Raw genomic sequence first — 56,410 nt, 5'->3', positions numbered from 1 at the left:
GAGAACCCTTTCACCCCGGTGCTGCGGGACACCCGGAAGTACGTCGTCACGCGCGACCCGGACCTCAAGCTGCCGTACCCGAACTCCGAACGGCTGGCCGGGGACCTCGGTGCAGCGGTCCGGCGCGCCGTCGACACGGTCGAGGGCGAGGTCGTCGTGCTGGGGAGCGGTGACGTCGTCCGGCAGCTCGCTGCCCTCGGGCTCGTGGACCGCTACGTCCTCACGCTGATCCCCGTCGTGCTCGGTGGCGGTCAGCGGCTGTTCGGGGACATCCACGCGGAACTCCAGGTCGTGCGCACGTCGGTCTCGCCCACCGGGATCGTCACCGGTGTGTACGACGTCGTGCACTGAGACGGACAGCGCGAGACGACGACGGCCCCCGGCGCGTGCCGGGGGCCGTCGTACGAACCGAGGAGGTCAGGCGGCGGGCTTCTCCGCCGTGTCGGCGTCGTCGGCGACCCAGAGGTCGTCGTCGGCGCGAAGGGTCTGGTACGCGGCGTAGGCAGCGCCCGCGACGGCGACGACACCGACCACGATCAGTGCGACACCCCCGAAGCCGAGGCCCTTCTTCTTCTGGTGCGGCACGTACTTCTCCGCCGTCTTCTTCGCCTTCTTGCCCTTCTTCTGGGCCTCCTTGACGATCTTCTTGACGCGCGGGTCGCTCGCGAGGTCCTTGACGCTCATCACGGAGCCCGCGGTCGCGACGAGTCCGGGGACGACCTCGGTCTGGAAGCGGTGCGAAGCGGTTTGCGCGGCGCTCTTCGTCGCGTGCACGCCCGTGGCGACGGCGGGACGGATCCCGTTGTCGATGGCGTTCTGCACACGGGGTGCGATGTCCTTACGGGCCGCGTCGGCCGCGTTCGAGCGGGCCTCGGCCAGGATCGCGTTCGCGTGCTCGAGGACCTTGCGCTGCTCACCGAGGAGCGAGGCGGTCTTGCCCTTGAGCTTCTTGATCTGCTTCCTGCGCTTGCGCGGGATCTCGATCGTCATCTGGTACCTCCACAGGATCGGCGTGTCCCCATCCTGCCACCGCGCCGCCTGACAGGTCACGGAGGCTTGCCTGTGCGTACCGTCTGTACGTCAGCAGTACATGCGAGAATCGGAACATGTCTCTGCACACCGCTGTCGCAACGATCCACACGAACAAGGGCGACATCCGCGTCAACCTCTTCGGCAACCACGCTCCCAAGACCGTCAAGAACTTCGTCGACCTCGCGACGGGCAAGCAGGAGTGGACCCACCCCGGGACCGGGAAGGTCTCGACCGACAAGCTCTACGACGGCGTCGTCTTCCACCGCATCATCAAGGACTTCATGATCCAGGGCGGCGACCCGCTCGGTCAGGGCATCGGCGGCCCGGGCTACCGGTTCGACGACGAGATCCACCCGGAGCTCACCTTCCAGAACCCGTACATCTTCGCGATGGCCAACGCCGGTATCCAGGGCGGCCGCGGGACGAACGGCTCGCAGTTCTTCATCACGACCGTGGCCACGCCGTGGCTGCAGGGCAAGCACACCATCTTCGGTGAGGTCGCGGACGACGAGTCCCGGGCGGTCGTCGACGCCATCGAGGGCGTGGCGACCGACGGTCGTGACAAGCCGCTCGAGGACGTCGTCATCGAGAGCATCGACGTCGAGGACGTCTGAACCCGTTGACCGACCCGGCATCCAACCCGAACACCTGCTACCGGCACCCCGACCGGCAGAGCTTCGTGCTCTGTCAGCGGTGTGGCCGGACGATCTGCCCCGAGTGCCAGACGCCGGCGGCGGTGGGTGTGCACTGCCCGGAGTGCGTGCGTGAGCAGCGGGCGCAGTTCCAGGCGAACCGTCGGGCATCGGGTGCCCCGAGCGGTCTGACCGTCGCTCGACGACGGTTCGCGATGCTCGACCAGAAGGGGACCGTCGTCCTCGTGGCGGTCAGCGTCGCGGTGTGGCTGCTCGACCAGGTGACGGGGCGGGCGCTCACGAGCGCGATGCTGTACTTCGCACCGGTCGCGGACACGCAGCCGTGGCGGATCGTCACCGGGCTGTTCGTGCACTCGTCCATCTTCCACATCCTCTTCAACATGTGGGCGCTGTGGATCTTCGGGCGGATGCTCGAGAACATCCTCGGGACCTGGCGGTTCCTCGCGCTGTTCTTCCTGTCGGGCCTCGGGGGCGACCTCGCGGTGACCCTGTTGAGCCCGAGTTCGCCGGTCGTCGGCGCTTCCGGTGCGATCTTCGGCCTGTTCGCTGCGTTCTTCGTGATCCAGCGGAGCCTCGGGTACAACGCGGTGCAACTGCTCGTGATCATGGGACTGAACCTGATCGTGGGGTTCCTGCCCGGGACGAACATCTCGTGGCAGGCGCACATCGGTGGCATCGTGCTCGGGTTCATCACCGGATTCGTGTTCTCCAAGACACGGAACATCCGCCAGCGCGGTCTGCAGACGGCGTTGCTCGTGACCGAGGCGGTGGTCCTGCTCGCCGGGATCCTCCTGGGGGCGACGGGCATGTTCGCCTGATCTCGACGTCCTGAACGCCCCGTCGCTCTTCGCGGCGGGGCGTTCGTCGTGTCCGGAGTCACGTCGGCGGCTTCGTTTCCACAACCCATGCGTCGAGTTGTCCACAGCTGTGGACAGATGGGTGAGTTACACGCGTGTGATTATCCCCACTGTGGATTCGGCTGTGGATAACTCGGGGACCGGGGTGTGGAGAGCGGTGTGGAAAGTGTGGACAGCTGTGGATGATCGGTGGAGAACACGCTCGCCGGCGCGCGCGTCAACCCGACGCTTGTGGAGAAACGACGACGCCCGCCGTACCGATCGGCACGACGGGCGTCGAGGAGTGTGGAGGGCGGTCAGCGCCAACGCGTGGTCATCAGGAAGCCGATGAACATGATGCCGAAGCCGATGAGGATGTTCCACGAATCGAGCGACGGAACCGGGAGCGTGCCCTGGGACACGTAGAACACGATGACCCAAGCAAGCCCGAGCAGCATGAAGCCGAACATGACCGGCTTGAACCACACAGGGTTCGGGCTGTCCCCCGCGGTGTCGACCGAGTCGGCTCGGGTCCTCCGGGCGGGCTTGGTGCGGTCCTTGTCCTTGGCCATGGCCGGTATCCTACCGTCAACACAGGTGTGCAGAGGCCTCGTTCCGACTGTGCACATCCCCCGGGAGTACGGTGAACCGCTCATGACCAAGATCCTCGTCGTCGACAACTACGACAGCTTCGTCTACACGCTGAACGGGTACGTCCAGCAGCTGGGCGCCGAGACGGACGTCGTCCGCAACGACTCGTTCTCCGAGGACGAGATCGCCGAGCGGATCGCCGACTACGACGGCGTGCTCCTCTCCCCGGGCCCTGGCACCCCCGCGGACGCCGGTGTGTCGATCCCGACCGTCCGTGCGGCCATCGCCGCCGACAAGCCACTGCTGGGCGTGTGTCTCGGCCACCAGGCCATCGCCGAAGCCCTCGGCGCGGTCGTGACCCACGCGGACGAGCTCATGCACGGCAAGACGTCGCAGGTCGACCACGACGACAGCACGCTCTTCACCGGTGTCCCGCACCCCTTCACCGCGACGCGCTACCACTCCCTCGCGATCGTCGACGGAACGGTCCCCGACGAGCTCGTCGTGACGGCTCGGACGGGTGGCGGCGTGATCATGGGCGTCGAGCACCGCGACCACCCCGTCTACGGCGTGCAGTTCCACCCCGAGTCCGTCCTCACGGAGGGCGGCTACCGGATGGTGGGCAACTGGCTCCAGACCACCGGGTTGGACGGCGCCGCTGCGCGGGCGGCCGACCTCAACCCGCTCATCGCCGCACACCGGCCCTGACGCCGCTCCGCGGCCGAGGCGACCAGGAGCACAGGCCCGGTGTTCCTGGGACCCGTGGCGGGCCTCCCGGCCGGATCGGCGTCAGCCGTCGTTGCGCTTGCCGGACGGACCGGCGTCAGCCGTCGTCGCGCTTGCCGCCGTCGCCCTTGCCGCCGTCGCCCTTGCCGCCCGAGGAGTCGCCGGGCGACGGCTGCTCGGTCTGCTGCGGCTGCGCAGAACCGGCGCAGTAGGTCAGCGTGACGGTGCTGCCCTGGGCGATGTCGCCCGCGGGCTGGTCCTGCTGCGTGACGAGACCACCCGTGCAGGAGTACGACGGGTTCTGCCCGACGGTCAGCCCGAGGTTCTGCAGCGTCTGGTTCGCGGCCGGGAACTGCTGGTTCGTGACGTCCGGGAGCTGCACCTTGCCGTTCGACACCGTGAGGTTCACGACCGTGCCCTTGGTGGCGGTCGAACCGCTGCCCGGGTCGCTGCTCAGCACGGTGCCCTCGGGCACGCTCGACGAGTAGTCGGAGCTCACCGCGCCGACCTCGAGTCCGGCGGCCTGGAGCGCCTGCTGGGCAGCGTCCTGCGTCTGGTTCGCGACGTTCGGCACGGTGACCTGGGCCGGCCCGGAGGACACCACCACGTTCACCTTGTACTTGCGCGCGACAGTGTTGCCCGATCCGGGTTCCGTCCGGATGACCGATCCGCGATCGACGTCGTCCGAGGCCTCCGGGACCTTGACGGGGACCAGGTCGTCCTTCTTCAGTCGCGTGGCCGCCGAGTCCCACGTGGCACCGACGACGTTCGGGACCGTCACCGAGGACGACACGGGCGCCTTGCCGGGCTGCAGGTTCGCGACGAAGAACACGGTCGCGGCGATGATCGCGACGATGAGCACGATGCCCACCCAGATCCACGCCACCGGGGGGCGGTTCTGCGTGCGTTGCGGCCGGTGCTCGGCGGTGTCGTCGTCGAGCTCGCGGAACGCCACCGCCGGGTTCGACGTGGTGCGCGGGTTGACGCCGAACAGCATCGTCGAGGCGTCGCTCGCGTGCTGCTGCTGGAGCTTCCGCGTCGAGGACGGCACCTGACCGGCGGCCGCCTGCTGCAGGTCGGTCCGGAACTCCGCCGCGCTCTGGAACCGACGCGTGCGGTCCTTGACGAGGGCGTGCAGGGTCACGGCGTCGAGTGCCGGGGAGACGTCCGACGTGATCGTGGACGGAGCGGCAGGCTGCTCGCTCACGTGCTGGTAGGCGACCGCGACCGGGCTGTCGCCGATGAACGGCGGACGTCCGGTGAGCAGTTCGAAGAGGACCACACCGGTCGAGTAGAGGTCGGTGCGGGCGTCGACGGTCTCGCCGCGCGCCTGCTCCGGCGAGAAGTACGACGCCGTGCCGAGGATCGAGGTGGTCTGCGCGACCGTGGCGGAGGTGTCCGTGATGGCGCGGGCGATGCCGAAGTCCATCACCTTCACCTGGCCGGTGTGCGTGACCATGATGTTCGCCGGCTTGATGTCGCGGTGGACGACACCGGCACGGTGCGAGTACTCGAGGGCCGTGAGGATGCCCTCGGTGATGCGGACGGCCTCGGCCGGGGCGACAGGACCGTCCGAGATGATGTCGGAGAGCGGACGCCCCTCGACGTGCTCCATCACGATGTACGGAACCTGGACCTCGGCACCGGAGGTCTCCGTGACGGTCTCCTCGCCCGCGTCGTACACGCGCACGATCGTCGGGTGGGCCATCCGCGCGGCCGACTGGGCTTCCTGCCGGAAGCGGGTCCGGAACGCCGGGTCGTTGGCGAGGCTCGGCTTCAGCAGCTTGACGGCCACCTTGCGCCCGAGCCGGGTGTCGTTGCCGAGGTGCACGGTGGCCATGCCGCCACGACCGATGACGTCACCGATCTCGTAGCGGTCGGCGAGGAGCGTGATCCCCGCTGTCACACCTTCTGGCACGTACTCCTCCGTCTGTTCGTCCGGCCAAGTGTACGGCAGGACGACCTGGTGGGACGCTGGTGACGGGCGCCCGGGCCGAACCGTTACGGAACGGTGTCGAGCCCCCGATCGGGGGTCAGTCCTGCGCCCCCTGGCTCGGGTTCGTGCCGTCACCCGGGTCGGTGCCGTCGCCCGGGTCCGTCGTGTCGCCGACGGTCCAGGTCGCCGTGGCGGCATCGGAACCGGGCGACTTGGCGAGGTTGTTGCCGCCCGCGCCGCACGTCACCGAGTACTTGAACGTGACGGGCTCGTCCGCAGCGTCGGCCTGGATGTTGACGGCGGTCGAGGAGATCGTCCCGGACGTGGCGCCCGAGGAGTCCTTGCCTCCGGTGGCGATCCACGTGTAGGTCGAGACCGTGTACCCGGTCGGGCAGGTCGCCTCGGCCCAGCTGAACGTGACCGCACCCGTGTCCGAGACGTCGCTCGCGGTGGGCGTCGCGGGCTTCTCCACGCTCGGCGGCGTCGTGTACTGCCGGATGGTGATCGTCGTGCCGGCGGTCAGGCTGCCGGTCGGGTCGAGCGACTGCACCGTGTTCGGCTGGTTCGACCCGGTCGCGGGGTCGCCGTCCACGACGTTCGGCACGAGCTGGAGGTTCCGGAGTTCTGCCTCGACGTCGCTCGTGGCACGGCCGACGTAGTCCGACGAGTCGATGTCGATCCGGCTCACCTGCGTCGGGGTCGGCGTCGGCGTGCTCCGGGTCGGGGTCGATCGCGGGGACGAGCTGGTCGATGCGGGCGTCTCGGGTTCCGCGTTGCCGTTCAGGGCGACCGCAGCGATCACACCACCGATTGCGAGCAGGACGACGATGCCGACCACCCACCAGATCCACGCGCGCTTCTTCTTCGGCTCGTCGTCCGCCGAGGTGGGCGACGGCGGGGTGCGGGGACCACCGACCGATGAGCCGGCCTGGGTGCCGAGGAGCGCGGTCGCGGCGTCGTCACCCTGCCGCTGCGGCGGGTTGAACGCGACGGTCCCGGCGTCCGCGAGCATCGGGACGGCGACGGTCGCGGCAGCGACGTCCCCGCGGCGGAGCGCCTGCGCCGCGCGGGCCAGGTTCGCCGCGGTCGCGGGGCGGTCCGCCGGCTTCTTCGCGATGCAGGACATCACCAGCGCGGAGACCGGCTCCGGGACGTCGGCGGGCAGCGGCGGCGGCTGTTCGTTGATGTGCGCCATCGCGATCGCGACCTGCGACTCGCCCGTGAAGGGGCGCCGTCCCGCGAGGCACTCGTACGCCACGATGCCGAGCGAGTAGATGTCGGTCGACGGCGACGCCGGGTGTCCGCTGGCCTGTTCGGGCGAGAGGTACTGGACGGTGCCCATGACCTGGCCCGTCGCGGTCAGGGGGACCTGGTCGGCGATGCGTGCGATGCCGAAGTCGGTGATCTTGACGCGGCCGTCCGGCGTGATGAGCAGGTTGCCCGGCTTGATGTCGCGGTGCACGAGGCCCACGGCGTGCGCGGCCTGGAGGGCGTTCGCGGTCTGCGCGACGATGTCGAGCACCTTGTCGACCGGCAGCGTGTGCTCCCGCTCGATCATGGTGGAGAGGGCCTCACCGGGCACGAGCTCCATCACGAGGTAGGCGCTGCCGTCCTCCTCGCCGTAGTCGAAGACGTTCGCGATGCCCTCGTGGTTGACGAGCGCCGCGTGCCGGGCCTCGGCGCGGAAGCGCTCGAGGAACCCGGGGTCACCGAGGTACTCGTCCTTGAGGATCTTGAGCGCGACGGTGCGGCCGATGACCAGGTCGGTCGCCTGCCACACCTCACCCATGCCGCCGATCGCGACGCGGGACGAGAGCTGGTACCGCCCACCGAAGGTGAGCCCGCTGGTGGGTCTCATTTGTTCAGCACCGCCTCCATGACCTTCTTCGCGACCGGAGCCGCGACCGTGTTGCCGACCCCGGACTGCCCGAGACCGCCGCCGTTGCCGACGACGACCGCGACGGCGACCTCCGGGTCCTTCGCCGGAGCGAAGCCCGTGAACCAGAGCGTGTAGGGGTCGCCGGTCCCGCCCTCGGCGGTCCCGGTCTTGCCTGCGACGTCGACCCCGGGGATCTTGGCGTTCGTCCCGGTCCCCGCGTTGACGACGCTCTGCATCGCCTCGGTGAGGTCACCGGCCTCCGACGAGGACAGCGGGCTGCTGAACTCCTTCGGGGAGAACGACTCGACCGTCTTGAGGTCGCTCGTCGTGATCGAGTCGATCAGCGTCGGCTGCATCACCGTACCGCCGTTCGCGATGCCCGCCGACACCATCGCCATCTGCAGCGGGGTGACGCGGACGCTCGCCTGGCCGAACGCGCTGAGCATGAGCTGGGCGGTGTCATCGCTGACGTCGGGGTACTGGCTCGCGGTGGCCTTCATCGGGACCTCGATCTGGTCGCTGAAGCCGTACTTGTCCGCCATGCTCTTGATCGCGTCGTAGCCGAGCTTCTGTCCGAGCTCCGCGAACGGGATGTTGCACGAGTACTGGATCGCCGTGCGGAGCTTGACCTTGTCGCCGCCCCCGCACGAGCCGCCCTCGGCGTTGTTGATGTACGTGCTCGTGCCCGGGAGCTGCAGCCGCGAGGGGTTGGGGAACGTCGAGTCGAGGGTGTACTTGCCGCCCTCGAGTGCCGCCGACGCGACGATGAGCTTGAACACCGAGCCCGGCGTGTAGAGGTCGCCCGCGATCGCACGGTTCTTCAGCGGCTGCCCGGCGGCCTGCTCGAGCGCCTTGTACTTCGCGACGACGTCGGCGGTGTCGTGCGAGGTCAGGACGTTCGGGTCGTACGACTCCTTCGAGACCATCGCCAGGATCTTGCCGGTCTTCGGCTGGATCGCCACGACGGCGCCGGTGTTCGAGCCGAGGGCGTCGTACGCGGCCTTCTGCACGTCCGGGTCGATCGTCAGGTTGACGTTGTCGCCCTGGACGTCCTGGCCGGTGAGGATCGCGTTGAGGTTCTGGAAGAACGAGGCGTCCGAGTTGCCGGACAGCACTCCGTTCTCCGCGCTCTCGATGCCGGAGTTGCCCTGACCGATCGTGAAGTACCCCGTGACCGCCGAGTAGAGGTCGCCGTCGGTGTACTTCCGCTGGTACTGGTACTGGTCGTTCGACGGGGAGGACTCCGCGATCGGGCTGCCGTCCACGAGGATGGCGCCGCGCTTCGTGGAGTAGCTCGCGAGGATCGTCCGGGAGTTGCGGGGGTCGGCACGCAGCTGTTCGGCCGAGAAGAACTGGATCGACGTGGTCGACACGAAGAGCGCGACGAACATGAGCACGATGACGGTGGACACACCGCGGAGTTGTCGGTTCACCGGGCACGCTCCTTCCTGGTCGCCCCTCGTCCGCGAGCAGCGGGGATCGACCCCTGCTGCACGCGCTGTTCGGCCGGGATCGCATCGGTCAGGCGCAGCAGCATCGCGGCGATGATCCAGTTCGCGATCAGGGAGGATCCACCGGCCGCCATGAACGGTGTGGTGAGGCCGGTCACGGGGATGACGCGCGTGATGCCGCCGACGACGACGAACACCTGCAGGGCGATGATGAAGCCGAAGCCGACGCCGAGGAGCTTGCCGAAGTCGTCCTGCGCCATGAAGCCGACGCGGATGCCGCGCGAGGCGAAGACGATGAACAGGGCGAGGATGGCGAACACGCCGATCAGGCCGAGCTCCTCGCCGAGCGACGCGACGATGTAGTCGGCGTTCGCCACCGGGGTGATGTAGGGCCGCCCCTGCCCGAGCCCCGTGCCGGTGATGCCACCGTTCGCGAAACCGAACAGACCCTGCACGAGCTGGTAGCTGGCCTGGGTGTCGGCGTTGTAGATCGCGTTGTCGAAGGGGTTCAGCCACTGCTCGAACCGGCCGTGCACGTACACGAGGACCGACTGCGCCACGAGGGCACCGCCGACGAACAGCACGAGGCCGATGAGCACCCAGCTGAGCCGCGCCGTCGCGACGTAGATCATGACGAGGAACAGGCCGAAGTAGAGCAGTGCGGTGCCGAGGTCGCGCTGGAACACGAGGACGCTCATCGCAGCGGCCCAGATGATGAGGATCGGCCCCAGGTCGCGGGCACGCGGCAGGGTCATGCCGAGGACCTTGCGCCCGACGATCGACAGGGAGTCCCGCGCGGTCACGAGGTAACCGGCGAAGAACAGCGCCATCGTGATCTTCGCGAGCTCACCGGGCTGGAAGGTGAACGAGCCGACCTTGATCCAGACGCGTGCGCCGTTCACGTTGTGCCCGATGAGCGGGAGCATCGGCATGAGCAGCAGGAAGATCGTCAGCGCCATGAAGATGTAGCGGTACCGCTGCAGGAAGCGGTGGTTGCGGACGACGAGCAGGACGACGATCGCCACGGCCATCGCGAGGATCGTCCACACGATCTGCTTGACGCCGATCGCCGACCAGCCGGTCAGGCCGTCGTGGACGTCGATGCGGTAGATCTCCGCGATGCCGATCCCGTTGAGCACCAGGGCGACCGGCAGGATGAACGGGTCGGCGTTCTTCGCGACGATCCGCAGCACGACGTGCATGATCAGTGCCAGGCCGAGGATGGTCGCGCCGATCCACAGCACGGACGTGTCGAAGAGCCGTCCCTTCGTGCCGAGCTGCACGAGCACCATCGCGCCGGCGCAGATGCCGCAGGCGATGACGAGCAGGACGAGCTCGAGGTTCCGGGCCCGCGCGGGTTCGCGCAGCTTGATCGTGATCGCCTGCGTGAAGGACTGGGCGGTCGCGTTGCTCATCGCTTCTTCCCGGGGGTGGGCGTCGGCGACGGCGTCGGGGAACCGGTCGCGGACGGCGACGCCGACGGTGACGATCCACCGGTCCCCGCCTGGTCCTGCCCGGTCTCGGCGGCCTTGCGGAGTCGATCGACGATCTCGCGCGCGTCGGACAGTGACTGCGCGTTGATCGTCGACCGGACGTTCTCCCGCGTGTACTCGGGCAGGCCGCTCACGCTGATGTCGGTGTCCTCGTAGACGTCCGAGAGCGCAATCGGTCCGATCGACTGCTGGACGCCCTTGTAGATCGCCACCGTCCCGCGGTCGGAGCCGACGTAGTAGTGGTCCTGCGTGATGCGCCAGCCGAGGAACACGGCACCGACGAGGGCTGCGATCGCGACCACGAGCGCGATGCTCCAGGCGACGCGGCGACGGACGCGCCGACGGCGGTCCTCCGCGATGAGTTCCGCGAAGAACTGGTCCGACTCTGGCTCGAAGTGGGAGTCCTCCGGTGCCGTGGTGACCTTGAGCGGGTGCAGCAGGATGGTGGGGAGGCGGATCGGCTTGCGGCCGGTCGACGCCTCGAAGGTCAGCGGAGCTGCGGCCGATCCGACCGTCGTCGCGGCGTCGTCCTCGTCGACGACGTCGGCGTCCGTGACGTCCATCACGACGACGGTGACGTTGTCCGGGGCGCCGTGGTCCAGCGTCTCCTTGACCAGGCGCTGGGTGGCCTGGTTCGCGTCCATGTTCGACGCGAGCGCGTGGCGGATGCGCTCCTCGGCGAGGTAGGAGGACAGGCCGTCCGAGCAGAGCAGCCAGCGGTCGCCCGGCTGGATGTCCATGACCGCGGTGTCGACCTCCGGCGCCGCGTCGACGTCGCCGAGCACCCGCATGAGCACCGAGCGTCGCGGGTGGACCGCTGCCTCTTCCGGCGTGATGCGTCCGCTGTCGACGAGCCGCTGCACGAAGGTGTGGTCGGACGTGATCTGCTGGAGCTCGCCGTCGCGGTAGCGGTAGATGCGGGAGTCACCGATGTGCGCGATCGCGATCTGGTCGCCGACCCGGATGAGCGCGGACACCGTGGTGCCCATGCCGGTGAGCTCCTGGTGCTCGAAGACCGTCTCGGTGATGAGCTGGTTCGCCGCGATGAGTGCCGACTGCAGGGCGAACTCGGCGTCGTGCGCCGACGGGAACTCGCGGTCGACCTCGCGGATGCGGCGGATCGCGATCGCCGAGGCGACGTCACCGCCGGCGTGCCCGCCCATGCCGTCCGCCACCGCGAACAGGTGCGCGCCGGCGTAACCGGAGTCCTGGTTGTTCGCGCGGATGCGCCCCACGTGGGACACAGCGGCGCTCAGCGTCCGTGCCGTCATCCGCCTACCGCCGCAGCTCGAACGTCGTCGTCCCGATCGTGATGGGCGTCCCCTCGGCGACGAGCACCGGGGAGGTCACCTTCTGACCGTTGACGAACGTGCCGTTGGTGGACTCGAGGTCGGTGACGACCCAGCCCTCGGCACGCAGATCGAGTCGGGCGTGGTTGGTGGACGTGTAGTCGTCACGGATGACGACGTTCGACTCGCTCGAGCGTCCGATCGTGATCGGACCGCCGCCGAGGGGCATCTCCATGCCCTCGCGCGACCCCTCGGTGATGACGAGTCGGGTGGCGACGGCGGCGTTCGACGCGGTGCCCCCACCCTGGTTGATGAGCTCGGTGAACGCCCCGGCCGGAGCGGAGGCGGTCGTCGCTGCGGTCGGGATCGACGGGGTGGTCGGCCCGGACGGCGCGGCCTTGGGGTCGGTGGGGATCGTCCGGACGCGCTGGCCGAACAGGTCGCTCCGGAGGGCGAAGACGATCACGAACACGAACAGCCAGAGCACCGCGAGGAACGCGAAGCGCAGGACGAGCAGGGTCAGCCCCGTGGTCATCGAGCACCTCCGTCGTTCTCCGGGATCACCCGGAACACCATACGGGTACGACCGATCTCGATGGTGGAGTCCGGCTCCACGATCGCCTGCTGGAAGCGTTCGCCGTTCAGCTTCGAGCCGTTCGTCGACCCGAGGTCGTTCGCCTGGGCGTGCTTGCCGTCCCAGATCACCTCGACGTGCTTGCGGCTCGTGCCGGTGTCGGCGACGGTGATGTCGGCGTCGGAACCGCGCCCGATCACGGTGCGCCCGCGCTGGAGCTTGTGCCGCTGGGAGCCGATGTCGAGCACCGCGACCCAGGCGACGTCGCGTTGGACGGTCGAGGAGTCGATCTGCAGGATCCCCGTGGAGAGCGTGCCGTCCTGCTTGAGCGTGATCGAGACCGGCCCGGAGAACGAGTAGTTCTGCGCCACCGCGTGCTGCTGCACCATCTGCCGCAGTTCGTCGATGAGCGGCTGGCCGATGTCCGTCATGCGCGTGCAGTCCGGCGGGGCGAGCCGGACGGTGAACTCGTTCGGCACGAGGATGCGCTCACGGGAGACGACGGCCGCCTTCGTGTCGAGCTCGCGCCGGAGAGCGCTCGAGATCTCGACGGGCTGCACGCCGGAGCGGAAGGTCTTGGCGAACGCACCGTTCACGGCGCGCTCCAACCCCCGCTCGAAGCTGTCCAACAGGCCCATGGGTCTCCAGTGTTCTCGGTCAGGGACTCCTGCATGGTAGTGGCTGGCGCCTGGGGCCGTCTGTGCATGGTAGTGTTCTGGGGCTGGCGCGAGTGGCGGAATTGGTAGACGCGCACGGTTCAGGTCCGTGTGCTGGAAACGGCGTGGGGGTTCAAGTCCCCCCTCGCGCACCAGGCGAGCAACAGGCCCCCGGAGGAATCCGGGGGCCTGTTGCGTTCCGCCCGCGCCCGCCCGGGCGAGACCCGGCGACCGGCCTGGAGGCACGGCTCGGCCCCGGCTCGTCGGTCGCGTCGTCCGCGGCTCATCCTGGTGCGTCCGACCGCCGCGCTACCGTGGCGGCGTGGACACCCCGATGACGAACGCACGCCCCGGCGAGACGGTCCCGGACGACCGGGGTCGCACGGGCCTCGACGCCGTCGGCCGTGACCTCGACCGCAACCCGGACGTGGTCGTCCACGACGTCGAGGTGGTCTCGAACGGCTGGCACGTGCTCCGCCGGACGACGCTCGACGTGCGGCGGCGCGACGGCCGGTGGGACCGCCAGCAGCGCGAGACCTACGACCGGGGGAACGGCGCCACGGTGCTGCCGCACGACCCGGAGCGCGACACCGTCCTGCTCACCCGGCAGTTCCGCTGGCCGGCGTACGTCAACGGCCACCCGGACGGCATGCTCGTGGAGGCCGCGGCGGGACTGCTCGACGAGGACGACCCGGAGACGGCGGTCCGGCGTGAGGCAGCGGAGGAGCTCGGCATCCGGCTCGGGGTGTTGACGAAGGTGTTCGACGCGTTCATGAGTCCCGGGTCCGTCACCGAGCGGGTGCACGGGTACGTCGGGGCGTACACGCCGGCGGACCGGGTGGAGGACGGCGGCGGCATCGAGGACGAGGGCGAGGACATCGACGTGCTCGAGCTCCCGGTGCGCGAGGCGCTCGCGATGGTCGACGACGGGCGGATCTCCGACGGCAAGACGATCATGCTGCTGCAGTGGCTCGCCCTGCACCGGAGCGCTCGGGGCTGACCCGACCCTTCGTCAGGCGCTCGCCCGCCAGACCACCTCGGTGGGCAGGATGAGCCCGTGCGGACCCTCGTCGGAGCCGGCGATCTGCTCGAGCACCTGTCGCGCTGCGTGCTCGCCGAGCGTCTTGGCCGGCTGCCGCACGGTCGACAGCGGCGGGTCGCAGCGGAGCGCCCACGCACTGTCGTCGAAGCCCACCACGCCGACGTCGCCGGGGACGGACCGACCGGCGCGCTGCAGGACGTCCATCGCCCCGGCGGCGACGGCGTCCGACGCCGCGAAGACCCCGTCGATGTCCGGCGCACGGTCGAGGAGCTCGCGCATGCCCTCGACGCCGGCCGTGTAGCTGAAGAGCGGGTTCGGGGCGACGAGCAGGGGGTCGAAGCGGTCGCCGAGCGCGGCCTCGAAGCCCGCGAGACGGTCCTGCCCGGAGTCGCGGTCGAGGCCGGACGCGAGCATGCCGATGCGCTGCCGTCCGGTCTCGACGAGTCGACTCGTGATCTCGTACGCGGCGGCGCGGTTGTCGATCGCGATGTACGAGGTGTTCGGCGCATCCGACGGGTGGCCGACGAAGCACGCGGGCAGCCCGATCTCCTCGACGGCCCGGGTCACGGCGTCGCCGTCGCGGGCGGAGAGCACGATCGCACCGTCGACGAACCCGCCGCGCAGGTACTCGACCACGCGCTCGTTGTCGCGGGCGGAGTCGACCATGATCGTCACGAGCTGCTGGTCGGCCTCGGACAGCACGGTGTTCGTGCCGATCAAGATGTTCCCGATGTTGGGGTCGTCGAGCACCTGGACCGAGGGCTCGTGGACGATGAGTGCGATCGCCCCCGAGCGCCGGGTGACCAGGCTGCGAGCTGCTGCGCTGCGGACGTACCCGACGCGACGAACGGCCTCCTGGACGGCCTCGCGGGCCTTCGGCGACACGTACGGCTCGTCGTTGAGGACGCGGGAGACCGTGCCGCGCGAGAGGCCTGCCTCGTCCGCGACGTCCTGGATCGTGGCGCGGGAACGGGCGGCACGGACGTCGGACATGCGGCAAGCGTACCGACCGCTCTGCCTGGTCGATGACCGTGCCGTGTTGACATCGGCGGCGCGCTGGTGTTCACTCTGGGAGCGCTCCCAGAACTTCTCGGTCCCGATCGATCGCAGCGGACTGGGAGCGCTCCCAGAATCCTGGGTGACCTTCGCCGTCGAAGGGGTCGCACGCGGCCGGACGGCAGGACCGCCCCGACCAGCGAGGATCCCCGTGACCACCACCACCCAGCCGACCGTCGCCACCGGCGCGCTCGGGCTCGGCTCGACCGGCCTGGCGTTCGGGTGCGACTACAACCCCGAGCAGTGGGACCCCGAGGTCTGGGTCGAGGACGTCCGGCTCATGCGCGAGGCCGGCGTGAACCTCGTCGCGATCAACGTCTTCGGGTGGTCGCACGTCGAGCCGCGCCAGGGCGAGTACGACTTCAGCGCACTCGACCGCGTCATCGAGCTCCTGCACGACACCGGCATCGGGGTCGACCTCGGCACCGGCACCGCGTCCACCCCGCCGTGGCTCACGACCGCGCACCCCGAGGTCCTGCCGGTCGTCGCCGACGGCACCACCCGCTGGCCCGGTGGGCGACAGGCGTTCTGCCCGAGCTCCCCGGTCTACCGCGAGCACGCCCTCGCCCTCGTCCGTGCCACGGCCGAGCGGTACGGCGACCACCCGGCCGTGAAGCTCTGGCACGTCTCGAACGAGCTCGGCTGCCACAACGCCCACTGCTACTGCGACGTCTCCGCCGAGGCCTTCCGCACCTGGCTCCGGGCCCGCTACGGCTCCGTCGAGGAACTCAACGCCGCGTGGGGCACCGCGTTCTGGAGCCAGCGCTACTCCGCGTGGGAGCAGGTCCTGCCGCCCCGGGCCACGCTGTCCTCCACCAACCCCGGCCAGACGCTCGACTTCGACCGGTTCTCGTCCGACGAACTCCTCGCCCACCACCGCGCCGAGGCCGAGGTCCTGCGCAGCCTGAGCGACAAGCCCGTCACGACGAACTTCATGGTCGCCGCGCACATCACGGCGATGGACTACTGGACGTGGACCGGCGACATGGACGTCATCGCCAACGACCACTACCTCGACCACCGCCTGCCCCGGCCGCACGTCGAGCTCGCCTTCGCCGCCGACACCACGCGCGGTCTCGCCGGTGGCGCCCCGTGGCTCCTCATGGAGCACTCGACGGGCGCCGTGAACTGGCAGCCGCACAACGTGGCGAAGGCCCCTGGCGAGATGCTGCGGAACACCGCGGCGCACATCGCCCGCGGAGCCGACGGCGTCTGCTTCTTCCAGTGGCGTGCGTCCGTGCAGGGCAGCGAGAAGTTCCACTCCGCGCTGCTCCCGCACGCCGGCACCGACTCCCGCACCTGGCGTGACGTCGTCGAACTGGGTTCCCTGGTCGAACGGCTCGGCGAGCTCCGCGGGTCCCGCGTCACCGCGGACGTCGCGCTCGTGTTCAGCTGGGAGAACCAGTGGGCGGCCGACCTGGAGGCCCACCCCACCACCGCGCTCAAGTACCTGGAGCAGGTGCACGCGCTCCACGGCGCACTGTGGGACCTCGGCGTCACGGTCGACGTCGTCGCGCCGGGGGCACCCCTCGACGGGTACGCCGTCGTCCTCGTCCCCGAGCTGTACCTCGTCCGCGACGAGCACGCCGCGGTGATCGCCGACCACGTCGCCGGCGGAGGTCGAGCGGTCGTGACGTTCTTCAGCGGCATCGTCGACGAGCGCGACCGGGTCCGCCGCGGTGGCTACCCCGGGGCGTTCCGCGAGCTCCTCGGCGTCCGCGTCGACGAGTTCCTCCCGCTGCCCGCTGGCGGCGAGGTGCACCTGTCGGACGGGTCCGTCGGCACGGTGTGGCGCGAGCCGGTCGAGCTCCGCGGCGCCACGAGCGTCCTCGACTACACGGACGGCGAGGTCGCCGGATCACCAGCCGTCACCCGCAACGACCACGGGGCCGGAGCTGCCTGGTACGTCTCCACCGTCCTCGCCGCGGAGACGCTCCGAGGACTCCTCCGCGACGTCCTCGACGAGGCCGGGGTGTCGCCGGACCCCGCCGCCCAGCCGGGACTCGAGGTCGTCCGACGCCGTGACGACCAGCACGAGTGGGTGTTCCTGCTCAACCACACCGACCGGGCCGTCGAGCACCACGAGGCGGGCCACGAACTCGTCGCCGACCGCGCCGTCGCCGGCACCACGACCATCGCCCCCGGTGGCACCCAGATCATCCGCACGGACAGGAAGCGCCCATGACCACCACAGCCCAGCGACCCCGGGTCGCCCGACGTCGACGCGGCGGGGGCTTCCGGTACCGCCGCGCGATCGCGGTCTTCGTCACGCCGTTCGCCGTGCTCTTCACCGCGTTCTACCTCGTCCCGATCCTCTACGCGGTGTGGCAGTCGCTGCTGAAGATCGAGCGCCAGGGCACGTTCGGTGCCCCGACGCAGGTGTTCGGCGGCCTCAGCCAGTACGTGCTCGTGTTCCAGAACAGCGAGTTCTGGGGCTCGGTCCTCCGCGTGCTGCTGTTCGGCGTCGTGCAGGTCCCCGTGATGCTCGCGCTCGCCCTGGTCTTCGCGCTCCTGCTCGACTCCCCGCTCCTGCGCGGCAAGCGGTTCTTCCGCCTGGCGTTCTTCGCGCCGTACGCCGTCCCCGGGGTCATCGCCGCGATCATGTGGGGCTACCTCTACGCGCCGAACCTCTCGCCGTTCTCCGCCGTCACGTCGAAGGTCGACCTGCTCGGCTCCGGCACCGTCCTCTGGGCCGTCGCGAACGTCGTCACGTGGGTCTACGTCGGCTACAACATGCTGATCATCTACTCGTCGCTCCTCGCGATCCCGACCGAGATCTACGAGGCCGCGAAGCTCGACGGCGCCTCGCAGCTCCGCATCGCACTCTCGATCAAGATCCCGATGGTGATCCCGGCGATCGTCCTCACCGCGGTCTTCTCGATCATCGGCACCCTCCAGCTCCTCACCGAGCCGACCGTGTTCCGGCAGTTCACCTCGACGATCTCGTCGACCTTCACGCCGAACATGCTCGTCTACTCGACCTCCTCGGTGCCGAACTTCAACCTCGCCGCGGCGTTCTCGGTCGTCCTCGCCGTCGCCACGTTCGTCCTGTCGATCGGGTTCCTCCGACTGACCCAGCGGAAGGCCGCCCAGTGACCGTCAACGCACCCTCCCGCCGCGACCTCGTGGCGGACGCAGGCCGACCGCTCGAGCCGAACCGTGCCTCCCGGCCGCACCAGCGCGGAGCGCGGGGACCGCGTGAGAGCGTCATCTCGCGCGGCGCGGCGATGCTCGTCATGGGCGTCTTCACCGTCTACTTCCTGCTGCCGATCTTCTGGCTGCTGGTCTCGTCGACGAAGACGACCGCGAACTTCAACACGACGTTCTCGCTGTGGTTCAGCGCCTCCAGCGTGCAGGACTTCCTCGGCAACATCGGCAGGCTGTTCACGTACCAGGACGGCGTCTACGTCCGGTGGATGCTCAACAGCATCGCCTACGCCGGCGTCGCCGGGCTCATCGGCACCGTGCTCTCCGCGATGTGCGGGTACGCACTCGCCAAGTACCGGTTCCGCGGCCGCGAGGCCCTCTTCAACGTGTTCCTCGGCGGCGTGCTCGTCCCGGCGACCGCGCTGGCCCTGCCGCTGTTCCTCATCTTCAGCCAGGTCGACCTGACCGACACGTTCTGGTCGGTGTTCCTGCCGAGCATCGTCAGCCCGTTCGGCGTGTACCTGTCGCGGCTGTTCGCGGCGTCGAGCGTGCCGGACGAGATCATCGAGGCCGCCCGCATCGACGGCTCCGGCGAGGTCCGCACCTTCTTCACCGTGGCCGTGCGGCTCATGTCGCCCGCGCTCGTGACGATCTTCCTGTTCCAGTTCGTCGCCATCTGGAACAACTTCTTCCTGCCGCTCGTGATGCTCCGCGACTCGTCGCTGTTCCCCGTCACCCTCGGCCTCTACACGTGGAACTCGAGCGTGAACCAGTACCCGGACCTGCGCACCCTCGTGCTCATCGGGTCGTTCGTCTCGATCATCCCGCTGCTCATCGCGTTCCTCTCCCTCCAGCGGTTCTGGCGGTCCGGCCTCGGCGCGGGCGGCCTGAAGTAGCAGCATCCCCGACCCCGTCGCGGCTGTGATCCCCCAGCCGCAGCCGCGACGGCCTCCACCAGCACCACCGACCCTTCACCCACATCCGAACGGAAACAGCATGAAGACAACGAAGTTCCTCAGCGTCGCCGCCGTGGCGGTCGCCGCGACCGTGGCCCTCGCCGGCTGCAGCGCCGGCGGCAGCGGCTCCGGAGGCGGTTCCGACACCGCGGCCGCGAGCTGCAAGCCGTCGAGCGGCAAGGTCACGCTCGACTTCACCACCTGGGTCCCCAACATGGACAAGGTCGTCGCGATCTGGAACAAGGAGAACCCGGACATCCAGGTCAAGGTCTCCATCGTCGCGAACGGCAACAGCGGCACGTACCAGAACTTCTTCAACCAGCTGAAGGCGAAGCAGGCGCCGGACATCGGCCAGGTCGAGTACGACACGCTGCCGGCGTTCCGGGTGCAGGGCGGCCTCGAGGACATCGGTGCCTGCGCCGGCATCAGCGACGCGAAGAAGGACTTCTCCTCCGGCCTCTGGAACCAGGTCACGTTCGGCGAGTCGAAGTCGGTCTACGCCGTGCCGCAGGACTCCGGCCCGATGGCGCTGTACTACCGCAAGGACCTGTTCGAGAAGGCCGGCCTCGACGTGCCGAAGACCTGGGACGAGTACGCCGAGGACGCCGTGAAGATCAAGGCGATGGGCGGCAACATCACCAACTTCGCCAAGGGCGACGTCAACCAGTTCGCCGGGCTCGTCTCGCAGGCCGGCGGCCAGTGGTTCTCGAACTCCGGCTCGGACTGGAACGTGAACCTCACCGACAGTGCGTCGAAGAAGGTCGCCGACTACTGGCAGGACCTCATCGACAAGAAGCTCGTCAACACGCTGCCGAGCTTCACCGACCAGTGGAACAACGCGTACGACAAGGGCCAGGACTGGACCTGGGTCTCCGCCGTCTGGGGAGCGAACACCATCTCGAGCGGTGCGCCCTCGACCTCGGGCAAGTGGGCCGTCGCGCCGATGCCGCAGTGGACCTCGGGTGAGACCAAGTCCGCTGCCTGGGGTGGCTCGTCCAACGTCGTCTTCACGGGCAGCAAGCACCCGGCCGAGGCGTCGAAGTTCCTCGTGTGGCTGAACACCTCGAAGGAGGCGCTCGCTGCCCTCAACAAGGAGGCCAACCTCTACCCGGCGTCCACCACCGGTGCCGACCTCCCCGCGCTGACCGAGGGGCTCCCCTTCTACGGCAACCAGAAGATCTACGAGGAGTTCGCCTCCGCGGCGAAGGACATCCAGCCCTTCACCTGGGGTCCGACCATGACGCAGACCTACTCGGACGTGTCCGACGGGTTCGGCCAGGCGGCGTCCGGGAACGGCACGCTCCTCGAGGCGCTCGAGTCGGGGCAGTCCAAGACCGTGGCGGCGCTCAAGGCGCAGTCGATCCCGGTCAAGGGCTGACACGCTGACGCGCTGACGGACGGGAGGCACGGTGCCGGCTGGCACCGTGCCTCCCGTTCGTCGTGTGGTCACGGTGGGATCGCACCGCGTCAGTGGGCGCCGCGCTTCCGCCGCGCCGCCGCGCGCTCGCGGTGCCGTGCGACGAACCACGCCGTGGCCCCGAGGAACGGGACGAACAGGACCACCAGCGTCCAGGCGAGACCACGACGACCTGTCAGCGCTCCTGCACGAGCGAGGGAGAGGAACGCGCCCAACGAGAGCACCAGCGCCACGAGCGAGACGACCATCAACGTGCCGTCCAGCACGGTCGGTACGAGAGGGTTCACGACTTACCTCCTTGGGTGTTCAGCACGGTGTTCACTCCCAGCGATTCGCCGTGATCGCTCCGTTCCCCCTCGCGCTGAGACGCTGGATGGCCGAGTACGTGCTCCAAGCAACCGTCCCCCACGGTGTCAGGACCCCGCGCTTCACGACGACCTTGCACTTCGACGTTGCTTGCCCACCGCTGACGTAGCCGCTGTTCTTCGAGGTCCGCACCTCGGTGAACGGCTGGATGTTCCGAACGACAGTGCAGGAGTAGCCGAGCATCTTGCGGGCGGTGGTGCCGCTGTACTCGTAGGTCATGGAGACCTTCGTCTCAGTGAGCTTGATCCCAGCGAATGAGAACCACTGCGTTCCCCAGGAGCTGCGAGAGGCCGCGGTGATTCCTGGCTGCTCAGCGAGCGGTGTCTCAGCCTCCGACACATCGAAGTCGACACCCCACTCGAAGTCTCCCGAACTCCGCACCGTTCCGTGCTCGACTGGTGCACCGCTGGCGTTCGGGTTGCCCCGTGGCGCGGGGTAGAGGAAGTAGGACGCAAGCTCGTTGCGTTGCGTGCTGCTCAGACGGTCAAAGGAGGCGAGTTCTGCGCCTGAGCCGGAAATCACGAGTTCGCGTCTGATCTCCTTGAGAACAGACGTGGCCGGAGATGAGATGTCTGCCGCCTCGGCTGTGCGGGTCGCTGCGTTCGCCGGGGCAACGAGCAACGTCGATGCCGCAACCACGAGTGGGCCAAGGCCGATCGCGGCGACACGCTGATGTTTCTTCGAACTCACGGACGTCTTCCCCTTCTCTCCGGCGTCGGTGCCGGCATGTTTCGTCTTTCGTGGCGATCGCAGCCGCCACATCGCCCACCTTGGCGCGCCAGTATTGAAATGTAAAACATGGCATTGCTGCGCTTCTGGTCGCGGTCCGCCGTCGGCGGGAGCGGAACCGGGAGGGACCGTGACGGTGCGCTAGGGTCGCGGCAGAGGGAAAACGTCCGTGGGCTCCGGCGCACGAGACCACGCACGCGTCTCACGGGAGTCGCCACTTCTCACCGAAGGAGTGCACCCCGTGCCGATCCACCCCGTGCCCAGCGACCGTCTCGCCTACCCGCCGTTCGACCCCGAGCTCGTCCCGTTCCTCGACGCGCTCGCCGCCCGCGGACCGTTCACCGTGACACCCGAGGCCCTGCCCCGGATGCGCCAGCTCGACGTCACCGAGGCCGAGCTCGACGCCCGTCTCGAGAGCCGCGGGCTCGAACGGCGCAGCATCAGCGTGCCGGGACACCTCGGCGATCCGATCGACCTCGCGGTCATCCAGCGCCGAGGCCGCACCGGCACCGCGCCGGTCGTGTACGCGATCCACGGCGGCGGCATGGTGTTCGGGCACCACCTCGGCAACCTCGACTCCTACGACCCGTGGCTCCTCGACCACCACGACGTCGTGCTCGTGAGCGTCGACTACCGCCTCGCGCCCGAGCACCCCGATCCGTACCCGGTCGAGGACTGCTACGCCGGACTGGTCTGGGTCGCGGAGCACGCCGAGGAGCTCGGGGTCGATCCGGAGCGCATCGTCGTCGCCGGGCAGAGCGCGGGCGGAGGGCTCGCGGCGGGGACGGTCCTGCTCGCCCGTGACCGGCAGGGGCCGAGCGTGCTCGCGCAGGTGCTCGTCTCGCCGATGCTCGACGACCGCGATGCGTCCGTGTCGACCCGGCAGATCGACGGCGTCGGGGTCGCGGACCGGCAGCTCACGCGCTTCGGCTGGGACGCGTACCTCGGCGCCCGCCGCGCGACCGCAGACGTGTCCGAGTACGCCGCGCCGGCACGGGCGACGGACCTCGACGGGCTCCCGCCGACGTACCTCGACTGCGGCACCGCGGAGGTCTTCCGCGACGAGACGGTCGCCTACGCGAGCGCCCTCTGGGCCGCGGGCGTCGACGCGGAGCTGCACGTCTGGCCGGGCGCGTTCCACGGCTTCACGAGCATGGTCCCGGACGCGGCGGTGTCCCGCCGCGCGGTCGCGGCGCTCGCCGACTGGACGGCGCGCGTCCTGGGGTGAGCGTTGCCACCTCCGATCTGGAGGCACGGGGCGGGCCCGACCCGTGCCTCCAGTCCGGTGCGCGGTCGCGCTGCGCTCGCGCGGCGACGACGCTCAGCGCCGCAGGGTGGCCGCGTCGAGGCCGACGGCGCGGGCGATCGTGCTCCGGACGAGATCGTCACGCGTCGACCGGTCGAGGTGGTCGACGAGGGCGTAGCCGTTCGTGGCGTCGACGAGGGCGAAGAGCAGCCGTCCGACGGCCGCCGGGTCCTCGGCGTGCAGGACCCCGGCGCCCACCCCCGCCTCGACGACAGCGGTCGCGAGCCGCTGCCAGTCGTCCATGACGTCGCGCGCGGCGGCGGCGAGCACCGCGTTCGTCCGGCCGAGGCTCCAGGCGTCGGCCCAGAGGACGGCCACGTCGTCGCGGGCGGGATCGGTGACGGCGGTGACCAGGACGGCCAGCCGTGCGACCGGGTCGGCCTCGTGGGCCACGAGCCCGGCGACCTCGGCGACCTCGGCCGACGCGATCGAGCGGAACGTCTCGCCGACGAGGTCCTCCATCACCGGGCGGTAGTGCGCCACGAGTGAGGGGGCGACCCCGACGGCCGCGGCGACCCCGCGCAGCGTGACGGCGGTGAGGCCGTCGGTACGGGCGACCGCGGCGGCCGTCTCGGTGATCTGGGACTCCCGCTCGGCCGGGCTGAGGCGCCGGCGGGGCGGTGTGGTCGGCACGCGCACAGCCTAGACGGCAGCCACTCCGCCGGTGCCGGTCGTACCGGTGGCGCCGATCGGGCCGCCGCTGCCGTCGACGACGAACGCGGCCCAGAGGTCGGCGCGGGTGGCGAACGCGGAGAGGTCGCGGTCGAGCAGCCGGCCGGCGTGTTCCACCCGGGCGCGGGCGGTGTGCCGGTGGACGCCGAGGGCCTGCGCGGTGCGGTCGTACTCGCAGTTCTGCTCCAGCCAGGTCCGGACGGTCCGGGTGAGATCGGTCCCCGAGGCCCGGTCGTGGTCGAGCAGCGGGGCGAGGAAGGCGCGTGCGACGGCCCCGGCGTCGACGTCGACGTGGGCCAGGTGGGCGAGCACCCCCTCACGGGCGAGGTCGCCGAACTCGGTCGTGCCGGGACGTCCTTCGCGGCGCCGGTCGAGCGCCTGCACGGCCTCGGTGCGGGCGCGGCCGAAGTACCGGTACGAGGCCCCGTCGGAGAGTCCGGCGTGCAGTTCGAAGCGGTCGACGAGCTCCTCGACCACCGCGGTGTCCTCCGCGCCGACGCAGAGGAAGAGCGCGTCGTCCACGGCGAAGAACAAGCGGCCGGGGCGGTCCTGCACCCAGAGCTCGAGCAGGTCGACGACCGCGTCGAGGTCCTGGTCGGCCACGTCGACGGCCGCGATCCGCACCGGTTCCGCGGGCAACGGCCCCCAGACCTCGCGCGAGGTCGAGTCGACGACGGCCGGGTCCCCGACCGACAGCATCGTGAGGAGTCCGGTGCGCAGGAGCCCCCGGGCCCGGGCGAGCTCGCGGTTCTGCTGCAGGGCCAGTCCGGCGAGGGCGATGACGGCGGTGACGACCTCGCGGCCCGCCCGGTCGAGCGCCCCGCCGTTCTGGATCGCCAGCACACCGGCGAGGTGCCCGCCGCTGCCGAGCGTCTGGAGCGTGTACCCGGTGCGGTGCTCGGTGGTGACCGGCAGGCTCGCCCGCTGACCCGCGCGCAGGAGCCGCAGCGCCTCGGACCGCAGCACGTCGAGGTCGGTGACCGGGACGGCACCGTCGGGGAACCCGCGGTCGAGCCGCCCGGAGAGGTCGAAGAGCCCGACCCAGCCGTCGAGCTGCCGGGAGAGCTCGGCGATCGTCGCGCCGAGCCCGTCCGGCCGCATCGCCGCGAGCGAGATCGCCCGCTGTGCCGCGAGTGCCCACGCGTTCCGGGCGTTGGCCTCGCGGGACACCGCGTCGGCGTTCGCCTGCGCGACGGCGATGAACGACGTCTCGTAGGGCACCTCGAAGAGCGGCAGGCCGTGCGCGTCACAGGCCGCGACCAGCGACGCCGGGGTGCCGTTCCGGACGACCTCCGTGCCGAATCCGAGCGCGACGACGCCGCGCCGCCGGAGTCGGTCGACGTAGCCCTCGGCGACCTCCGCGTCCACCTCGGCGTCGCCGAACTGTGTGCCCGTCGTCAGCAGGCCCTGCCCGTCGGCGAGGAACGGCGTCGGGTCCTCGAGGTCGGAGCTGTGCAGCCAGGACAGCGGGGCGTCCAGCGCCGGGGCGTCGTCGCGCGTGAGCAGCCGGAGCCGGAGGTCGGCGCGGTGGAGCAGGGAACGCAGGGTCGCGGACATGGTCGGACTCTATCCGCTATGGCGAACGAGGCCAGTACTGCTGTACGCCGTGGACGGTGGGGCTCCCGGCGCGAGGCTCCTACGATCGCCGCATGACCTCCACCGTCGCACCCTCGACCAGCGCCGCCACGGGCGGCCCCTCGCTGCCGCAGGAGCGCCGGCTCGTCACCGAGGTGCCGGGTCCCCGCTCGCGGGAGCTCATGGACCGCAAGCGCGCCGCGGTGGCCGCAGGCGTCGGGGTCGCGGTACCGATCGCGGTCGTCGCGGCCGGGGGCGGTGTCGTCGTCGACGCGGACGGCAACTCGTTCGTCGACCTCGGGTCCGGCATCGCCGTGACGAGCGTCGGCAACGCCCACCCCCGCGTGGTCGAGGCCGTGCAGCAGCAGGTCGCGTCGTTCACGCACACGTGCTTCACGATCGCGGCGTACGACGGCTACGTCGAGGTGGCCGAGGCCCTGAACCGGCTGACCCCCGGTGACCACGAGAAGCGGACGGCCCTGTTCAACTCCGGTGCCGAGGCCGTCGAGAACGCCGTGAAGATCGCGCGCAAGCACACCGGCAAGCAGGCCGTCGTGGTGTTCGACCACGCGTACCACGGTCGGACGAACCTCACGATGGCGCTGACGGCGAAGAACCAGCCGTACAAGAACGGCTTCGGCCCGTTCGCCCCCGAGGTCTACCGCGTCCCGATGTCCTACCCCTTCCGCGACGGCGGCCTGTCCGGCGCCGAGGCCGCGAAGCGCGCGATCACCCAGATCGAGAAGCAGGTCGGCACCGAGAACACCGCGGCCGTGCTCATCGAGCCGATCCAGGGCGAGGGCGGCTTCGTCGTCCCCGCACCAGGGTTCCTGTCGGCGCTGTCCGAGTGGGCGACCGCGAACGGCGTCGTCTTCATCGCCGACGAGGTCCAGACCGGGTTCGCCCGCACCGGCGCGATGTTCGCCAGCGAGCACGAGGGCATCGTCCCCGACCTCGTCACGACCGCGAAGGGCATGGCCGGCGGGATGCCGCTCTCCGCCGTCACCGGTCGTGCCGACATCATGGACTCCGCGCACGTCGGCGGCCTCGGCGGCACGTACGGGGGCAACCCGGTCGCCTGCGCCGCCGCACTCGCCGCGATCGACGCCTTCGAGCACGACGGGCTCGTGGAGCGCGCGGCAGCCATCGGCGACCTCCTGCTCGGGCGCCTCCGTTCCGCGCAGGCCGAGGACCCCCGCATCGGCGACGTCCGGGGCCGCGGCGCCATGGTCGCGATCGAGCTCGTCGACCCGGAGACCGGCGAACCCGATGCCGCGCTCACCGGTCGTGTGGTCAAGTACGCGTACGAGCACGGTGTGATCGCGCTCACCGCGGGGACGTACGGCAACGTCCTCCGCTTCCTCCCCCCGCTCGCGATCGACGACGCCCTCCTCCGCGAAGGCCTGGACGTCGTCCTGGAAGGACTCGCCGCAGCATGACCGACACCCAGACCGACCTCAGCACCCGCACCGACGCCGAACGCGAGCTGCTCGCGAAGGTCCCCACGGGCCTCCTGGTCGACGGCACCTGGCAGCAGGCAGCCGACGGCGCGACGTTCCCCGTCGTCGACCCGTCGACCGGGGAGACGCTCCTCGAGATCGCCGATGCAACCCCCGAAGACGGTGTCCGTGCCCTCGACGCCGCCGCAGCTGCCCAGCAGGCCTGGGCGTCGACCCCGCCGCGGCAGCGCGCCGAGGTCCTGCGGAAGGCGTTCGACCTGCTCCAGGAGCGCCGCGCGGACTTCGCGCTCCTCATGACGCTCGAGATGGGCAAGCCGCTCGCCGAGGCGAACGGCGAGGTCACGTACGGCGGCGAGTTCCTCCGCTGGTTCTCCGAGGAGGCCGTCCGGATCGGCGGCTCCTACGGCACCAACCCCGAGGGCTCCGGGCGCGCGATCGTCACCCACAAGCCCGTCGGTCCGACGTTCCTCATCACCCCGTGGAACTTCCCGCTCGCGATGGCGACGCGCAAGATCGCCCCCGCGCTCGCCGCCGGGTGCACCGCGGTCGTGAAGCCGGCCGAGCTCACCCCGCTCACGACCCTGCTGTTCGCGGACCTGCTGCTCGAGGCCGGGGTGCCCGCCGGGGTCGTCAACGTCGTCCCGACGAGCCACGCCGGCGCGCTCTCCGAACCGATCATCAACGACCCCCGGCTCCGCAAGCTGTCGTTCACGGGGTCGACCCCCGTCGGCCGGACACTGCTCGCGCAGGCCGCGCAGAACGTCCTCCGCACGAGCATGGAGCTCGGGGGCAACGCGCCGTTCCTCGTCTTCGAGGACGCCGACCTCGACCTCGCCGTCGAGGGTGCCCTCGCGGCGAAGTTCCGCAACACCGGGCAGGCGTGCACCGCGGCCAACCGGTTCATCGTGCAGGAGTCGGTCGCCGAGGAGTTCGCCCGGCGGCTCACGGAACGCGTCGAGGCGATGACCGTCGGCCGCGGCACCGAGGACGGCGTCGCCATCGGACCGCTCATCGACCAGCGCGCCGTCGACAAGGCGCACCGGCTCGTGACCGACGCCCTCGACCGAGGCGCCACCCTCCGCACCGGCGGCCAGCCCGTGGACGGCCCCGGGACGTTCTACGCGCCGACGGTGATCACCGACGTGCAGCCCGGCAGCGACCTGCTCCGCGACGAGATCTTCGGACCGGTCCTCGCGATCCGCACCTTCTCCTCCGAGGACGAGGGCATCGCCGCGGCGAACGACACCGAGTACGGCCTCGTCGGGTACGCGTTCACCGAGGACCCCGCCCGCGGACAGCGGCTCATGGAGCGGCTCGAGACCGGCATGCTCGGGCTGAACACCGGCATCGTGTCGAACGCCTCCGCCCCGTTCGGCGGCGTCAAGCAGTCCGGGCTCGGCCGCGAGGGCGGCGGCGAGGGCCTGCACGAGTACCTCGAGACCATGTACACACTGACGCCCGACCCGTTCGGGCGCACGAAGGGAACGCAGCGATGACCATCGAGAAGGACGTCGTCGTCATCGGCGCCGGGGTGACCGGCCTCGTCGCCGCGAACCGTCTCGTCGCGCAGGGCCGGAGCGTCGCCGTGCTCGAGGCCCGTGACCGCGTCGGCGGCCGGACGTGGACGAACGACATCGAGGGCGTCACGCTCGAGATCGGCGGGCAGTGGGTCTCCCCGGACCAGACCGCCCTGCTCGAGACGCTCGACCAGCTCGGGCTCGCGACGTACGACCGGTACCGCGAGGGCTCGAGCGTCTACATCGACCAGCACGGCTCCCGCACCGAGTACACCGGCGACATCTTCCCGCTGCCCGAGGCCACCGCGACCGAGATCGAACGGCTCGTGGCCGTCGTGGACGAGTACGTCGCGAAGGTCGACCCGTCGCGGCCCTGGGAGACGCCGGACGCCGCGGCGCTCGACGAGGTCTCCTTCCGCGAGTGGCTCCGGCGGCTCAGCGACGACCGGGTCGCGACCGAGAACGTCGAGCTCTTCATCGCCGGCGCGATGTTGACGAAGCCCGCGCACACGTTCTCCGCCCTGCAGGCCCTGCTCATGGCGGCCTCCGCGGGGAGCTTCTCGAACCTCGTCGACGCCGACTTCATCCTCGACAAGCGCGTCGTCGGCGGGATGCAGCAGGTCTCCGAGCGCCTGGCCGCCCGGCTCGGCGACGACGTGCACCTGAACGCCCCGGTCCGGACGCTCCGCTGGGACGACGAGGGCGTGGTCGCGATCGCCGACGGCGGCGTCGAGGTCCGAGCGCGGCAGGCCCTCGTGGCCGTCCCGCCGCCCCTGTACTCGCGGATCTCCTACGAGCCGCCGCTGCCCCGACGGCAGCACCAGCTCCACCAGCACCTCTCGATGGGCTTCGTCATCAAGGTGCACGCCGTCTACGACCGGCCGTTCTGGCGGGGCGCGGGGCTGTCCGGCACCGCGTTCAGCCCGTACGAGCTCGTGCACGAGGCGTACGACAACTCGATGCACGGCTCGGAGCAGGGCACGCTCGTCGGGTTCGTCTCCGACCAGCACGCGGACGACGTCTTCGCGCTGTCGGCGGTGGAACGCAAGGCCCGCGTGCTCGACTCGCTCGCGCACTACTACGGTGACGAGGCGCGCCGCCCGGTCGTCTACTACGAGAGCGACTGGGGCACCGAGGAGTGGACCCGTGGCGCCTACGCCGCGAGCTTCGACCTCGGCGGGCTCGTCCGGTACGGCGCCGACCAGCGCGCCGCCGTCGGACCGCTGCGGTTCGCGTCGAGCGACCTCGCCGGGCACGGGTACCAGCACGTGGACGGGGCGGTGCGGATGGGCCGCGAAGCGGCCGCCGAGATCCTCGCCGCACTGCCGCAGCCGGTGGTGCAGTAGGCGGAACGGGACGACGGCCGGGCGGCGCGGTGCGGGCCCGCACCGCGCCTCCCGGCCGTCTCTCGGTCGCCTGGAAGAGCATGACGCGCGCCGCGCGTAGCGTCCCGGCCATGAGCGACACGAGCAGCAGCCAGCCGTCCGACGCCGAGCGCGAGTACACCGAGGACCTGCCGGACGGATCGCCGTCGGGCGACGCGACCGAGGACCCCTCGCAGGACAGCGACCACGACTCGGGCGGCGAGCCCGAGGACCCCCAGGCGGACTAGTCCGTCACTCGCTGGCGCGGATCGGCTCGCCCGTCTCCGGGTCCCAGCCGACTACGCGCGGCTGCTGCGGCTTCGGAGTGCGAGCGAGCCGCGGCGGGAACCAGGCGCGCGCCGGCGGCAGGTACGGGAGCACCCCGGCGAGGGCTGCGGCCACGCGCTCGGCGGTGGTCAGGCCGTACGGTGGGACCACCGCGTTCAGCAGGGCGAACGTGGCGAGCACCGCCAGCCAGAACCGTGCGCGGCCGGAGCCTCGCGCCAGTCGGATCGCGCCGAAGACGACGAACCCGATGAGCCCGAGCCCGATGACGTACCCGGCGACGGACCACGGCCCGTACTGCGCTGCTGTCCGGCCGATCACCAGGGTGGGGCCGATCAGCTGGGCGGCGGACACCACCAGCCAGAGCACGACGGCAGCGGTCACGAGGGCGGGGCGGGAGCGCGGAGCACCGGTGGTCACGAGCCGATCCTACGACCGGCCGACCCGCCCGGGGTACGTCGTCCGGCACAGGTCACAGTGACCGACCGGTACAAGGACGACATGACCACTTCCTCCCGCACCCCGCTCGGCGTGACGCTCGTCGACGGCGGCGCGAACGTCGCACTCTTCTCCAGCACCGCCGAGCGCGTCGAGTTCTGCCGCTTCGACGAGGACGGCACCGAACACCGCACCGAACTCACGAACCGCACCGGGTACACCTTCCACGACGTCGTCCCGGACGTCACCGTCGGTACCCGCTACGGCTTCCGCGTGCACGGTGCGTGGGACCCCGCGAACGGCCTGCGGCACAACCCGGCCAAGCTCCTGCTCGACCCCTACGCGACCGCGATCGACGGCACGTACGAGTGGGGCCAGGCACTGTTCGGGCACGACATGGAGCAGCCGGACCAGCTCGACGACACCGACTCCGCGAGCGCGATGCCGAAGTCCGTCGTCGCCGACCGCGCGTTCGACTGGGCCGGCGACACCCGACCCGGGACGTCGTACGCCGACACCGTCGTGTACGAGGTGCACGTCAAGGGGTTCACGAAGCAGCACCCCGACGTCCCCGAGGAGATCCGCGGCACCTACGCCGGCCTCGCGCACCCGGCAGCGATCAAGCACCTCACCGACCTCGGCGTCACCGCCGTCGAACTCCTGCCCACGCACCAGTTCGTCCAGGACTCGACCCTCGCGGACAAGGGCCTCCGGAACTACTGGGGCTACAACTCCATCGGGTTCTTCGCCCCGCACGACGAGTACTCGTCCTCCGGCACCTCCGGGCAGCAGGTGACCGAGTTCAAGGAGATGGTCAAGGCCCTGCACGCCGCCGGGCTCGAGGTCATCATGGACGTCGTCTACAACCACACCGCCGAGGGCAACCACATGGGCCCGACGCTGTCCTTCAAGGGCATCGACAACCAGGCGTACTACCGGTTGGTCGAGGGTGACGAGGCGAACTACTTCGACACCACCGGCACCGGCAACAGCCTCAACGTGTCGCACCCGTCCGCACTCGGGCTCATCACCGACTCGCTCCGCTACTGGGTGGAGGAGATGCACGTCGACGGCTTCCGCTTCGACCTCGCCACCACCCTGACCCGGCAGGACGGCGAGGCTGAGAAGCACTCCGCGTTCCTCGACATCGTCCACCAGGACCCGGTGCTCCGCGAGGTCAAGATGATCGCCGAGCCGTGGGACACCGCCGGCTACCAGGTCGGTGGGTTCCCCGCGGACTGGTCGGAGTGGAACGGCAAGTACCGCGACGACCTCCGCGCGTTCTGGCGCGGCGACGAGGGCACCCTCGGCGAGGCCGTCCAGCGCGTCCTCGGCAGCCCCGACGTGTACGAGGGGTCCCGGCGCTCGCCGCTGTGCTCCGTCGACTTCATCACCGCGCACGACGGCTTCACCCTCGCCGACCTGACGATGTACGCCGAGAAGCACAACGAGGCGAACGGCGAGGACAACAACGACGGCGAGAGCGACAACACGTCGTTCAACGGCGGGGTCGAGGGGCCGACCGACGACGGCGCGGTGAACGACTACCGCGACCGCCAGCGCCGCAACTTCCTCGGCACGCTGATGCTCTCCGCCGGGGTGCCGATGATCCTCGGCGGCGACGAGATCGCGCGCTCGCAGGGCGGCAACAACAACGCGTACTGCCAGGACGACGAGATCTCCTGGTTCGACTGGGCAGCCGCCGACCAGGACCTCCTCGCGTTCGCGACGGCTGCGATCGCCTTCCGCCGCGAGCACCCGGCGCTCCGGCCCGAGTGGTACCGCACCGCCCCCGGCGACTCCGACTCGACCGTGCAGGTGCTCCGAGCCGACGCGCAGGGCTTCGAGGACGCCGACTGGGCCGACGGGGGCAACCGGGCGGTCACGCTCGTGCTGACCCGTGGTGACGACGCCGTGGCGGTGCTCCTCAACGCCTCGGACACGACCGTCGAGTTCACGCTGCCGGAGAAGCCGGGCGGCGGGAGCTGGGCGCTCGGGCTGTCGAGTGACCAGGAGCAGGCGGTCGGCGGCGACGCCACGACCGTGCTGGTGCGGGACGCGTCCTTCACGGCGCTGGTCTAGACCACAGGACTGGAGGCGCGGTGCCAGCCGGCACCGCGCCTCCAGTCCGTCGTCCTGCCCGATCGGGGCCGTCGGCCGATGCGGAGCCCAGCCATCTCGCGCTGTACCGGGCGACGGCGGCGTGCATCTGGTCGTCCGAGAAGTCGCGCTTGATGATGCGCTCGACGCCGACCCGTTGCTGCCGCAAGGCGTGCAGGACCTGCGATGCGCTCTTCGTGCCGTCACGGATCAGCCTGCCTCCACTCGATCGCGCTTCCGCCGTTCTCTTCCTCACCAGGACAACGCTATGTTAACGGTGAAATGTCAGCAAGGGGCTGACGGGGGGGAAGAGATGGTCACCAGAATGATCACCAAGTCTGCCGCCGTCCTCGGCGGGGCGGTGCTGATCGGTGCCGCGACCACGGCGCCGGCGAGTGCTTCGGCGGGCTTGTCCGAGGTACGCGAGTTCGAGCGCGCCCTCACTGCGGCGTCAGCGCCGTACGACGCGGCGGCGGACGGGGGATCGAACGCACGGGGTGGCTTCGCTTCCCGGCCGGTCGGCTCGTTCTCATGGAGCTGGAAAGGCACGACGATCAACGTGCCCGCAGGGTGCTTCTTGAACATGTCGGTCCGGGGCAGTGGTCTGAACCTGAGCGGCACCACGACTGGCGTTGACTGCATCGGTCCTGCGGCGATCGTCCCCGGCATGTTCTGCAACTGGAGCGGCCGGTACCAGTTCAAGGACACGTCGAATCGTGTCTACGCGACGGAGACCACGTCCGTGCGATCTGGATGCGGGCAGGCTTCGTTCCACATCCCCGGGGCGAAGAAGCGCACGATGCGGGCGGGCAGCATCTGCGTGCAGTTCCGGAACAACGGCGTCGTTCGCGGAACCACTTGCATGGCGGTCTTCAAGTAAGGAGCCGACGGTGTGGCGGTGCTGACGTGCGAGTCAGCGCCGCCACCGCCGGATCACGACTCGACCGGCGACGAGCAGGGCGACGAACGCCCCGGACACGACGCTGCCCTGGATGAGGGCGGAGAGGCCAGCGTTCAACGTGCCTCCGCAGAACAGCACGATGAGCACTGTCCCCGCAGCTGCGCAGGAGATCGCGGCGACGGTGCGGCGGCGTGCTCCTGATCGCTCGGCCCCCACTCCGCATGCGAGGGTCAGGATCGGGGTCACGGCCAGCAGCGACAACGGTCCATCGAAGAGCATCGCTCCCGCGACGGCAGCGAGCGGGATCGCGAGTGCCGTGCGGGTCCAGGTCCTCCCATCCCAAGGCACGGGAGGCAGGCCGCGGAGGCGGGTGAGGAGGAGTGAACCGACGGTGACCACGACGCTCGCTACGAGTATGACCTCGCCTATTCCCCACCACAGTGCCGAGCTCGATCCCGTCGCGGACAGGCCGAGCATCGTGCCCCCGGCGATCACGGGCATTGCCGTCGAAAGGCTGATGCTCTCACGAGCGAATGATGCGATCCGCGACATGATACGAAACATACCGGATGTGACAGAATTCCGGGTGAGTCAGCGGACGCGAGCAGCGACGGACGGGAGGCGCGGTGCCGGCTGGCACCGCGCCTCCCGTCCGTTGCTGGTCCGGTCGGACCGTCAGCCGATGCGGATGAGCTTCTTGTTGACGAACTCGTCGGCCCCGAAGGGGCCGAGTTCGCGCCCGAAGCCACTCGCCTTGACGCCGCCGAACGGCAGCTCGGGGCTGTCCGCGCCGACGATGTTGACGTAGACCATGCCGGCCTCGATGCGGTCGGCCACCCGGAGCGCCTGGTCGGCGTCGGTGGTGAAGAGGTACGAGCCGAGGCCGAACGGGGTGTCGTTCGCGAGCTCGATCGCGGCGTCCTCGTCGGCGACCCGGTACACGGCCGCCACGGGACCGAAGAACTCCTCGCGGTAGGCGTCGTTGTCGGACGTGACGCCCGTCAGCACGGTCGGCGTGAACGCGTTGCCGCGGCGCTCGCCCCCGGTGACGACCGTGGCACCCTGCTCCTCGGCCGCCGCCAGCTGTGCTTCGAGCCGGTCGGCCGCGGTCGGCGAGGACAGCGGGCCGAGCTCGGCGCCGGAGACGCTCGGGTCGGTCGGTTCCACGGCGGACATGGCAGCGGTGAACTTCGCGAGGAAGTCGTCGTACAGGTGGTCTGCCACGAGGAAGCGCTTCGCGGCGTTGCAGACCTGGCCGTTGCCCTCCAGACGGGTGGCGACGGCGGACTCGACCACGGCGTCGAGGTCGTCGGTCGAGAGCAGGATGAACGGATCCGACCCGCCGAGCTCGAGCACGACCTTCGTGAGGTTGCGGCCGGCGATCTCCGCGACGGCGGCGCCTGCCCTGGCGGAGCCGGTGAGGGAAACACCCTGCACGCGCGGGTCGGCGATGACGTCGGCGACCTGGTCGTTCGTGGCGAAGACGTTCGTGTAGGCGCCCTCGGGGAACCCGGCGTCGTGGAAGACCGCCTCGATCGCGAGTGCGGACTCCGGGCACTGCGGAGCGTGCTTGAGCAGGACCGTGTTGCCGATGACGAGGTTCGGGCCGGCGAACCGGGCGATCTGGTACGCGGGGAAGTTCCACGGCATGATGCCGAGCAGCGCGCCGACGGAGGACTTGCGGACGAAGGCGCTGCCCTCGCTGCCCTCCGCAAGCGTGATCGGTTGATCGGCGAGGAAGTCCTCGGCGTGGTCCGCGTAGTAGTCGTAGATGTCGGCGCAGAAGTCGACCTCGCCGTACGCCTGGTCGATCGGCTTCGCCATCTCGCGCACGATCGTGGTCGCGAGGGCCTCGCGTCGCTCGCGGTAGAGCTCGGCGACGCGGTGCAGGAGGGCGGCGCGGTCGGCCACGGTGGTGGACCGGCTCCAGTCCGCGTGCGTCCGGTCGGCGGCGGCGATCGCCTGCTGGAGCTCGGCGTCCGTGATCGTCGGGAACGTGGCGAGGACCTCGCCGGACGCCGGGTCGGTCACCGCGTAGGTGGTGGCGGTGTCGTTCATCGTGTCTCCTGTCGGTGCTCGTCGGTGAGCTGCTTGTTGACGCCGGTCACGGGCTGGTTCTCGTCGAAGCCCCTCGGCTGGATCCGGAACCCCTTCGTGATGACCAGCAGGTACACGAACCCGATCGCGGCCCACACCCCGCCGGCGATGAGCGCGTCGGCGTGCAGCTGAGACCAGAGAACACCCGTCAGGAGCATCGCGACACCCGGCAGCACGATGTAGGCGAAGCGGTCGCGGGCGGTGTGCCGACGACCCTGGCGCCAGGCGAAGTGCACGATGACGGTCAGGTTGACGAAGGTGAACGCGATGAGGGCGCCGAAGTTGATGTACGACGAGATCGTGTCGAGCGAGAAGGTCATCGCGAAGAGCGTGACCGCGCCGACGATGATGATGTTCGGGATCGGCGTGCGGGTCTTCGGGCTGACGTAGCCGAACACCTTCTTCGGCAGGACGTTGTTCCGGCCCATCACGAGCAGCATGCGCGCGACGCTCGCGTGCGAGGCCAGCCCGGACGCCAGGGCGGCGACGAAGCCCGCGGCGACGAGGATGGCCTGGAAGACCGGACCGCCCACGAGCAGCCCGATCTGCGGCAGCGGGTCGTCGGTGAACTCCCCGAACGGCGCGTTGGTCGGGAACCGGAGCTGCGCGAAGTACGCCGACACCAGGAAGATCAGGCCGCCGAGCAGGACGGTGAGCAGGATCGCCTTCGGCATGATCCGGATGCTCTTCGCCTCCTCCGTGTACATCGTCACGGCGTCGAACCCGATGAACGAGAAGCACACCACCGTGGCGCCGGTGAGCAGGGCGGTCATGGTGACGCCGTCGTGCACGAACGGCTCGGTGCTGACGACGGTGCCCGCTCCGGCACCGCGGACGAGCTCGATGACCGCGAACACGACGAACGCGATCATCGCGAGGATCGCTCCGACGAGCAGGACCATGTTGAGGTTCGAGGTGCCGCGCATGGAGAGGCAGATCACGGTGGTGACGAAGAGCGTGTACACGACGACCGTGACCCACGCCGGCAGCGCGGGGAACACCTGCTCGAGGTACAGCCGGATGATGAGCGCGTTGACCATCGGCAGCAGCAGGTAGTCGAGCAGGGAAGCCCAGCCCACCATGAAGCCGGCGTTGGGGTGGATCGACTCCCGCACGTACGTGTACGCCGAACCGGCCGCCGGGTAGACCCGCACCATCTTCCCGTAGCTGACCGCGGTCAGGAGCATGATGACGAGCGCGATGACGTAGGCGCTCGGCACGGCGCCGTTCGTCTCGTCGGACACGATGCCGAACGTGTCGAACACGACCGTCGGGGTCATGTAGCCCAGGCCGAGTCCGACGATGGCCCACAGGCCGAGACTCCGCTTCAGGGAACCGCCACGGGCGGTCGAGCCGGACGCCGCTGTGGCGAGGGTCGGTGTTGCCAAGGGTCGTTCCCTCCTGCTCGCGGCCGGGCCGCGGGGCCGGGGTCGGGGCGACGGTGCCCCGACCGGTACGGGTACCGGGACGCCCGTTCGGAGCGACCCGGTGCGCAGACGATACCGACGACGGCAAGCGCGCCGGGCACGCCGTCGAGTACACGGGGGCGGTGTCGGTTGTACGTCATGTCGCTTGCTCGGAGGACGCCCGACGGTCGCTGAAGGCGGGCGGGGAAGACCCTCAGCCGACCGTCGCCGGACGGCAGCGAGTTCCCGGACCCGGTCCCTACGCTCGCGGCCGGAGAGCACCTCCGACGAGAGCGCACGCAGGACGAGGACGACCGATGGCACGCACACCCAGCACCCCCCGGCAACGACGTGGTGGAGCCCTGCTCGCCGGTGGACTCGCGGGGGGACTCGTCGTCGGGCTGGTCGTCGGAGGACTCGGCGGTTGGACGGCGAGCCACGCGTCGGCCCGCGCCGACGGACCGGCCGCGGCTGCCTCCGCGACGCCGACGCGTACCTCCCCGCGACCCGTGCCCACGTACACCCCGGTGCCGACGTCGTCGCTCGGCATCCCCGCCAGCGAGGCGCCCGGCGGGTCGACCGCCCCGAGCAGCGTCGACCTCGCGACCTCGTGGACGGCGCCCGACGGCATGCCGACCCAGGGGCGCCTGCTGCACGAGACGATCCCCGCGACGACGTCCCACTTCGCAGCGCGACAGGCCCTCGTGTACCTGCCACCCGCAGCCCTCACCGCCGACCCGCCGCACCTACCGGTCGACGTCCTGCTGTCGGGTCAGTCCCGCGGCGCCGGACCGAACGACGTGCAGAGCGGCGGGCAGATCGAGCAGACCATGGACGCCCTCGCCACCGTCGACCGCGGGCTCGCTCCGATCGTCGTCGTGCCGGACCAGCTCGGTCCGCAGTCCGCCAACCCGATGTGCGTCGACGGGAAGCTCGGCAACAGCCGGACGTACCTCACGAAGGACGTCCCCGCGTGGATCACGAGTCACCTCAAGGTGCAGACCGCGGCGTCGGCGTGGACGATCGGTGGGTTCTCGCAGGGCGGGACGTGCGCGATCCAGCTCGGTGCCGGTGACCCCTCCCGCTTCGGCAACCTGATCGACGTCTCCGGCGAGGACGGTCCGACGCTCGGCGGCGAGGCGAAGACGATCGCCGACGGCTTCGCGGGCAGCCGTGCCGCGTACCTCGCCGCGCAGCCGGCGGCCCTGATGCGGGCGAACGCGCCCTACCGGGACACGAACGCGTTCTTCGCGGTCGGGCAACTCGACCACACCTACGGGCCCGTGATGCCCGTGCAGGCAGCGCGAGCGCGAGCCGCGGGCATGCACGTCGCGACGTGGGTGGTGCCCGGCGACAAGCACAACTGGACGACCGCACGGGCGGCGCTCGCCGCGGGGCTGGCGTGGATGCAGTCGCGGATCGGGTTGGCGCCGTCCGGGGACTGACCGCAGCGGGCGCTCGTGTCCGGTCGGTGCAGCAGCCGTGTCAGTGCGCGCCGACGCTCGGCTGCTGCTGCGTGATGCAGTGCAGCCCGCCCCCACGCGCGAACACCTCCCGCGCGTCCACCGACCGCACCTCCCGCCCCGGGTACACGTCCGCGAGGACCCCGCGAGCCCGGTCGTCGGCCGAGGGCTCACCGAAGGCGCACGCGATCACGGCGCCGTTCACCACGACGTGGTTGACGTAGTTCCAGTCCACCGGGCCGTCGTCGTCGGCGAGCGTCGCCGGTGCCGGCAACTCGACGATCGTGGCGTCCGTCACACGTTCGAGCGCCGCCCGGACCTGTGGCATCACCAGGTGGTCCGGGTGGTCGGCATCCGGCTGCGCGTGCAGGAGCAGGACGTCCGGCGCAGCGAAGGTCGCCACCATGTCCACGTGCCCGCGGGTCCCGAGCCCGTCGTAGTCCCGGGTCAGTCCACGCGGCAGCCACACGACCTCGGACGCGCCGATGGTCCGTGCGAGCTCCTCCTCGACGCGGGCGTGGTCCGCGTACGGGTTCCGTCGGGGATCGAGCTGCACCGTCTCCGTGACCAGCACCGTGCCCCGGCCGTCGACGTGGATCGCCCCGCCCTCGTTCACGAGGAGCGACGGGATCCGTTCGGCGCCGGCTGCCTCGGCGACCGTGGCGGCGATCCGTGCGTCACGGGTCCAGGTCGACCACGCGTTCGCGCCCCACCCGTTGAACACCCAGTCCACCGCACCGAGTCGTCCGTCGTCACCCAGTACGAACGTGGGGCCGATGTCCCGCATCCAGAAGTCGTCGAGCGACGCCTCGAGGACGTCGACGGCACCCGAGAGCAGGCGTGCTGCGTCCGCTCGGGCGACCGGGTCGACGACGACCGTGACGGGCTGGTACTCGGCGATCGTGTTCGCCGTCGTGGCCCATGCCGTCCGGGCGGCATCGGCGCTCGCCGCGTCGTCGCCGAGGGTCGCGCCCGGGCGGGGGAAGGCCATCCAGGTGCGGTCCTGCGGCGCCGTCTCCGCCGGCATCCGCCAGGTCACGCGCGTGCCGCCGCGGTCTGCGGGCCGTCGGCCCGGTGCGAGGTGGCGGTGTCCGCCAGGGAGGCACGGATCGCCTCGTCGGCGCCGTACCCGTCACGCAGGCGGTCGACCGGGTCGGTCAGTGGAGCGTAGAGGTCGGGACGCCGCGTGACGTAGAACGGGAAGAGCCGGAGCCACTCGGCGCGTGCGTCGAGGTCGAGGTCGGCCACGAGCACGGCGTCCGTGTCGCGCGGAGCCTCGACGAGCACCCGGCCGAACGGGTCCGAGATGAACGACGAGCCGTAGAACGTGATCGCGCCCTCGTCGCCCCAGCGGTTCGGCACGACCATGAACTGCCCGGCGGTGATGCCGTTCGCGACGATGACCTGCCGCCAGATCGGTGCGGTGTCGAAGTCGGGGAACGTCGGTTCGGACCCGATCGCGGTCGGGTAGGCGAGGACCTCCGCACCGGCGAGCCCGTAGGACCGCGCGACCTCGGGGAACCACTCGTCCCAGCACGTGGGGAGCCCGACCCGCACGCCGAGGCCTTCCGGGTCGTACACGGGGAACGCGTCGTCGTCGGGGCCCGGCCGGAAGTAGGTGTCCTCGTAGTAGCCGGCACTGATCGGGATGTGGGTCTTCCGGGTCCGTCCGACGAGGGAGCCGTCCGGGCCGACGAGCACCGCGGTGTTGTAGCCACGGGGGTCGTCCGGCTGGTCGTCGTCGGCAGGTCGCTCGTACAGCGACGCGTGCACGAACACGCCGTGGCGCCGGGCCTGTTCGCGGGCGAAGGTCACGGTCGGGCCGTCCTCGAGCGACTCTGCCCCGTCCTTCGGTACCCCGTCCGCCGGCACGTCACCGGGGTACCGGGAGAGCGTGAGCTCCTGCAGGAAGACGGCGGTGGCTCCGTTCGTCGCCGCGGAGGCGATCCCGTCGGCGAGCACGCGCTCGTGCTCGACGGGGTCCTCGTGCCAACGGGTCTGGACGAGCGCGACACGGACCCGGCGACGGGCGGTCCCGGTGTCCTCGCGCAGGGGAGACGGCTGGTCTGCAGCGGTGATGACGTCCATGGCGCCATTGTTGACCTTGCGATCAACAAGCGCAAGGGGTCAGGAGATGATGTTCACCGCGCGGGAGATGACGAGTGCGAGCAGGATGAAGCCGCCGATCGCCTGGTAGGCCATGATCATCTTCGCCCGGACGGTGAGGGGCATCGTGTCGGTCGGGCTGAAGGCCACCATGTTCGTCATCGCGACGTAGAGGTAGTCGAGGTACACGGGTCGCCACGACGCCTTGGTCGGATCGGACTCCTGCGGGAACAGGAAGTCGGCCTCCTCGCTCGCCCAGAGCTGCGGCTGCCGACGTGCGACCGGACCACCGCGGTCCAGCTCCCAGTACACGAGCCCGAACGCGATGATGCTGCTCACCCACACCTGCAGGGCCGTGAGCAGCACCGCACCGCCGTCAGGGTGTCCGTGCAGGAGCTGGTCGATCGTCTTCACGACGGTGAGCTGATTCGCCACCGTGAGCAGCACCGCGAGGCCCGTGGACAGCCAGCGCGACCAGGTGGTCTCACGGGTGAGTCGTCGCGGGTTGAACACGATGAGCGGTGTGAGGAGCAGGACACCGAGCAGCGGCACGACCCACGAGGGGAAGAACAGCACCTGGTCGGGCAGGAAGAGACTCAGGGCGAGGTTGACGAGCACGGCCACGGCGACCGGCGCACGGTGTTCGTGCTCGTGGGTGGTCCGCGTCGTCGTCACGGTCCCGAGTGTGGCACCGCTGCGCGGGGCCACGGCGCTGCGACCCGTGCGGACCCTCTCAGCGGACTGCCCCGAGTCGCGATGGTGGAACGTGGAACATCAGTAGGCTGGCCGTGGGCCGCGCCACCGCCGGAACGAGGCCCGGGCAAGGATGAAGCCCACCGCTGCGCGAACAGCGATGGGCTCCGATTTGCTCTCCGAGTGGAGAACGAGGGACAACACGGGTCCCGAGCTTGATCTCGGAACCAGTGTAACCCGATCCACGATCGGGTCGCACGTCCCTCGGCCCCTGCTCTTCGTGTTCGCCGGCGCTGACACGGAAGGTGGTTCGCATGTCGCACGACGACGAACCGCGCCGACGCCGTCAGGTGCCGTGGTTGAGGATCGCGACGTTCATCGTGACCCTGGCCCGGTTCCTGCACGACCTCTGGCGCAAGGGCTGAGCCCCGGGTGTCCCGCGCTCCGCAGCGCGGGGCACCCGTCGGGGTCCGAGACGTCAGGTGGGAAGCGGTTCGGTGAGGGAGACCGGCTCGACCTCGCGCCCGAGCAACCGCCCCGCCGCACGCAGGCCGGAGAGCAGCGCCCCGTGGACGGTCGCGGGGTCGTCGCCCCACGTGGCCTCCCCGGCGAGCTGCACCCGGCCGGACGGCGAGCCGAGCAGGTCGTGGTCGTCCGGGGACGCCCCGACGTGCAGGTAGGAGTACGACCCCCGCGCGAACGGGTCCGCCGCCCACCGGGTGATGCGCACGGCGTCGGGCTGTGGGATGGACGGACCGAACATCCGTCGCAGCGCGGTGACGGCTTCGTCGACGACGAGGGCATCGGGCAGCGACTCGATCCGCCGGGCGCCGGCACCGCCGACGAGGGCGGCGAGCACCGGCTCGCCGGTCACCCGGGACATGTCGTACCAGGAGTGCCAGTCGACACCGGCCGGACCCTGCTGCCGCACGACCCAGTCGTCGCCCCAGAACCGCTCGGGGAACCGGAGGAACACCTTGTCGTAGACGCCCATCCCGAGCCGGCCCATCGCGTCGAGGACGTCAGGGCCGAGCGGGGGCTCGAAGGTGACGGCACCTGCCTGCAGGACACCGAGCGGGACGGTCACGACGACCGCGGCGGCGGTGACGACCCGACCGTCCGCGAGTTCGACCGCCGCACCGTCCGGAGACTGCCGCACGGCCCGGACCACCGAGGACAGCCGGACGTCGAGACCCTCGGCGAGGGCGCGGGCGTACTGGCCGTACCCGCGGGGGAAGACGACCTCGTCGCCGGGCACGTGCTCCTCGTCGAGGCCGTGGGCATCGAGCACGGTGACGGGTGCACCGCAGAGGTCCTCGGAGCGGTGCGCCGTGTACTCCCGGACGCGAGCGGCGCGGTCGCCGTCGATCCGCAGGTCGCGCAGGACGGCGTTCACGGCGCTGGCGTAGGTGGACGGCGGCGGCGCGTGTTCCACCACCTCGGGCAGTGCGGCGTCGAGGGCATGCAGATCGGCGACGAACGACGCGGCCTCGGCCTCGGTGAGCCGGCGACCGGACGGTGCGTGCCAGCCGATCGGGCGACCGTCGAACTGGAAGCTGCCGACGGTGAACTCGACGGTGTCGATCCCGAGCGCGGGCGCGAGCTCCCACAGCGGGTTGCCGTCGATGCCGTGGATCCACGAGGCGCCGAGGTCGACCGGGACGCCGAGTGCGTCGTCGGTCCAGGTGCGCCCGCCGATGCGGTCGCGGGCCTCGAGGACGGTGACCGACCGCCCGCCCTGCACCAGGGCCCGAGCGGCGGCGAGCCCGGCGACCCCGGCCCCCACGACGACGACGTCGGCATCCGGACCAGGAACATCGGACATCAGTGCCCTCCCGTCAGTGGGGCCATCAACCGTGCGGCGAGGCTCGGCCGCCCGGTCAGTGCTTCCTCGCGGTCCGCCAGGTCGGTCGCCACGAGTCCGGCGTTCGCGCCGAGGAACCGCAACGGCTCGGGCTCCCAGTCCGGCGAGCGGTGGTTCACCCACGGCAGCGCGGTCAGCGGCGACGCCACCCCGCGGACGAGGTCGGCGAGGGTCCGGCCAGCGAGGTTCGTCGTCGACAGACCGTCGCCGACGTAGCCGCCGGCGGTCCCGACGTGGCCGTCCCAGGTGACCGAGGCGTACCAGTCGCGGGGCACCCCGAGGGGTCCGCCCCACGAGTGCGTGACCGGAGCGTCGGCCACGGCGGGGAAGAGGTCGACGAGTGCCCTCCGCAGGTGCTCGAACACCCGCGGCACCCGGTCGTGACCCGGTTCGATCGACGAGCCCCAGTGGTAGCGGGCACCCCGTCCGCCGAAGGCGATGCGGTCGTCGGCCGTCCGCTGCCCGTACACGAGCAGGTGCCGGTAGTCCGAGAACGTCTGCCCGTGCTCGAGCCCGATCCGGTCCCACACGGCGGCGGGCAGCGGCGCCGTCGCGATCATGAGCGAGTACAGGGGCAGCACGCGGCGTCGGGTCTGCTCGAGCTGGGCACCGTAGCCCTCGACCGCGACGACGACGGCACCCGCCGAGACGGTCCCGCGCGAGGTGACCACCCGGCCCTGGTCCCAGGACGAGGCGGGCGTGTGCTCCGCGATCCGGACGCCCCGTGCCTCCAGGGCGGCCGCCAGGCCACGCACCAACGCAGCGGGCTGCACGCGCGCGCAGTCGGGGGTCCACGCGACGCCGGCTGACCCGGCGGCGTCGCCGGGGCGTGCGTCGCGGTACGTCATGTCGTCACCCCAGGCGGCGCAGGACGCGACCTCGTCACGGGCGGCGCGCTCCTGCACGGCGGAGCGCGCGTAGAGGACGGTGCCGCCCTTGACGAAGTCGCAGTCGACCCCGGCTTCGGACGCTGCGCGTCCGACCTCGTCGACGGTGTCGCGCATGGCCGCGCGCAGGGCGTTGGCCGCGTCCCACCCGTCGCGTTCCGCGATCGACGCGGCGGACGCCGGGAACAGGGCCGAGCACCAACCGCCGTTGCGGCCGGACGCGCCGAACCCCGCGATCTCGCGTTCCACGACGACGACCTGGAGGCGCGGGTCGGCCTGGTGCAGGTACCACGCGGTCCAGAGACCCGTCAGTCCGGCACCGATGATGCAGACGTCGGCGGTCGTGTCGCCGTCGAGCGGGGGCCTGGGCGTCAGGTCGTCGCGACCGCTCGTGACGAGCGCGTCGAGCCAGAACGAGACGCCTCGGTAGCCCGTCATGGTCAGATCTTCGTCCAGGCCTCGGTCAGGACGCTCCGCAGGATCGACGTCATCTCGCGGAACTCCGGCTGCCCGATGGTCAGCGGCGGCGCGAGCTGCACGACGGGGTCTCCCCGGTCGTCGGCGCGGCAGTACAGGCCCGCGTCGAAGAGCGCCTTCGACAGGAACCCGCGGAGCAGGCGCTCCGACTCGGCGTCGTCGAAGGTCGTCTTCGTCGCCTTGTCCTTCACGAGCTCGATGCCGTAGAAGTACCCGTCGCCGCGGACGTCACCGACGATCGGCAGGTCGCGGAGCGTGTCGAGCTCGGCCTTGAAGAGCGGCGCGTTCTGCTGGACGTTCTGCAGCAGCCCCTCTTCCTCGAAGATGTCGAGGTTCTCCATCGCGACGGCCGCCGACACCGGGTGCCCGCCGAACGTGTAGCCGTGGTAGAAGGTCGTGTCACCGGTGGAGAACGGCTCGAACAGCTTGTCGCTGATGATCGTCGCGCCGATGGGGGAGTAGCCCGAGGTCATGGCTTTCGCGCAGGTGATCATGTCCGGCACGAAGTCGTACGTGTCGCACGCGAACATCGTGCCGATCCGGCCGAACGCGCAGATGACCTCGTCGGAGACCAGCAGCACGTCGTACTCGTCGCAGATCTCGCGGACGCGCTGGAAGTAGCCGGGCGGCGGCGTGAAGCACCCGCCGGAGTTCTGCACCGGTTCGAGGAAGACCGCGGCGACGGTGTCGGGCCCCTCGAACTCGATCATCTCGCGGATGCGCTCGGCTGCCCAGAAGCCGAACTCCTCTTCCGATCCGCCGGCGAAACCCATCTCCGCGGCGCGGTAGTAGTTCGTGTTCGGGACGCGGAAGCCACCCGGGGTGAGCGGCTCGAACATCTGCTTCATCGCCGGGATGCCCGTGATCGCGAGGGCGCCCTGCGGGGTGCCGTGGTAGGCGACCGCACGCGAGATCACCTTGTGCTTCATCGGCTTGCCGCGGAGCTTCCAGTAGTACTTCGCGAGCTTGAACGCGGTCTCGACGGCCTCTCCGCCGCCGGTCGAGAAGAACACCTTGTTGAGGTCGCCCGGGGCGTGGTCGGCCAGCCGGTCGGCGAGCTCGATCGCGGCGGGGTGCGCGTACGACCAGATCGGGAAGAACGACAGGGTCTCGGCCTGCTTGGCGGCCATCTCGGCCAGACGCTTGCGGCCGTGCCCGGCAGCGACGACGAACAGGCCGGAGAGTCCGTCGATGTACTCCTTGCCGTGGCTGTCGTAGACGTGGTGCCCCTCGCCCCGGACCATGATCGGGACGTCGGCTCCGGCCTGGTTCGCGCCGTGCCGGGCGAAGTGCATCCAGAGGTGGTCGCGCGACTTCTGCTGCAGCGCGGCGTCGTCCACCGGGGCGAACGGGTCGTAGGACCCCAGGCGTGCACGTGGTTCGGAGATGGTCATCGCGTTCCCCAGTCGTAGAGCTGTTTGCGGAGTTGCAGGTAGACGAAGGTCTCGGTCTCGGCGACCCCCGGGATCGCCCGGATCGTGCCGTTGAGCAGTTCGATGAGGCCGTCGTCGTCCTCGCAGACGACCTCCACCATGAGGTCGAAGCTCCCGGCGGTCATGACGAGGTAGTCGACCGCCGGGAGCCGTTCGAGTTCGTCGGCGACGGTTCGGGTGTCACCGCTGACCCGGATGCCGATCATCGCCTGCCGGTGGAACCCCAACTGCAGGGGGTCCGTGACCGCGACGATCTGCATGACGCCGGTCTCCGTGAGCTTCTGCACCCGTTGGCGGACCGCCGCCTCGCTGAGACCGACCGCCTTGCCGATCTCGCCGTACGGGCGGCGTCCGTCTGCCTGGAGTTGCTCGATGATCCGCTTCGAGGTCTCGTCGATCGGTCCCGGACGTCGTGGTGCTGCCGCCATGCCGGACAGCATGGCAGCGGTGTCCGAGCCGCGCAAGGGATTTCGTTGTGAACACGATGTTTCGCGACGATTTCCGTTGTTACGGTTCTCCACAACCTGCGGAATCTTCTTCCGGAGCGGGGGATTCCGTGCCAGTATCGCCGCCATGCTGGACAGTGACACAGCCACGCGGGTGCTCCGGAACTTCGTCGGGGGCGAGCAGGTCGAGACCCGCGGCGACGCGACGATGGACCTCGTCGCGCCCACCGACGAGCACGTGTACGGCACCTCGCCCGTCTCCACCCCCGAAGACGTCGACGCCGCGTTCGCCGCCGCGGCCGAGGCGTCCACGACCTGGCGTCACACCACCCCCGGCGAACGCCAGCTCGCCCTGTTCCGGATCGCCGACGCGATGGAGCAGCGTGCCGAGGAGTTCGCCGACCTCGAGTCCCTGGACACGGGCAAGCCCCGGGCGACCCTCGTGCAGGACGAGATCCTGCTGTCCGTCGACCAGATCCGCTTCTTCGCCGGAGCGGCCCGGAACCTCGAGGGTCGGAGCGCCGGCGAGTACCTGCCCGACCACACGTCGTTCGTCCGACGCGAGCCCATCGGCGTCGTCGCGCAGGTCACGCCGTGGAACTACCCGCTCAACATGGCGGTGTGGAAGTTCGCCCCGGCGATCGCCGCGGGGAACACGACCGTGCTCAAGCCGAGCGACACCACGCCGCTCTCGACGCTGCTGCTCGCCGAGGTCGCCGCCGAGTTCCTGCCGCCGGGCGTCCTCAACGTCGTGCTCGGCGACCGGACGACCGGTGCCGCGATGATCGACCACCCGACTCCCCAGCTGGTGAGCATCACCGGCTCGGTCCGCGCCGGCGTGCAGGTCGCCCGTGCCGCCGCGACCGACCTGAAGCGCACGCACCTCGAACTCGGCGGCAAGGCACCCGTCATCGTGTTCGACGACGCCGACATCCCGTCCGCGGTCGCCGGGATCGTCGCCGCGGGGTTCTTCAACGCCGGACAGGACTGCACCGCCGCCACCCGGCTGCTCGTGCAGGACGGCATCCACGACGAGTTCGTCGCGGCCCTCGTCGCCGAGGCGCACGCGAACGCCCGCACCGGCCCCGACGTCGCCGACCCCGCCTTCGGCCCGGTGAACAACGCCGGCCAGCTCGCGCAGGTCCGTTCGTTCCTCGACTCCCTCCCCGACCACGCCACGGTCGAGACGGGCGGCCACCGGATCGGCGACCGCGGGTTCCACCACGAGGCCACGATCGTCTCCGGGCTCCGGCAGGACGACCGCATCGTGCAGGAAGAGGTCTTCGGTCCGGTCCAGACGGTCCAGCGCTTCCGGACCGAGGACGAGGCCCTCCGGCTGGCGAACGACGTCGAGTACGGCCTCGCGAGCTCGGTGTGGACCACCGACCACGCACGGGCGATGCGGTGCTCCCGCGACCTCGACTTCGGCTGCGTGTGGATCAACACGCACATCCCGATCGTCGCCGAGATGCCGCACGGCGGCTTCCGGCACTCCGGCTACGGCAAGGACCTGTCGCAGTACGGGTTCGACGACTACACCCGCATCAAGCACGTCATGTCTTACACCGGCTGACCACCGGACCCGACCCGCGCACCAGCAGGAGGCACCATGGCAATGACCGGCACGTTCGCCGAATCGGGGGCCGATCTGCGGCTCGACCGGATCACCAAGGCCTTCCCGGGCCACACCGCGGTCGACTCGCTCGACCTCACGGTGCCCGCCGGGTCGTTCTTCGCCCTGCTCGGCCCGTCCGGCTGCGGCAAGACCACCACGCTGCGGCTCGTCGCCGGGCTCGAGGAACCCACGAGCGGCACGATCACGATCGGCGGGAAGGACGTCACCGACACGAAGCCGTACCAGCGGCCGGTCAACACGGTGTTCCAGAACTACGCGCTCTTCCCGCACATGAGCGTGCTCGAGAACGTCGCGTTCGGCCTGAAGCGACGGCGCATCCCGGACCCGGTGACGAAGGCGACCGAGGCACTCCGGCTGGTCGAGCTGGAGGGCTCGGCGTCGAAGCGTCCGGCGCAGCTCTCCGGCGGCATGCAGCAGCGCGTCGCCCTCGCCCGTGCGATCGTCAACCGTCCCGCGCTCCTGCTCCTCGACGAGCCGCTCGGCGCGCTCGACCTCAAGCTCCGCCACCAGATGCAGTTCGAGCTGAAGTCAATCCAGGCCGAGGTCGGCCTCACGTTCCTGCATGTCACCCACGACCAAGAGGAAGCGATGACGATGGCCGACACGGTCGCCGTCATGAACGGCGGGCGCATCGAGCAGATGGGCAGCCCGCAGGAGCTCTACGAACTCCCGCGCACCGCCTTCGTCGCGAACTTCCTCGGCCAGTCGAACCTGCTCGAGGGCGAGGTCCGGGGCACCGACGGCGAGCTCCTCGTCGTGACGACCGAGGCCGGCACCCTCGCGGTCCCCACCGCCCGGGCCGTCGCGACCTCCGGACGCGTGGTCGTCGGCGTCCGCCCCGAGAAGCTCAAGATCCGCACGGCGGAGCCGTCCCCGGAAGCCGGCCGGAACATCCTCGGGCCCGGACGGGTCGTGGACGTCTCGTTCTCCGGCGTCAGCACGCAGTACCTCGTGGACGTCCCCGGGGCCGGGCAGGTCTCCGTCTTCGCGCAGAACTCGAAGGGCGGCCCACGGATCGCCAGAGGAACCGAGGTCTGGCTCACGTGGGGCGTCGACCACGGGTTCGGCCTGGAGGCGCGCCCCGCGTCCGAGGCGACCGTCCCCGCCCAGGGCGATCCGGGCCTCCAGTCCGCACCGGCGACCGCAGGAGCGGTCGCGTGACCAGCCGACCCGACCTGGTCCGCGGACTGACGTCCGCGCGCGTCAGCCGACGCGGGTTCCTCGCTGGCGGCGGGGCCGCGGCCGTCGCCGCGCTCCTCGCCGGGTGCAGCATCAAGGGATCCGCTGCCTCGCTCGCCGGCACCGAGGTCGACTGGCAACGGTTCTGGGCCGACGCGAAGGCGACCAAGCAGCTCAACTTCGCGAACTGGCCGCTCTACATCGACTCCGACAAGGGCAAGTCCGAGTCGATCCAGCTCTTCGAGCAAGCCACCGGGATCTCGGTCGACTACCAGGCGGTGATCCAGGACAACGCGACGTTCTACGCGACCGTCTCACCGATCCTCCGCGCGCAGGGCGCGACCGGGTACGACCTCGTCGTGATGACCAACGGGTTCGAGCTGACGCAGATGATCAAGAACGGGTTCGTGTGCGAACTCGACCACGCGCGGCTGCCGAACTTCGCGAAGCACGCCGGTGACTCGGTGAAGAACCCGACGTACGACCCGGACAACAAGCACTCGGTGGTGTGGCAGACCGGGTTCACCGGGCTCGCCTACAACCCGAAGTACATCGACCGCGAGATCACGTCCTTCCAGGACCTCCTCGACCCGGCCTTCCGGGGTCGTGTCGGGCTGATGAGCGACAACACCGAGCTGGGGTCGCTCGGACTCCTCGCGAACGGGATCGACCCCGAGACCTCGACCCCGTCCGACTGGCGGAAGGCCCAGGACTGGCTGCGGAAGCTCCGGCCGAGCGTCACCGGGTTCTACGACCAGAGCTACATCAACAAGCTCGAGAACGGCGACACCTGGATCACGCAGGCCTGGTCGGGCGACGTGTTCCAGGCGCAGCAGTCCGGGTTCGAGCACCTGGAGTTCGTCACACCCGAGGAAGGCCAGATGATGTGGCACGACAACCTCATGATCCCGAGGCAGGCCGCGAACCCGGTGTCGGCCCTGGCGTGGATGGACTTCTACTACACGCCGAAGATCGCCGGGATCGTCGAGGACTACGTGAACTACGTCTGTCCGGTCCCTGCGGCCGAGGACTACGTGCGGGACGTCCTCGAGGACCCCACCGTCGCCGACAGCCCGCTCGTGTTCCCGTCGGAGGACGTCCTCGCCCGCTCCCACGAGTTCCGGGTGTTCGAGAACTACGACGAGTACTCGGAGTGGAACAGCATCTTCAACGCGGTGGTGCAGTCGTGACCGCGGTCGGGACCGCCGCGATCGCGGGGGTCGGCACGGGGCCGGGGCGTCGTCGGCTCCGGGTGCCGTTCCTGCTCGGGATCGTCGGCACGGCCTACCTCTGCGTGTTCTTCGTCATCCCGCTCGTGTCGGGGCTCATCGTCTCGCTCATGTCGGGCAACCCGGACGACGGGTACACGTTCACGTGGAACGTCGGGATCTACTCGTCGCTCTTCGTCGACCCGCAGGTGCCGTACCTGACGTTCCTGCTCCGGTCGCTCTGGTACGGCGTCGCTGCCACGATCGCGACCATCCTCGTCGGGTACCCGGTGGCCTACTTCATCGCGTTCCGGGTGTCGCCGCGCTGGAAGAACCCGCTGCTCATGCTCGTGTTCATCAGCTTCCTGGTGTCCTTCGTGATCCGCACCGACATGTGGGCGTTCGTGCTCGCGTCGCAGGGCCCGGTCGTGACGACGCTGCAGGCGATCGGACTCGCCGGGAAGGACTTCCACATCCTCGGGACCTCCGGCGCGGTCATCTTCGGCAACGCCTACAACGACCTCGCGTTCATGGTGCTGCCGATCTACGCGGCGCTCGAGCGGATCGACCCGCGGCTCGGTGAGGCCGCCAACGACCTCTACGCGGGGAGGTTCCGCGCGTTCTGGCACACCACGCTGCCCCTGTCGCGATCGGGCATCTTCGCCGGGGTGCTGCTCGTGTTCATCGACTGCGTGGGCGACCCGGTGAACTCGGCGCTCCTGGGCGGAACGAACACGTACACGATCGGTCAGGCGATCCAGGACGCCTACTCCGGCAACCAGCAGTACAACGTCGCCGCCGCGCTCTCGACCGTGCTCATGGTCGTGCTCGGCATCATCCTGTTCATCTACGCCCGGGTGTCCGGCACCGACGACCTCGAGGACCTCGTATGACCGCCGTCACACCGACCCGTCCGGGGTCGACCGCACCCCTCTCGCCCGTCTCGGCCGGCACCGCCGTCCGGCCGCAGCGCCGTCGTCGTGGGGCCCAACGCCGCGGGCCGTGGCTCGCGATCGTCTACTGGGTCGTCATCGCGATCACCCTCGTCCCGATCGTCTCCATGGTCGCGTACTCGTTCAACGACGCCCCGACCAACCGCCTGACCTTCGCCTGGAACGGCTTCACGACGTACTGGTACCAGAACCTCTGGAACGTCTCCGGGCTCGGGGCGGCCTTCGGGACGTCGGTGCTCGTCGCGTTCCTGGCGGCGGTCGTCTCCGTGGCGATCGGTCTGCCGCTCGCCCTCGCCCTGGAGCGCTACCGCTTCCCCGGCCGCGGCATCGTGAGCTCGATCGTCTTCGCCGACATAGCGGCGCCGTCGATCGTCGTCGGGTCGGCGTCGCTGTCGTTCTTCCTGTCGGTCGGCCTCGGCACCGGGTTCTGGACCATCCTCATCACCCACGTGGCCTTCGACGTGGCGTACGTCGTGGTGGTCCTCCGGGCGCGGATCGCCGGGACGTCGAAGGTGCTCGAGGAAGCGGCGGGTGACCTCGGTGCAACGCCGTTCCAGGCGTTCCGGCTCGTCACGCTGCCGCTCCTCGCGCCGGGCATGCTCGCTGCGGGGCTGTTGGCGCTCGCGATGTCGATCGACGACTACGTGATCACGTCGTTCGTCGCCGGGCCGTCGGTCACGTTCCCGCTGTTCGTGTACGGCGCCGCGAAGGCCGGGATGCCGCCCCAGGTGCTCTGCTTCGGGACCCTCGTGTTCGCGGTGGGGCTGCTCGTGGCCCTGCTGAACGGTGCCCTCAACCGGAGGCTGGCGCGCACGCGGGGGTAGGCCGGGCGAGTCGGCGGAACACGCGCAGTCCGACGGCGCACGCGTCGATCGACCGGTGGTTCGTCGAAACGCGCGCGTTCCGTGGGACCAAGGGTCGCCGGACGCTACCGCCGGACGAAGAACGGGCGTGCCGCCGGCACGAACAGCAGGACCGCTGCCACCGCGGACAGCGCGACGAGCAGGAGCGTCGAGGCGCCGTCGCCGATGCTCAGGAGCGCCCGAGCCGCCGCGACCACCACGAGCACGATGCGCGCGGTCGCCGAGCCGCGCCGGACCCGCAGCACGGCCCAGGCGACGAGCGCCCAGATCACCAGTGAGAGCACGACGGAGATCACGGTCACGAGGGCGCTCGCCGGGAACTCCACGAAGCCGATCACCGACGCGAGCACGCAGCCCACGAGCCACACGGCCCAGAGCACGACCGACACGGTCACCACCTGCGGACGAGCCTGTTGCGAGGTCACGCCAGCAGGGTATCCGTCACGCACCGCAACGATCCGTCGGACACCACGATCCGACCGGAGACTGGACCCATGACCGTCCCGTCCGTGTCCGTGTCCGTGTCCGAATCCGCCGTCCGCCGTTCCGCTGCCGCCGACCCGCGCGCCGAACGCTGGACCCACGACCACGACCGCCACGACCGCCACGACCGCCGCGACGGCACCGTCGTCGAGTCGAGCGCCCCGGGTGAGCACCTCAGCGCACTGACGCACCCGGGCGAGGTCGAACTGCGGGTGACGGACGACCGAGCGGACGGTGCACCCGGCGCCGACGGCGCGCTCGTCGACGCCGTGGTCGCGACCGCCACCGCCCGGTACGCATCGGCGCTCGTGGTCGACACCGCCGGACTCGCGGACGGCACCCGACGGCTCCTCGAGGACCGCGGCTTCGCACCCGACCCCCGCGGTGCGGCCGTCCGCACCCTCGACCTCACGACCGCCGACGACGGCACACCGACGCGGATGCTCGACAACCCCGCGCTCGCGTCCCTCAACGGCGCCCACGCCCGGTTCGCCGAGCGCCGGGGCGAGATCGTGCGCTACCTGCCGGACGTCTCGGTGTGGACCGGAGTGCCGGTGCACCCGACGGACCAGGACTGGGCGGACGTCGCTGCCCTCCTCGGGCCCGGCGCCGGGTTCCGCGTCGACCCGTCCGCGGTGCTGCCGTCCGGCTGGCACGAACTGGAGGGCGCCGGGGGCGTGCAGCTCACGGGAGAGGCGGTCCTCGGCGACCCGGACTCCGAGGCGGTCGAGCTGACGCCCGACGACGTCCCCGAGATGCTCGACCTCGTCACCAGGACGAAGCCCGGTCCGTTCCTCCCGCGCACGATCGAGCTCGGTACGTACCTCGGCATCCGCCGCGAGGGCCGACTCGTCGCGATGGCCGGGGAGCGCCTGCACCCGCCGGGGTGGACCGAGATCAGCGCGGTGTGCACGGACCCGGGGTTCCGCGGCCAGGGGCTCGGACGGCGACTCGTGCTCGCGGTGGCACACGGCATCCGGGAGCGCGGCGAGACGCCGATGCTGCACGCCGCGGCGACCAACACGGGTGCGATCGCCCTGTACGAGCACCTCGGGTTCCGGGTGCGTGATCGCGGTGCGATCCGCTTCGCCCAGGTGCCGGACCGGCCGGCAGTCTGACGGGACCACCGGCCGGACGGGAGTCCCGTGGCGGCGCCGCCACGGGCCTCCCGCCCGGTTCCAGGTCACGTTCCGTGATCGTCGATTCTCTATGATCGGACCATGACGAGCACCATGGCCGGGTTCGGCAGTGAGCGGATCACGCAGCTCGGACTGCGCGACCGGGTGTACGACCGCGTGCTCGAGTTCCTCATGGGCCACGACGTCGAGCCGGGCATGCGCCTGTCGATCGACGGGCTCGCCCGGACCCTCGGCGTCTCGCCCACGCCGGTGCGTGAGGCGCTCGTCCAGCTCGAGCGGACCGGACTCGTCACCCGCGAGGCGAACAAGGGGTACCGCGTCGCCCCGCCCCTCGCCGGCGACCAGCTCGAGGCGCTGTTCGACGCCCGGCTCATCGTCGAGAGCGGCGCCGTCGAACTCGCCGCGCGCGGGGACGTCGAGGCGCTCCGGACCCGGCTCGACGCCGCGCTCGCGGTGCAGTCCGACGTCGCCGCCGAGGTCGCCGCGATCGAGGTCGGGACGGTGCCCGACGAACTCATGGCCCGCTTCTTCCGCAGCGACTGGGACTTCCACCAGGTGCTCTTCGACGCGACGCACAACCCGTTCCTCGAGGAGATGTCCGAGATCATCACCACGCGCGTGCACCGGATGCGGCAGATCGTCGGGGGTGGGGACGACGACACCTCGCGTGCGGTGGCGGAGCACCGGTCGATCCTCGACGCGCTCGCGATCAGCCCGTCGGCGGCGGTGTCGGCGATGCGTGTGCACATCGACAACGTGCGGGTCCGGTCGCGCGCCGACGCGTCACACGGCGCCTGACCGCACGGCGTCTGACAGCTCGGCACCCGACCGAACGGGGCCCGATCGCGCGGGCCGGGTTGCGCTCCGGCCGTTTGCGAGTATCTTTCCTATAGGAAAGAGGTTCAAGGCCGAACCGCACCGCACGACTGCGAAGGAGCATGCACGTGGCATCACCACAGGACTGGGTCACCCAGGATTGGGACCCGACGACCTGGACCGACGAGACGTGGCCGATCGCCGCCTGCCTGCACGGGTTCGCCCAGGTCACCCGCGACGGGACGGCCTTCCACGACGCGCCCGCCGAGGTCTGGGACGACGTCTTCGCACAGATCGCGTCCGCGGGCTTCTCGCTCGCCGAACTCGCCGACAGCCACATCCGCCCCGCTGACCTCGAGCGGTCCCGACGTGACGAACTCTTCGCGGTCGCCGCGGCGCACGGGGTCGGCATCCCCTCCGTGCACCTGCAGCGGAAGAGCGTCATCCAGCCCGGGCACGAGGAGGACAACCTCGCGTACGCGCACCGGACCATCGACGCCGCGGCCGAGTGGGGCATGCAGGTGTTCTCGACGGGCCTGCACCAGCCGTTCACCGAGGCGCAGCGGAAGGCCCTCTGGTTCTGGACGGCACCGGGCCCGGAGGACCCCGACGACCCCGAGGTGTGGGACGCCGCGGTGAAGCGCCTCCGGGAGCTCGGGGAGCACGCCGCGAGCGTCGGACTGCCGATGGCACTCGAGCTGTACGAGGACACCTACCTCGGCACCGCCGACAGCGCGGTCCGCCTGGTCGAGGAGATCGGACTGGACACCGTCGGCCTGAACGCGGACGTCGCGAACCTCATCCGTCTGCACCGTCCGGTGGAGGACTGGAAGGAGCTCTTCGCGAAGACCCTGCCGTACACGAACTACCTCCACGTCAAGAACTACACGCGCGACGAAGCCGGCGACGGCAGCTGGGCGACGAGTGCGCCGAGCACCATGGAGACCGGACTCATCAACTACCGCCAGGTGCTCCGGGACGCCGTCGCCGACGGGTTCCGCGGCATCGTCATGACGGAGCAGTACGGCGGGGACAGCCTCGGCGTCTGCGCGGCCAACCAGCAGTACATCCGATCCGTCCTCGCCACCTCGGTGGTCGGGGCGACGAAGCAAGGAGCAACTCGATGAGCACCCTCGACATCGCCGTCGTCGGGTCCGGCTACATGGGCGGCGGGATCGCCCAGGTCCTGGCCCTCGCCGGCCACACCGTCCGGATCGCGGACGTCTCGGCCGAGATCGCCGCGTCCAACCGCGCCCGGCTCATCGCCGAGACCGAACAGTTCGTCGCGGACGGCCTGTTCCCCGCGGACGCCGTGGCGCGCGTGGACGCCCACCTCAGCGCCGCCGACTCCATCGAGGAAGCGGTCGCCACGGCCGACTTCATCGAGGAGGCCGTGCCCGAGAAGCTCGAGATCAAGCACGCCACGCTCCGTCGGATCAGCGAGGCCGCGCGCCCGGACGCCGTCATCGGGTCGAACACCTCGACGATCCTCATCGAGTCGCTCGCCGAGGCAGTCGTGGGTCCGGAGCGATTCCTGGGCGTGCACTTCTCGAACCCGGCGCCGTTCATCCCCGGCGTCGAGCTCATCCCGCACCCGACCACGAACGAGCACGCGATCGAGGTCGGTGAGACCGTCGTCGCTGCGACCGGCAAGCAGTCCGCCCGGGTGAAGGACTCCACGGGCTTCGTGCTCAACCGCCTGCAGTACGCCCTGTTCGAGGAAGCGACGAAGATCGCCGACGAGGGCATCGCGAGCCCGGACGACATCGACACCATCGTCCGCACCACCTTCGGGTTCCGCCTGCCGTTCTTCG

52 protein-coding genes and 1 tRNA gene (2 of these 53 running past the window's edge) are annotated in these 56,410 nt (G+C 70.4%); 27 read left to right on the top strand and 26 right to left on the bottom strand.

What is annotated here, in order from left to right; translation table 11 throughout:
• Positions 1-351: the 3' portion of a dihydrofolate reductase family protein gene (locus QPJ90_RS05005; protein ID WP_290133370.1), read on the top strand. The gene continues 243 nt to the left of window position 1, outside the view; 351 of the gene's 594 nt are visible here — the last part of the coding sequence; the start codon falls outside the window, past its left edge; the stop codon is at positions 349-351.
• 66 nt (positions 352-417) lie between these two features.
• Here the strand turns inward: QPJ90_RS05005 and QPJ90_RS05000 are convergent, their stop codons facing one another.
• A complete protein-coding gene (locus QPJ90_RS05000; protein ID WP_058724803.1) occupies positions 418-990 on the bottom strand; it encodes a hypothetical protein in 573 nt (190 codons plus the stop codon).
• Between the two features lie 116 nt (positions 991-1,106).
• Here QPJ90_RS05000 and QPJ90_RS04995 point away from each other — a divergent pair, with 116 nt between their 5' ends.
• Both QPJ90_RS04995 and QPJ90_RS04990 read left to right on the top strand, forming a co-directional pair.
• Positions 1,107-1,646: a peptidylprolyl isomerase gene (locus QPJ90_RS04995; protein WP_290133369.1), complete on the top strand. Its 540-nt coding sequence runs from the start codon at positions 1,107-1,109 to the stop codon at positions 1,644-1,646.
• A 5-nt stretch (positions 1,647-1,651) separates the two neighbouring features.
• On the top strand, positions 1,652-2,503 hold the full coding sequence (locus QPJ90_RS04990) for a rhomboid family intramembrane serine protease (protein WP_290133368.1): 852 nt from the start codon (positions 1,652-1,654) through the stop codon (positions 2,501-2,503).
• A gap of 335 nt (positions 2,504-2,838) precedes the next feature.
• On the opposite strand, the gene QPJ90_RS04985 is transcribed toward QPJ90_RS04990, so the two are convergent.
• Entirely contained in the window at positions 2,839-3,093 is a 255-nt protein-coding gene (locus tag QPJ90_RS04985) for a cell division protein CrgA (RefSeq protein ID WP_058724800.1), read from the bottom strand.
• An 82-nt stretch (positions 3,094-3,175) separates the two neighbouring features.
• Between QPJ90_RS04985 and QPJ90_RS04980 the strand changes: the two genes are divergently transcribed.
• Positions 3,176-3,820 (top strand): gamma-glutamyl-gamma-aminobutyrate hydrolase family protein, encoded by a 645-nt coding sequence (locus QPJ90_RS04980; protein WP_290133367.1) that lies wholly within the window; start codon positions 3,176-3,178, stop codon positions 3,818-3,820.
• 115 nt (positions 3,821-3,935) lie between these two features.
• Here the strand turns inward: QPJ90_RS04980 and pknB are convergent, their stop codons facing one another.
• The 7 genes from pknB to QPJ90_RS04945 form a co-directional block, all read right to left on the bottom strand.
• Entirely contained in the window at positions 3,936-5,756 is a 1,821-nt protein-coding gene (gene pknB / locus QPJ90_RS04975) for a Stk1 family PASTA domain-containing Ser/Thr kinase (RefSeq protein ID WP_290133366.1), read from the bottom strand.
• A gap of 115 nt (positions 5,757-5,871) precedes the next feature.
• Positions 5,872-7,632: a protein kinase gene (locus tag QPJ90_RS04970; RefSeq protein WP_290133365.1), complete on the bottom strand. Its 1,761-nt coding sequence runs from the start codon at positions 7,630-7,632 to the stop codon at positions 5,872-5,874.
• Complete coding sequence (locus tag QPJ90_RS04965) at positions 7,629-9,086, bottom strand: penicillin-binding protein 2 (protein ID WP_290133364.1); 1,458 nt, start codon at positions 9,084-9,086, stop codon at positions 7,629-7,631. The genes QPJ90_RS04970 and QPJ90_RS04965 overlap by 4 nt, the downstream gene beginning before the upstream one ends.
• The gene (locus QPJ90_RS04960; RefSeq protein ID WP_290133363.1) at positions 9,083-10,519 is read right to left on the bottom strand and encodes an FtsW/RodA/SpoVE family cell cycle protein; all 1,437 of its coding nucleotides are present in this window, start codon (positions 10,517-10,519) and stop codon (positions 9,083-9,085) included. Before QPJ90_RS04960 ends, QPJ90_RS04965 begins: the two co-directional genes overlap by 4 nt.
• Positions 10,516-11,868 carry a Stp1/IreP family PP2C-type Ser/Thr phosphatase gene (locus tag QPJ90_RS04955; RefSeq protein WP_290133362.1) on the bottom strand — a complete coding sequence of 451 codons (1,353 nt, stop codon included), beginning with the start codon at positions 11,866-11,868 and terminating at the stop codon, positions 10,516-10,518. Before QPJ90_RS04955 ends, QPJ90_RS04960 begins: the two co-directional genes overlap by 4 nt.
• Positions 11,869-11,872: 4 nt before the next feature.
• Positions 11,873-12,421, bottom strand: coding sequence for an FHA domain-containing protein (locus QPJ90_RS04950; RefSeq protein WP_290133361.1), 549 nt, complete (start codon positions 12,419-12,421; stop codon positions 11,873-11,875).
• Positions 12,418-13,098, bottom strand: coding sequence for a DUF3662 and FHA domain-containing protein (locus tag QPJ90_RS04945; protein WP_290133360.1), 681 nt, complete (start codon positions 13,096-13,098; stop codon positions 12,418-12,420). The genes QPJ90_RS04950 and QPJ90_RS04945 overlap by 4 nt, the downstream gene beginning before the upstream one ends.
• An 86-nt stretch (positions 13,099-13,184) precedes the next feature.
• Between QPJ90_RS04945 and QPJ90_RS04940 the strand changes: the two genes are divergently transcribed.
• Both QPJ90_RS04940 and QPJ90_RS04935 read left to right on the top strand, forming a co-directional pair.
• Positions 13,185-13,271, top strand: a tRNA-Leu gene (locus tag QPJ90_RS04940).
• A 179-nt stretch (positions 13,272-13,450) separates the two neighbouring features.
• Complete coding sequence (locus tag QPJ90_RS04935; protein ID WP_290134166.1) at positions 13,451-14,116, top strand: NUDIX domain-containing protein; 666 nt, start codon at positions 13,451-13,453, stop codon at positions 14,114-14,116.
• Positions 14,117-14,128: 12 nt separating this feature from the next.
• On the opposite strand, the gene QPJ90_RS04930 is transcribed toward QPJ90_RS04935, so the two are convergent.
• On the bottom strand, positions 14,129-15,151 hold the full coding sequence (locus QPJ90_RS04930) for a LacI family DNA-binding transcriptional regulator (RefSeq protein WP_290133359.1): 1,023 nt from the start codon (positions 15,149-15,151) through the stop codon (positions 14,129-14,131).
• Between the two features lie 214 nt (positions 15,152-15,365).
• Between QPJ90_RS04930 and QPJ90_RS04925 the strand changes: the two genes are divergently transcribed.
• The 4 genes from QPJ90_RS04925 to QPJ90_RS04910 all read left to right on the top strand — a co-directional run bounded on the left by QPJ90_RS04925 (position 15,366) and on the right by QPJ90_RS04910 (position 20,695).
• Positions 15,366-17,399, top strand: a complete 2,034-nt coding sequence (locus tag QPJ90_RS04925; RefSeq protein ID WP_290133358.1) for a beta-galactosidase — start codon at positions 15,366-15,368, stop codon at positions 17,397-17,399.
• Positions 17,396-18,310, top strand: coding sequence for a sugar ABC transporter permease (locus QPJ90_RS04920; protein ID WP_290133357.1), 915 nt, complete (start codon positions 17,396-17,398; stop codon positions 18,308-18,310). Before QPJ90_RS04925 ends, QPJ90_RS04920 begins: the two co-directional genes overlap by 4 nt.
• Positions 18,307-19,257: a carbohydrate ABC transporter permease gene (locus tag QPJ90_RS04915; RefSeq protein WP_290133356.1), complete on the top strand. Its 951-nt coding sequence runs from the start codon at positions 18,307-18,309 to the stop codon at positions 19,255-19,257. Before QPJ90_RS04920 ends, QPJ90_RS04915 begins: the two co-directional genes overlap by 4 nt.
• Positions 19,258-19,357: 100 nt before the next feature.
• Complete coding sequence (locus QPJ90_RS04910) at positions 19,358-20,695, top strand: sugar ABC transporter substrate-binding protein (RefSeq protein ID WP_290133355.1); 1,338 nt, start codon at positions 19,358-19,360, stop codon at positions 20,693-20,695.
• Between the two features lie 89 nt (positions 20,696-20,784).
• Here the strand turns inward: QPJ90_RS04910 and QPJ90_RS04905 are convergent, their stop codons facing one another.
• Together QPJ90_RS04905 and QPJ90_RS04900 are read right to left on the bottom strand one after the other, a co-directional pair.
• Entirely contained in the window at positions 20,785-21,021 is a 237-nt protein-coding gene (locus tag QPJ90_RS04905; RefSeq protein WP_290133354.1) for a PLDc N-terminal domain-containing protein, read from the bottom strand.
• Between the two features lie 31 nt (positions 21,022-21,052).
• Positions 21,053-21,790 carry a hypothetical protein gene (locus QPJ90_RS04900; RefSeq protein WP_290133353.1) on the bottom strand — a complete coding sequence of 246 codons (738 nt, stop codon included), beginning with the start codon at positions 21,788-21,790 and terminating at the stop codon, positions 21,053-21,055.
• A 280-nt stretch (positions 21,791-22,070) separates the two neighbouring features.
• Between QPJ90_RS04900 and QPJ90_RS04895 the strand changes: the two genes are divergently transcribed.
• A complete protein-coding gene (locus QPJ90_RS04895; protein ID WP_290133352.1) occupies positions 22,071-23,057 on the top strand; it encodes an alpha/beta hydrolase in 987 nt (328 codons plus the stop codon).
• A gap of 93 nt (positions 23,058-23,150) precedes the next feature.
• Here the strand turns inward: QPJ90_RS04895 and QPJ90_RS04890 are convergent, their stop codons facing one another.
• Together QPJ90_RS04890 and QPJ90_RS04885 are read right to left on the bottom strand one after the other, a co-directional pair.
• Entirely contained in the window at positions 23,151-23,768 is a 618-nt protein-coding gene (locus tag QPJ90_RS04890; RefSeq protein ID WP_290133351.1) for a TetR family transcriptional regulator, read from the bottom strand.
• Between the two features lie 9 nt (positions 23,769-23,777).
• Complete coding sequence (locus QPJ90_RS04885; RefSeq protein WP_290133350.1) at positions 23,778-25,364, bottom strand: PucR family transcriptional regulator; 1,587 nt, start codon at positions 25,362-25,364, stop codon at positions 23,778-23,780.
• A 92-nt stretch (positions 25,365-25,456) separates the two neighbouring features.
• On the opposite strand from QPJ90_RS04885, the gene gabT reads away from it, so the two are divergent.
• The 4 genes from gabT to QPJ90_RS04865 all read left to right on the top strand — a co-directional run bounded on the left by gabT (position 25,457) and on the right by QPJ90_RS04865 (position 29,971).
• A complete protein-coding gene (gabT, locus tag QPJ90_RS04880) occupies positions 25,457-26,821 on the top strand; it encodes a 4-aminobutyrate--2-oxoglutarate transaminase (RefSeq protein WP_290133349.1) in 1,365 nt (454 codons plus the stop codon).
• Entirely contained in the window at positions 26,818-28,338 is a 1,521-nt protein-coding gene (locus QPJ90_RS04875; RefSeq protein WP_290133348.1) for an NAD-dependent succinate-semialdehyde dehydrogenase, read from the top strand. The genes gabT and QPJ90_RS04875 overlap by 4 nt, the downstream gene beginning before the upstream one ends.
• Positions 28,335-29,705 carry an NAD(P)/FAD-dependent oxidoreductase gene (locus QPJ90_RS04870; protein WP_290133347.1) on the top strand — a complete coding sequence of 457 codons (1,371 nt, stop codon included), beginning with the start codon at positions 28,335-28,337 and terminating at the stop codon, positions 29,703-29,705. Before QPJ90_RS04875 ends, QPJ90_RS04870 begins: the two co-directional genes overlap by 4 nt.
• A 110-nt stretch (positions 29,706-29,815) precedes the next feature.
• Positions 29,816-29,971, top strand: coding sequence for a hypothetical protein (locus tag QPJ90_RS04865; RefSeq protein ID WP_290133346.1), 156 nt, complete (start codon positions 29,816-29,818; stop codon positions 29,969-29,971).
• 4 nt (positions 29,972-29,975) lie between these two features.
• On the opposite strand, the gene QPJ90_RS04860 is transcribed toward QPJ90_RS04865, so the two are convergent.
• Positions 29,976-30,428: a hypothetical protein gene (locus QPJ90_RS04860; RefSeq protein ID WP_290133345.1), complete on the bottom strand. Its 453-nt coding sequence runs from the start codon at positions 30,426-30,428 to the stop codon at positions 29,976-29,978.
• 81 nt (positions 30,429-30,509) lie between these two features.
• Between QPJ90_RS04860 and glgX the strand changes: the two genes are divergently transcribed.
• Complete coding sequence (gene glgX, locus QPJ90_RS04855) at positions 30,510-32,528, top strand: glycogen debranching protein GlgX (protein WP_290133344.1); 2,019 nt, start codon at positions 30,510-30,512, stop codon at positions 32,526-32,528.
• A 343-nt stretch (positions 32,529-32,871) separates the two neighbouring features.
• Positions 32,872-33,426 carry a hypothetical protein gene (locus QPJ90_RS04850; protein ID WP_290133343.1) on the top strand — a complete coding sequence of 185 codons (555 nt, stop codon included), beginning with the start codon at positions 32,872-32,874 and terminating at the stop codon, positions 33,424-33,426.
• Positions 33,427-33,459: 33 nt separating this feature from the next.
• Here QPJ90_RS04850 and QPJ90_RS04845 read toward each other — a convergent pair whose 3' ends face one another.
• From QPJ90_RS04845 to QPJ90_RS04835, 3 genes are all read right to left on the bottom strand, one after another.
• Positions 33,460-33,948 carry a hypothetical protein gene (locus QPJ90_RS04845; protein WP_290133342.1) on the bottom strand — a complete coding sequence of 163 codons (489 nt, stop codon included), beginning with the start codon at positions 33,946-33,948 and terminating at the stop codon, positions 33,460-33,462.
• 174 nt (positions 33,949-34,122) lie between these two features.
• Positions 34,123-35,505: an NAD-dependent succinate-semialdehyde dehydrogenase gene (locus QPJ90_RS04840; protein ID WP_290133341.1), complete on the bottom strand. Its 1,383-nt coding sequence runs from the start codon at positions 35,503-35,505 to the stop codon at positions 34,123-34,125.
• Entirely contained in the window at positions 35,502-36,932 is a 1,431-nt protein-coding gene (locus tag QPJ90_RS04835; protein ID WP_290133340.1) for an APC family permease, read from the bottom strand. Before QPJ90_RS04835 ends, QPJ90_RS04840 begins: the two co-directional genes overlap by 4 nt.
• A gap of 335 nt (positions 36,933-37,267) precedes the next feature.
• Between QPJ90_RS04835 and QPJ90_RS04830 the strand changes: the two genes are divergently transcribed.
• Entirely contained in the window at positions 37,268-38,395 is a 1,128-nt protein-coding gene (locus QPJ90_RS04830) for an alpha/beta hydrolase-fold protein (protein ID WP_290133339.1), read from the top strand.
• Between the two features lie 40 nt (positions 38,396-38,435).
• On the opposite strand, the gene QPJ90_RS04825 is transcribed toward QPJ90_RS04830, so the two are convergent.
• The 7 genes from QPJ90_RS04825 to QPJ90_RS04795 all read right to left on the bottom strand — a co-directional run bounded on the left by QPJ90_RS04825 (position 38,436) and on the right by QPJ90_RS04795 (position 46,301).
• On the bottom strand, positions 38,436-39,452 hold the full coding sequence (locus QPJ90_RS04825) for an agmatine deiminase family protein (RefSeq protein ID WP_290133338.1): 1,017 nt from the start codon (positions 39,450-39,452) through the stop codon (positions 38,436-38,438).
• Positions 39,449-40,501, bottom strand: coding sequence for a nitrilase-related carbon-nitrogen hydrolase (locus QPJ90_RS04820; protein ID WP_290133337.1), 1,053 nt, complete (start codon positions 40,499-40,501; stop codon positions 39,449-39,451). The genes QPJ90_RS04825 and QPJ90_RS04820 overlap by 4 nt, the downstream gene beginning before the upstream one ends.
• Before the next feature lie 39 nt (positions 40,502-40,540).
• Entirely contained in the window at positions 40,541-41,194 is a 654-nt protein-coding gene (locus tag QPJ90_RS04815; RefSeq protein ID WP_290133336.1) for a hypothetical protein, read from the bottom strand.
• A gap of 496 nt (positions 41,195-41,690) precedes the next feature.
• Positions 41,691-43,037: an NAD(P)/FAD-dependent oxidoreductase gene (locus QPJ90_RS04810; protein ID WP_290133335.1), complete on the bottom strand. Its 1,347-nt coding sequence runs from the start codon at positions 43,035-43,037 to the stop codon at positions 41,691-41,693.
• A complete protein-coding gene (locus QPJ90_RS04805) occupies positions 43,037-44,401 on the bottom strand; it encodes an FAD-dependent oxidoreductase (protein ID WP_290133334.1) in 1,365 nt (454 codons plus the stop codon). Before QPJ90_RS04805 ends, QPJ90_RS04810 begins: the two co-directional genes overlap by 1 nt.
• Before the next feature lie 2 nt (positions 44,402-44,403).
• Positions 44,404-45,834, bottom strand: a complete 1,431-nt coding sequence (locus tag QPJ90_RS04800; RefSeq protein WP_290133333.1) for an aspartate aminotransferase family protein — start codon at positions 45,832-45,834, stop codon at positions 44,404-44,406.
• A complete protein-coding gene (locus QPJ90_RS04795; protein WP_152998041.1) occupies positions 45,831-46,301 on the bottom strand; it encodes an Lrp/AsnC family transcriptional regulator in 471 nt (156 codons plus the stop codon). Before QPJ90_RS04795 ends, QPJ90_RS04800 begins: the two co-directional genes overlap by 4 nt.
• Before the next feature lie 145 nt (positions 46,302-46,446).
• Here QPJ90_RS04795 and QPJ90_RS04790 point away from each other — a divergent pair, with 145 nt between their 5' ends.
• The 5 genes from QPJ90_RS04790 to QPJ90_RS04770 are packed head-to-tail and all read left to right on the top strand — an operon-like array spanning position 46,447 to position 52,119.
• A complete protein-coding gene (locus QPJ90_RS04790) occupies positions 46,447-47,892 on the top strand; it encodes a gamma-aminobutyraldehyde dehydrogenase (RefSeq protein WP_290133332.1) in 1,446 nt (481 codons plus the stop codon).
• A gap of 36 nt (positions 47,893-47,928) precedes the next feature.
• Positions 47,929-49,116: an ABC transporter ATP-binding protein gene (locus tag QPJ90_RS04785; protein ID WP_290133331.1), complete on the top strand. Its 1,188-nt coding sequence runs from the start codon at positions 47,929-47,931 to the stop codon at positions 49,114-49,116.
• On the top strand, positions 49,113-50,324 hold the full coding sequence (locus QPJ90_RS04780) for a spermidine/putrescine ABC transporter substrate-binding protein (protein ID WP_290133330.1): 1,212 nt from the start codon (positions 49,113-49,115) through the stop codon (positions 50,322-50,324). The genes QPJ90_RS04785 and QPJ90_RS04780 overlap by 4 nt, the downstream gene beginning before the upstream one ends.
• The gene (locus tag QPJ90_RS04775) at positions 50,321-51,235 is read left to right on the top strand and encodes an ABC transporter permease (RefSeq protein ID WP_290133329.1); all 915 of its coding nucleotides are present in this window, start codon (positions 50,321-50,323) and stop codon (positions 51,233-51,235) included. The genes QPJ90_RS04780 and QPJ90_RS04775 overlap by 4 nt, the downstream gene beginning before the upstream one ends.
• Positions 51,232-52,119 carry an ABC transporter permease gene (locus tag QPJ90_RS04770; RefSeq protein WP_290133328.1) on the top strand — a complete coding sequence of 296 codons (888 nt, stop codon included), beginning with the start codon at positions 51,232-51,234 and terminating at the stop codon, positions 52,117-52,119. Before QPJ90_RS04775 ends, QPJ90_RS04770 begins: the two co-directional genes overlap by 4 nt.
• 104 nt (positions 52,120-52,223) lie before the next feature.
• On the opposite strand, the gene QPJ90_RS04765 is transcribed toward QPJ90_RS04770, so the two are convergent.
• Positions 52,224-52,583 carry a hypothetical protein gene (locus QPJ90_RS04765; protein ID WP_290133327.1) on the bottom strand — a complete coding sequence of 120 codons (360 nt, stop codon included), beginning with the start codon at positions 52,581-52,583 and terminating at the stop codon, positions 52,224-52,226.
• A gap of 69 nt (positions 52,584-52,652) precedes the next feature.
• On the opposite strand from QPJ90_RS04765, the gene QPJ90_RS04760 reads away from it, so the two are divergent.
• From QPJ90_RS04760 to QPJ90_RS04745, 4 genes are all read left to right on the top strand, one after another.
• Complete coding sequence (locus QPJ90_RS04760; RefSeq protein WP_290133326.1) at positions 52,653-53,759, top strand: GNAT family N-acetyltransferase; 1,107 nt, start codon at positions 52,653-52,655, stop codon at positions 53,757-53,759.
• 102 nt (positions 53,760-53,861) lie between these two features.
• On the top strand, positions 53,862-54,578 hold the full coding sequence (locus tag QPJ90_RS04755) for a GntR family transcriptional regulator (protein WP_290133325.1): 717 nt from the start codon (positions 53,862-53,864) through the stop codon (positions 54,576-54,578).
• Positions 54,579-54,724: 146 nt separating this feature from the next.
• Positions 54,725-55,723, top strand: a complete 999-nt coding sequence (locus QPJ90_RS04750; RefSeq protein ID WP_290133324.1) for a TIM barrel protein — start codon at positions 54,725-54,727, stop codon at positions 55,721-55,723.
• Positions 55,720-56,410, top strand: partial view of a 3-hydroxyacyl-CoA dehydrogenase family protein gene (locus tag QPJ90_RS04745; RefSeq protein WP_290133323.1) — the 5' portion only. 263 nt of this gene lie beyond the right edge of the window; 691 of the gene's 954 nt are visible here — the first part of the coding sequence; it begins with the start codon at positions 55,720-55,722; the stop codon falls past the right edge of the window. Before QPJ90_RS04750 ends, QPJ90_RS04745 begins: the two co-directional genes overlap by 4 nt.

It is taken from the genome of Curtobacterium sp. 458 (assembly GCF_030406605.1).
Lineage (GTDB): Bacteria > Actinomycetota > Actinomycetes > Actinomycetales > Microbacteriaceae > Curtobacterium.
The sequence above is the reverse complement of the archived record's forward strand: the minus strand, read 5'-3'. Positions and strand labels throughout refer to the sequence as shown.

What these genes read in the sequence shown, in the direction of transcription:
- QPJ90_RS05000 (WP_058724803.1), bottom strand. Translation starts at nt 990, where the DNA reads ATGACGATCGAGATCCCGCGCAAGCGCAGGAAGCAGATCAAGAAGCTC.
- QPJ90_RS04995 (WP_290133369.1), top strand. Translation starts at nt 1,107, where the DNA reads ATGTCTCTGCACACCGCTGTCGCAACGATCCACACGAACAAGGGCGAC.
- QPJ90_RS04985 (WP_058724800.1), bottom strand. Translation starts at nt 3,093, where the DNA reads ATGGCCAAGGACAAGGACCGCACCAAGCCCGCCCGGAGGACCCGAGCC.
- QPJ90_RS04980 (WP_290133367.1), top strand. Translation starts at nt 3,176, where the DNA reads ATGACCAAGATCCTCGTCGTCGACAACTACGACAGCTTCGTCTACACG.
- QPJ90_RS04970 (WP_290133365.1), bottom strand. Translation starts at nt 7,632, where the DNA reads ATGAGACCCACCAGCGGGCTCACCTTCGGTGGGCGGTACCAGCTCTCG.
- QPJ90_RS04960 (WP_290133363.1), bottom strand. Translation starts at nt 10,519, where the DNA reads ATGAGCAACGCGACCGCCCAGTCCTTCACGCAGGCGATCACGATCAAG.
- QPJ90_RS04955 (WP_290133362.1), bottom strand. Translation starts at nt 11,868, where the DNA reads ATGACGGCACGGACGCTGAGCGCCGCTGTGTCCCACGTGGGGCGCATC.
- QPJ90_RS04950 (WP_290133361.1), bottom strand. Translation starts at nt 12,421, where the DNA reads ATGACCACGGGGCTGACCCTGCTCGTCCTGCGCTTCGCGTTCCTCGCG.
- QPJ90_RS04945 (WP_290133360.1), bottom strand. Translation starts at nt 13,098, where the DNA reads ATGGGCCTGTTGGACAGCTTCGAGCGGGGGTTGGAGCGCGCCGTGAAC.
- QPJ90_RS04935 (WP_290134166.1), top strand. Translation starts at nt 13,451, where the DNA reads ATGACGAACGCACGCCCCGGCGAGACGGTCCCGGACGACCGGGGTCGC.
- QPJ90_RS04930 (WP_290133359.1), bottom strand. Translation starts at nt 15,151, where the DNA reads ATGTCCGACGTCCGTGCCGCCCGTTCCCGCGCCACGATCCAGGACGTC.
- QPJ90_RS04920 (WP_290133357.1), top strand. Translation starts at nt 17,396, where the DNA reads ATGACCACCACAGCCCAGCGACCCCGGGTCGCCCGACGTCGACGCGGC.
- QPJ90_RS04910 (WP_290133355.1), top strand. Translation starts at nt 19,358, where the DNA reads ATGAAGACAACGAAGTTCCTCAGCGTCGCCGCCGTGGCGGTCGCCGCG.
- QPJ90_RS04885 (WP_290133350.1), bottom strand. Translation starts at nt 25,364, where the DNA reads ATGTCCGCGACCCTGCGTTCCCTGCTCCACCGCGCCGACCTCCGGCTC.
- gabT (WP_290133349.1), top strand. Translation starts at nt 25,457, where the DNA reads ATGACCTCCACCGTCGCACCCTCGACCAGCGCCGCCACGGGCGGCCCC.
- QPJ90_RS04875 (WP_290133348.1), top strand. Translation starts at nt 26,818, where the DNA reads ATGACCGACACCCAGACCGACCTCAGCACCCGCACCGACGCCGAACGC.
- QPJ90_RS04870 (WP_290133347.1), top strand. Translation starts at nt 28,335, where the DNA reads ATGACCATCGAGAAGGACGTCGTCGTCATCGGCGCCGGGGTGACCGGC.
- QPJ90_RS04865 (WP_290133346.1), top strand. Translation starts at nt 29,816, where the DNA reads ATGAGCGACACGAGCAGCAGCCAGCCGTCCGACGCCGAGCGCGAGTAC.
- glgX (WP_290133344.1), top strand. Translation starts at nt 30,510, where the DNA reads ATGACCACTTCCTCCCGCACCCCGCTCGGCGTGACGCTCGTCGACGGC.
- QPJ90_RS04850 (WP_290133343.1), top strand. Translation starts at nt 32,872, where the DNA reads ATGATCACCAAGTCTGCCGCCGTCCTCGGCGGGGCGGTGCTGATCGGT.
- QPJ90_RS04845 (WP_290133342.1), bottom strand. Translation starts at nt 33,948, where the DNA reads ATGCCCGTGATCGCCGGGGGCACGATGCTCGGCCTGTCCGCGACGGGA.
- QPJ90_RS04840 (WP_290133341.1), bottom strand. Translation starts at nt 35,505, where the DNA reads ATGAACGACACCGCCACCACCTACGCGGTGACCGACCCGGCGTCCGGC.
- QPJ90_RS04830 (WP_290133339.1), top strand. Translation starts at nt 37,268, where the DNA reads ATGGCACGCACACCCAGCACCCCCCGGCAACGACGTGGTGGAGCCCTG.
- QPJ90_RS04820 (WP_290133337.1), bottom strand. Translation starts at nt 40,501, where the DNA reads ATGGACGTCATCACCGCTGCAGACCAGCCGTCTCCCCTGCGCGAGGAC.
- QPJ90_RS04810 (WP_290133335.1), bottom strand. Translation starts at nt 43,037, where the DNA reads ATGTCCGATGTTCCTGGTCCGGATGCCGACGTCGTCGTCGTGGGGGCC.
- QPJ90_RS04805 (WP_290133334.1), bottom strand. Translation starts at nt 44,401, where the DNA reads ATGACGGGCTACCGAGGCGTCTCGTTCTGGCTCGACGCGCTCGTCACG.
- QPJ90_RS04800 (WP_290133333.1), bottom strand. Translation starts at nt 45,834, where the DNA reads ATGACCATCTCCGAACCACGTGCACGCCTGGGGTCCTACGACCCGTTC.
- QPJ90_RS04795 (WP_152998041.1), bottom strand. Translation starts at nt 46,301, where the DNA reads ATGGCGGCAGCACCACGACGTCCGGGACCGATCGACGAGACCTCGAAG.
- QPJ90_RS04790 (WP_290133332.1), top strand. Translation starts at nt 46,447, where the DNA reads ATGCTGGACAGTGACACAGCCACGCGGGTGCTCCGGAACTTCGTCGGG.
- QPJ90_RS04785 (WP_290133331.1), top strand. Translation starts at nt 47,929, where the DNA reads ATGGCAATGACCGGCACGTTCGCCGAATCGGGGGCCGATCTGCGGCTC.
- QPJ90_RS04770 (WP_290133328.1), top strand. Translation starts at nt 51,232, where the DNA reads ATGACCGCCGTCACACCGACCCGTCCGGGGTCGACCGCACCCCTCTCG.
- QPJ90_RS04760 (WP_290133326.1), top strand. Translation starts at nt 52,653, where the DNA reads ATGACCGTCCCGTCCGTGTCCGTGTCCGTGTCCGAATCCGCCGTCCGC.
- QPJ90_RS04755 (WP_290133325.1), top strand. Translation starts at nt 53,862, where the DNA reads ATGACGAGCACCATGGCCGGGTTCGGCAGTGAGCGGATCACGCAGCTC.